The sequence below is a fragment of the Nocardia blacklockiae genome (assembly GCF_015477355.1).
GTDB lineage: Bacteria > Actinomycetota > Actinomycetes > Mycobacteriales > Mycobacteriaceae > Nocardia > Nocardia blacklockiae.
In genome coordinates, this window is the sequence record NZ_JADLRJ010000018.1 from 57,156 (window position 1) to 113,036 (window position 55,881).

At 70.8% G+C, this 55,881-nt stretch carries 55 protein-coding genes and 1 riboswitch (2 of these 56 running past the window's edge); of the genes, 24 read left to right on the forward strand and 31 right to left on the reverse strand.

The annotated features are described in order from the left end of the window. Positions 1 to 293: the end of a phosphatase PAP2 family protein gene (locus IU476_RS33000; RefSeq protein ID WP_195106243.1), read on the forward strand. Its footprint begins 322 nt before the window's first position; the window shows 293 of its 615 coding nt (coding positions 323-615); its start codon lies beyond the left edge, outside the window; its stop codon occupies positions 291 to 293. On the opposite strand, the gene IU476_RS33005 is transcribed toward IU476_RS33000, so the two are convergent. Further along, positions 274 to 1,155: a nuclease-related domain-containing protein gene (locus IU476_RS33005; RefSeq protein ID WP_324194520.1), complete on the reverse strand. Its 882-nt coding sequence runs from the start codon at positions 1,153 to 1,155 to the stop codon at positions 274 to 276. The genes IU476_RS33000 and IU476_RS33005 overlap by 20 nt on opposite strands. A 124-nt stretch (positions 1,156 to 1,279) precedes the next feature. Beyond that, positions 1,280 to 2,974 carry a GMC oxidoreductase gene (locus IU476_RS33010; RefSeq protein WP_195106245.1) on the reverse strand — a complete coding sequence of 565 codons (1,695 nt, stop codon included), beginning with the start codon at positions 2,972 to 2,974 and terminating at the stop codon, positions 1,280 to 1,282. A gap of 148 nt (positions 2,975 to 3,122) precedes the next feature. Between IU476_RS33010 and IU476_RS33015 the strand changes: the two genes are divergently transcribed. The 7 genes from IU476_RS33015 (at position 3,123) to gcvP (ending at position 10,191) form a co-directional block, all read left to right on the forward strand. Next, entirely contained in the window at positions 3,123 to 3,752 is a 630-nt protein-coding gene (locus IU476_RS33015) for a CDP-alcohol phosphatidyltransferase family protein (RefSeq protein WP_195106246.1), read from the forward strand. Positions 3,753 to 3,794: 42 nt separating this feature from the next. After that, positions 3,795 to 4,193, forward strand: a complete 399-nt coding sequence (gene gcvH / locus IU476_RS33020) for a glycine cleavage system protein GcvH (protein ID WP_195106247.1) — start codon at positions 3,795 to 3,797, stop codon at positions 4,191 to 4,193. Positions 4,194 to 4,371: 178 nt separating this feature from the next. Then, the gene (gene odhI, locus IU476_RS33025) at positions 4,372 to 4,848 is read left to right on the forward strand and encodes an oxoglutarate dehydrogenase inhibitor Odhl (RefSeq protein WP_195106248.1); all 477 of its coding nucleotides are present in this window, start codon (positions 4,372 to 4,374) and stop codon (positions 4,846 to 4,848) included. A 49-nt stretch (positions 4,849 to 4,897) separates the two neighbouring features. Beyond that, the gene (ftsR, locus tag IU476_RS33030; RefSeq protein ID WP_195106249.1) at positions 4,898 to 5,674 is read left to right on the forward strand and encodes a transcriptional regulator FtsR; all 777 of its coding nucleotides are present in this window, start codon (positions 4,898 to 4,900) and stop codon (positions 5,672 to 5,674) included. 78 nt (positions 5,675 to 5,752) lie between these two features. Continuing rightward, positions 5,753 to 6,226, forward strand: coding sequence for a bifunctional nuclease family protein (locus tag IU476_RS33035; protein ID WP_195106250.1), 474 nt, complete (start codon positions 5,753 to 5,755; stop codon positions 6,224 to 6,226). 175 nt (positions 6,227 to 6,401) lie between these two features. After that, positions 6,402 to 6,992 carry a MerR family transcriptional regulator gene (locus tag IU476_RS33040; protein ID WP_324194521.1) on the forward strand — a complete coding sequence of 197 codons (591 nt, stop codon included), beginning with the start codon at positions 6,402 to 6,404 and terminating at the stop codon, positions 6,990 to 6,992. Positions 6,993 to 7,105: 113 nt separating this feature from the next. Further along, positions 7,106 to 7,201, forward strand: a riboswitch (glycine riboswitch). Positions 7,202 to 7,368: 167 nt separating this feature from the next. Continuing rightward, a complete protein-coding gene (gene gcvP, locus IU476_RS33045) occupies positions 7,369 to 10,191 on the forward strand; it encodes an aminomethyl-transferring glycine dehydrogenase (RefSeq protein WP_195106251.1) in 2,823 nt (940 codons plus the stop codon). On the opposite strand, the gene IU476_RS33050 is transcribed toward gcvP, so the two are convergent. The 6 genes from IU476_RS33050 to IU476_RS33075 all read right to left on the reverse strand — a co-directional run bounded on the left by IU476_RS33050 (position 10,188) and on the right by IU476_RS33075 (position 15,330). Continuing rightward, entirely contained in the window at positions 10,188 to 10,496 is a 309-nt protein-coding gene (locus tag IU476_RS33050) for a GIY-YIG nuclease family protein (RefSeq protein ID WP_195106252.1), read from the reverse strand. The genes gcvP and IU476_RS33050 overlap by 4 nt on opposite strands. A 30-nt stretch (positions 10,497 to 10,526) precedes the next feature. Continuing rightward, positions 10,527 to 12,203 carry a substrate-binding domain-containing protein gene (locus tag IU476_RS33055; RefSeq protein ID WP_195106253.1) on the reverse strand — a complete coding sequence of 559 codons (1,677 nt, stop codon included), beginning with the start codon at positions 12,201 to 12,203 and terminating at the stop codon, positions 10,527 to 10,529. Positions 12,204 to 12,308: 105 nt separating this feature from the next. Continuing rightward, entirely contained in the window at positions 12,309 to 12,569 is a 261-nt protein-coding gene (locus IU476_RS33060; RefSeq protein WP_195106254.1) for a WhiB family transcriptional regulator, read from the reverse strand. Between the two features lie 507 nt (positions 12,570 to 13,076). Beyond that, complete coding sequence (locus IU476_RS33065) at positions 13,077 to 13,289, reverse strand: hypothetical protein (protein ID WP_195106255.1); 213 nt, start codon at positions 13,287 to 13,289, stop codon at positions 13,077 to 13,079. Between the two features lie 311 nt (positions 13,290 to 13,600). Then, on the reverse strand, positions 13,601 to 14,503 hold the full coding sequence (gene bla, locus IU476_RS33070; RefSeq protein WP_195106256.1) for a class A beta-lactamase: 903 nt from the start codon (positions 14,501 to 14,503) through the stop codon (positions 13,601 to 13,603). Between the two features lie 68 nt (positions 14,504 to 14,571). Beyond that, entirely contained in the window at positions 14,572 to 15,330 is a 759-nt protein-coding gene (locus IU476_RS33075) for an NAD(P)H-dependent oxidoreductase (RefSeq protein WP_195106257.1), read from the reverse strand. Between the two features lie 204 nt (positions 15,331 to 15,534). Here IU476_RS33075 and IU476_RS33080 point away from each other — a divergent pair, with 204 nt between their 5' ends. Then, positions 15,535 to 16,953, forward strand: a complete 1,419-nt coding sequence (locus tag IU476_RS33080) for a lipase family protein (protein ID WP_195106258.1) — start codon at positions 15,535 to 15,537, stop codon at positions 16,951 to 16,953. A gap of 6 nt (positions 16,954 to 16,959) precedes the next feature. On the opposite strand, the gene IU476_RS33085 is transcribed toward IU476_RS33080, so the two are convergent. Both IU476_RS33085 and IU476_RS33090 read right to left on the reverse strand, forming a co-directional pair. Further along, positions 16,960 to 18,039, reverse strand: a complete 1,080-nt coding sequence (locus IU476_RS33085; protein WP_195106259.1) for a DUF4185 domain-containing protein — start codon at positions 18,037 to 18,039, stop codon at positions 16,960 to 16,962. 144 nt (positions 18,040 to 18,183) lie between these two features. Further along, positions 18,184 to 20,367 (reverse strand): malate synthase G, encoded by a 2,184-nt coding sequence (locus tag IU476_RS33090; RefSeq protein WP_195106260.1) that lies wholly within the window; start codon positions 20,365 to 20,367, stop codon positions 18,184 to 18,186. 224 nt (positions 20,368 to 20,591) lie between these two features. Between IU476_RS33090 and IU476_RS33095 the strand changes: the two genes are divergently transcribed. Beyond that, positions 20,592 to 21,212 carry a TetR/AcrR family transcriptional regulator gene (locus tag IU476_RS33095; RefSeq protein WP_324194523.1) on the forward strand — a complete coding sequence of 207 codons (621 nt, stop codon included), beginning with the start codon at positions 20,592 to 20,594 and terminating at the stop codon, positions 21,210 to 21,212. Positions 21,213 to 21,214: 2 nt separating this feature from the next. Continuing rightward, a complete protein-coding gene (locus IU476_RS33100; RefSeq protein WP_195106261.1) occupies positions 21,215 to 22,507 on the forward strand; it encodes an acyl-CoA dehydrogenase family protein in 1,293 nt (430 codons plus the stop codon). Positions 22,508 to 22,848: 341 nt separating this feature from the next. Here IU476_RS33100 and IU476_RS33105 read toward each other — a convergent pair whose 3' ends face one another. From IU476_RS33105 to IU476_RS33170, 14 genes are all read right to left on the reverse strand, one after another. Continuing rightward, the gene (locus IU476_RS33105) at positions 22,849 to 23,559 is read right to left on the reverse strand and encodes a hypothetical protein (protein ID WP_195106262.1); all 711 of its coding nucleotides are present in this window, start codon (positions 23,557 to 23,559) and stop codon (positions 22,849 to 22,851) included. Between the two features lie 85 nt (positions 23,560 to 23,644). Beyond that, the gene (locus tag IU476_RS33110; protein WP_195106263.1) at positions 23,645 to 24,928 is read right to left on the reverse strand and encodes a cation:proton antiporter; all 1,284 of its coding nucleotides are present in this window, start codon (positions 24,926 to 24,928) and stop codon (positions 23,645 to 23,647) included. Positions 24,929 to 25,098: 170 nt separating this feature from the next. Further along, a complete protein-coding gene (locus IU476_RS33115; RefSeq protein WP_195106313.1) occupies positions 25,099 to 25,746 on the reverse strand; it encodes a DUF305 domain-containing protein in 648 nt (215 codons plus the stop codon). Then, positions 25,746 to 27,305, reverse strand: a complete 1,560-nt coding sequence (locus tag IU476_RS33120) for an LVIVD repeat-containing protein (RefSeq protein WP_228824705.1) — start codon at positions 27,303 to 27,305, stop codon at positions 25,746 to 25,748. Before IU476_RS33120 ends, IU476_RS33115 begins: the two co-directional genes overlap by 1 nt. 209 nt (positions 27,306 to 27,514) lie before the next feature. Then, positions 27,515 to 28,408, reverse strand: a complete 894-nt coding sequence (locus IU476_RS33125; RefSeq protein ID WP_324194529.1) for a 3-methyladenine DNA glycosylase — start codon at positions 28,406 to 28,408, stop codon at positions 27,515 to 27,517. Between the two features lie 13 nt (positions 28,409 to 28,421). Further along, entirely contained in the window at positions 28,422 to 29,486 is a 1,065-nt protein-coding gene (locus tag IU476_RS33130; protein ID WP_195106265.1) for a hemolysin family protein, read from the reverse strand. Beyond that, positions 29,479 to 30,855: a hemolysin family protein gene (locus IU476_RS33135; protein ID WP_195106266.1), complete on the reverse strand. Its 1,377-nt coding sequence runs from the start codon at positions 30,853 to 30,855 to the stop codon at positions 29,479 to 29,481. Before IU476_RS33135 ends, IU476_RS33130 begins: the two co-directional genes overlap by 8 nt. A 293-nt stretch (positions 30,856 to 31,148) precedes the next feature. After that, complete coding sequence (locus IU476_RS33140; protein ID WP_195106267.1) at positions 31,149 to 32,585, reverse strand: GuaB1 family IMP dehydrogenase-related protein; 1,437 nt, start codon at positions 32,583 to 32,585, stop codon at positions 31,149 to 31,151. Positions 32,586 to 32,771: 186 nt separating this feature from the next. Next, complete coding sequence (locus tag IU476_RS33145) at positions 32,772 to 33,269, reverse strand: DnaJ family domain-containing protein (RefSeq protein WP_195106268.1); 498 nt, start codon at positions 33,267 to 33,269, stop codon at positions 32,772 to 32,774. Positions 33,270 to 33,320: 51 nt separating this feature from the next. Then, complete coding sequence (locus IU476_RS33150; protein ID WP_195106269.1) at positions 33,321 to 34,274, reverse strand: M56 family metallopeptidase; 954 nt, start codon at positions 34,272 to 34,274, stop codon at positions 33,321 to 33,323. 96 nt (positions 34,275 to 34,370) lie between these two features. Further along, on the reverse strand, positions 34,371 to 34,787 hold the full coding sequence (locus IU476_RS33155; RefSeq protein WP_187683512.1) for a BlaI/MecI/CopY family transcriptional regulator: 417 nt from the start codon (positions 34,785 to 34,787) through the stop codon (positions 34,371 to 34,373). A gap of 77 nt (positions 34,788 to 34,864) precedes the next feature. Further along, positions 34,865 to 35,710, reverse strand: a complete 846-nt coding sequence (locus IU476_RS33160) for an ABC transporter ATP-binding protein (RefSeq protein ID WP_195106270.1) — start codon at positions 35,708 to 35,710, stop codon at positions 34,865 to 34,867. After that, positions 35,707 to 36,792 (reverse strand): FecCD family ABC transporter permease, encoded by a 1,086-nt coding sequence (locus tag IU476_RS33165; protein ID WP_195106271.1) that lies wholly within the window; start codon positions 36,790 to 36,792, stop codon positions 35,707 to 35,709. The genes IU476_RS33160 and IU476_RS33165 overlap by 4 nt, the downstream gene beginning before the upstream one ends. Beyond that, a complete protein-coding gene (locus IU476_RS33170) occupies positions 36,789 to 37,826 on the reverse strand; it encodes a FecCD family ABC transporter permease (protein ID WP_195106272.1) in 1,038 nt (345 codons plus the stop codon). The genes IU476_RS33165 and IU476_RS33170 overlap by 4 nt, the downstream gene beginning before the upstream one ends. A 106-nt stretch (positions 37,827 to 37,932) precedes the next feature. Here IU476_RS33170 and IU476_RS33175 point away from each other — a divergent pair, with 106 nt between their 5' ends. The 6 genes from IU476_RS33175 (at position 37,933) to IU476_RS33200 (ending at position 42,496) form a co-directional block, all read left to right on the forward strand. Next, entirely contained in the window at positions 37,933 to 38,640 is a 708-nt protein-coding gene (locus IU476_RS33175) for a hypothetical protein (protein ID WP_195106273.1), read from the forward strand. Positions 38,641 to 38,859: 219 nt separating this feature from the next. Beyond that, entirely contained in the window at positions 38,860 to 39,267 is a 408-nt protein-coding gene (locus tag IU476_RS33180; RefSeq protein ID WP_228824729.1) for a PaaI family thioesterase, read from the forward strand. 114 nt (positions 39,268 to 39,381) lie between these two features. After that, on the forward strand, positions 39,382 to 39,684 hold the full coding sequence (locus tag IU476_RS33185) for an urease subunit gamma (RefSeq protein ID WP_195106275.1): 303 nt from the start codon (positions 39,382 to 39,384) through the stop codon (positions 39,682 to 39,684). Positions 39,685 to 39,712: 28 nt separating this feature from the next. Continuing rightward, on the forward strand, positions 39,713 to 40,081 hold the full coding sequence (locus IU476_RS33190) for an urease subunit beta (RefSeq protein WP_195106315.1): 369 nt from the start codon (positions 39,713 to 39,715) through the stop codon (positions 40,079 to 40,081). Then, positions 40,078 to 41,799: an urease subunit alpha gene (locus tag IU476_RS33195; RefSeq protein WP_195106276.1), complete on the forward strand. Its 1,722-nt coding sequence runs from the start codon at positions 40,078 to 40,080 to the stop codon at positions 41,797 to 41,799. The genes IU476_RS33190 and IU476_RS33195 overlap by 4 nt, the downstream gene beginning before the upstream one ends. A 34-nt stretch (positions 41,800 to 41,833) precedes the next feature. Beyond that, entirely contained in the window at positions 41,834 to 42,496 is a 663-nt protein-coding gene (locus IU476_RS33200; protein WP_195106277.1) for an O-methyltransferase, read from the forward strand. A gap of 3 nt (positions 42,497 to 42,499) precedes the next feature. On the opposite strand, the gene IU476_RS33205 is transcribed toward IU476_RS33200, so the two are convergent. Then, positions 42,500 to 43,051: a PadR family transcriptional regulator gene (locus IU476_RS33205; protein WP_195106278.1), complete on the reverse strand. Its 552-nt coding sequence runs from the start codon at positions 43,049 to 43,051 to the stop codon at positions 42,500 to 42,502. Between the two features lie 86 nt (positions 43,052 to 43,137). On the opposite strand from IU476_RS33205, the gene IU476_RS33210 reads away from it, so the two are divergent. Beyond that, the gene (locus tag IU476_RS33210; RefSeq protein ID WP_195106279.1) at positions 43,138 to 43,545 is read left to right on the forward strand and encodes a nuclear transport factor 2 family protein; all 408 of its coding nucleotides are present in this window, start codon (positions 43,138 to 43,140) and stop codon (positions 43,543 to 43,545) included. A gap of 22 nt (positions 43,546 to 43,567) precedes the next feature. Here IU476_RS33210 and IU476_RS33215 read toward each other — a convergent pair whose 3' ends face one another. Together IU476_RS33215 and IU476_RS33220 are read right to left on the reverse strand one after the other, a co-directional pair. Then, positions 43,568 to 44,338: a VOC family protein gene (locus tag IU476_RS33215; RefSeq protein WP_195106280.1), complete on the reverse strand. Its 771-nt coding sequence runs from the start codon at positions 44,336 to 44,338 to the stop codon at positions 43,568 to 43,570. A 109-nt stretch (positions 44,339 to 44,447) separates the two neighbouring features. Beyond that, positions 44,448 to 45,107, reverse strand: coding sequence for a TetR/AcrR family transcriptional regulator (locus tag IU476_RS33220; RefSeq protein WP_195106281.1), 660 nt, complete (start codon positions 45,105 to 45,107; stop codon positions 44,448 to 44,450). 88 nt (positions 45,108 to 45,195) lie between these two features. On the opposite strand from IU476_RS33220, the gene IU476_RS33225 reads away from it, so the two are divergent. Beyond that, on the forward strand, positions 45,196 to 46,701 hold the full coding sequence (locus tag IU476_RS33225; RefSeq protein ID WP_195106282.1) for an MFS transporter: 1,506 nt from the start codon (positions 45,196 to 45,198) through the stop codon (positions 46,699 to 46,701). An 8-nt stretch (positions 46,702 to 46,709) separates the two neighbouring features. Here the strand turns inward: IU476_RS33225 and IU476_RS33230 are convergent, their stop codons facing one another. Beyond that, the gene (locus IU476_RS33230) at positions 46,710 to 47,687 is read right to left on the reverse strand and encodes a zinc-binding dehydrogenase (RefSeq protein ID WP_195106283.1); all 978 of its coding nucleotides are present in this window, start codon (positions 47,685 to 47,687) and stop codon (positions 46,710 to 46,712) included. Positions 47,688 to 47,811: 124 nt separating this feature from the next. Between IU476_RS33230 and IU476_RS33235 the strand changes: the two genes are divergently transcribed. The 4 genes from IU476_RS33235 to IU476_RS33250 all read left to right on the forward strand — a co-directional run bounded on the left by IU476_RS33235 (position 47,812) and on the right by IU476_RS33250 (position 50,451). Then, on the forward strand, positions 47,812 to 48,240 hold the full coding sequence (locus IU476_RS33235) for a GNAT family N-acetyltransferase (RefSeq protein WP_195106284.1): 429 nt from the start codon (positions 47,812 to 47,814) through the stop codon (positions 48,238 to 48,240). Positions 48,241 to 48,328: 88 nt separating this feature from the next. Then, positions 48,329 to 48,961 (forward strand): urease accessory protein UreF, encoded by a 633-nt coding sequence (locus tag IU476_RS33240; protein ID WP_195106285.1) that lies wholly within the window; start codon positions 48,329 to 48,331, stop codon positions 48,959 to 48,961. A gap of 109 nt (positions 48,962 to 49,070) precedes the next feature. Continuing rightward, positions 49,071 to 49,796: an urease accessory protein UreG gene (ureG, locus tag IU476_RS33245; protein ID WP_195106286.1), complete on the forward strand. Its 726-nt coding sequence runs from the start codon at positions 49,071 to 49,073 to the stop codon at positions 49,794 to 49,796. After that, positions 49,786 to 50,451 carry an urease accessory protein UreD gene (locus IU476_RS33250; RefSeq protein ID WP_195106287.1) on the forward strand — a complete coding sequence of 222 codons (666 nt, stop codon included), beginning with the start codon at positions 49,786 to 49,788 and terminating at the stop codon, positions 50,449 to 50,451. Before ureG ends, IU476_RS33250 begins: the two co-directional genes overlap by 11 nt. Before the next feature lie 754 nt (positions 50,452 to 51,205). Here the strand turns inward: IU476_RS33250 and IU476_RS33255 are convergent. The 3 genes from IU476_RS33255 to IU476_RS33265 form a co-directional block, all read right to left on the reverse strand. After that, on the reverse strand, positions 51,206 to 51,937 hold the full coding sequence (locus tag IU476_RS33255; protein WP_324194526.1) for a hypothetical protein: 732 nt from the start codon (positions 51,935 to 51,937) through the stop codon (positions 51,206 to 51,208). 359 nt (positions 51,938 to 52,296) lie between these two features. Next, the gene (locus IU476_RS33260) at positions 52,297 to 53,706 is read right to left on the reverse strand and encodes an NAD(P)/FAD-dependent oxidoreductase (protein WP_195106289.1); all 1,410 of its coding nucleotides are present in this window, start codon (positions 53,704 to 53,706) and stop codon (positions 52,297 to 52,299) included. A gap of 63 nt (positions 53,707 to 53,769) precedes the next feature. Beyond that, positions 53,770 to 54,459, reverse strand: coding sequence for a TetR/AcrR family transcriptional regulator (locus IU476_RS33265; protein ID WP_195106290.1), 690 nt, complete (start codon positions 54,457 to 54,459; stop codon positions 53,770 to 53,772). A gap of 52 nt (positions 54,460 to 54,511) precedes the next feature. Here IU476_RS33265 and IU476_RS33270 point away from each other — a divergent pair, with 52 nt between their 5' ends. Further along, a protein-coding gene (locus IU476_RS33270; protein WP_195106291.1) for a cytochrome P450 crosses the window boundary here: on the forward strand, positions 54,512 to 55,881 show its 5' portion. It continues 94 nt past the right edge of the window; 1,370 of the gene's 1,464 nt are visible here — the first part of the coding sequence; the start codon lies at positions 54,512 to 54,514; its stop codon lies off the right edge, out of view.

Genomic DNA, 55,881 nt, shown 5'->3' on the forward strand with positions numbered 1-55,881 from the left:
GGGTGCTGAAACCGTTGTGGGAGCGGCCGTTACAGGACTATCTGGCCTATCCCAGCGGGCACACGGTGCACTTCGTCGCGGTCGCAACGGCTTTCGTGCTACTGGCGGCCGACGGCCGGGTGCGGGCCGCGCAGGTGACGGTGGCGGTCGTGCTGCTGGCGGGCGTGGCGATCGGCATGATCGGGCTGGGCTACCACTACCTCACCGACGTCCTCGGCGGGACGGCGGCCGCGATCACGCTGGTCACCGCGCTGTTCGCGGGGTGGGAACGGGTCAGGCGGGACCGTAGCTGAGCACCAGCGAGATCACGAACCACAACACCCAGGCGAAGGCGATGAGCATGCCCAGAGCCAGGGTGACGCGCAGGAACGCGCGGCCGAAATCGACCCGCTCGGCCTCCTTCGGATACAGCTTCCACGGGCTGTACCAGGGCATGGTGATCGCCAGCGGCCCGGCGTAGGCCTGCTCGGCTTGGGCCTTCTCCTCCAGATACGCCTCGGCCTGCGCCTGCTGCGGGCCGCCGTACCAGAGCGTGATGTCCACCGGCCCGCCGAAACCCTCGTGCTCGAGGTCCTGCGGGGCGGGCAGATACGGCAGGATGCCCAGGCCGCGGAAGGTCAGCGCGATATCGGTGGGCGTCCACTGCGCGCGCCCCTGCGAGGCGAGCGTGTTCAGGTAGTCGGCCAGGCGGCGCGGATCGTCGCCCAGCACCACCTCGAAGCTGGGATCGCTCCACAGCTGCCGGATCCGCAGGTCCGACCCGTTCTGCGGCACCACCAGCACGACCCCGCTCACCACCCGCTGACCCAGCCCGCGCTCGGCCAGCCAGCTCTGTAGCGCGTAGGTGTGGTCACGGGACTTGTCCAGCGGCGTGCGACGGTCCCCGCCCTCCAGCGTGACGACCTGGTTGCCGACCCGCCACGGGCCGTTCAGCGGCACCTCCAACTCGCCGCTGGCCTGCTCGGCCAGGGCCTCCGCCTCGATGACCACGCAGCTGGTCGGCGTCCAGACCACCGCGTCGAACTGGTGCAGCCGGTCGTTGTGGAACAGGCTGCAGTTCACCGTGGCCACGCCGTGCGGGTCACCCGGACCCTTCCAGGTGCGCAGCCAGTCGACCAGCGTCCGCTCGGCCACCGTGCCGGCGGCATTCTGCACTCGCACGAGCATTGGCGATCAGCCCTTCCCGTCGACACCCGTACCGAAAGCATAAGGGCCCGCGCGGGTTCGAGTGGGGATCCGCCGCCGCGTGTGGGCATATCGACACCGGCGGCGGCGTCGCTCAGGCCGTCGGCACCGCCGGGCCCGCCGGGGTGATCGGCAGCCGCAGCGCGCCCGGCGCCCAGTCCGGGACGGTCGGCCGCACCGGCGGCACGGGCCGGATGCGGCGGTACGGCCGCCCCAGCGGCGGGCGCGGATCGGCCTCACCCTTGTTGGGCCAGAACGCCATCGCGCGCTCGGCCTGCGCGGTGATGGTCAGCGACGGGTTCACGCCCAGGTTCGCCGTCACCGCGGAACCGTCGGCCACGTGCAGCCCCGGATGCCCGAAGACCCGCTGGTAGGGGTCCACCACGCCGTCCTCGGGGCCCTCGCCGATCACGCAGCCGCCGATGTAGTGCGCGGTCGCCGGGATGTTGAACACATCCATCACCAGCCCCTGCACATCGCCGTTCACCTTCTCGCCGAACCGCCGCCCGACCTCGTGCGCCAGCGGGATCCACGTCGGATTCGGTTGTCCCGTACCCTGTTTCGTCTTCAGCCGGCCCCAGCGCCGGAACGAGGTGAGCGAGTTGTCCAGCGACTGCATCACCAGCAGGATCACCGACTTCTCCGACGCGTGCCGGGCATTGAGGCTGCGCAGGAACACCATCGGCTGGGTGACCATCGCCAGCAGGAACCGCAGGAACCGGAACGCGCCGCCGTCGACGATCGGCGCGGACAGCGGGAACAGCGCGTTCTGGCCCTTGCCGTAGTGGCACACCTCGACGTGGGTGTCGGGTTCGGGATGGATGGAGGAGGTGATCGCGATGCCCTCGGCGAAGTCGGACCGGTCGCGGCTCACCACGTTGAGGATGGCCTCGGAATTGCTGCGCGTCAGCTCGCCCAGTCGCGGCGAGAGGTTCGGCAGCACCTTCTCGTCGCGCATCCGGTGCAGCAGCTTCTGGGTGCCCAGCGCGGCGGCCGCGAACACCACCTGCTCGGCGGTGAAGGTCTTGCGCTGCTTGCGAACCCAGCGATCGGAGCGCTCGGTCTCGATGGCGTAGCCGCCGCCGAGCATCGGCCGCACCTTGGTCGCGGTGGTCAGCTCGAAGACCTTCGCTCCGGCCTGCTCGGCCAGGTAGAGGTAGTTGGTGGGGGTGGTGTTCTTGGCGTTGTGCGGGCAGCCGGTGAAGCAGCGCGCGCAGTGCACGCAGCCGCTGCGGCGCGGGCCCACGCCGCCGAAGTAGGGGTCGTCGACCTCGGTGCCCGGATCGGGCTCGTTGAAGAAGACGCCGACGTTGGTGGCGTGGAAGGTGTCGAGGACGCCCATGTCGTCGGCGATCGAGCGGATCACCTCGTCGGCCGGCGTCATGCGCGGGTTCGGCGCCACCCCGAGCATGCGCTTCGCCTGGTCGTAGTACGGGGCCAGCTCGGATCTCCAGTCGGTGATGTGCGCCCACTGCCGGTCGCGGTAGAACGCGGGTAGCGGCTCGTACAGGGTGTTGCCGTAGATCAGCGACCCGCCGCCCACGCCGGCGGCGGAGAACACCGCGCACTTGCCGAGCACGCTGATCCGCTGCGGCCCGGTCAGGCCCAGCCGCGGCGCCCAGATCGATTTGCGCACATTCCAATTCGTCTTCGGGATGGCCTCGGCCGGCCAGCGGCGGCCGGATTCGAGCACGGCCACCCGGTAGCCCTTCTCGGTCAGCCGCAGCGCGCTCACGCTCCCGCCGAATCCGGAGCCGATCACCACCACGTCGTAGTCGAAGTCGGGCATGTCTTCCTCTCCATCCACCGCACCGCAATGAAACGATCCGCGACTCATTCTTTCACCCGTCGCGGCTGCCCCGGAACATATCCTGCCCGCCCCGCCGCCCCGGCGCGCCCGTATGGCGCTGTTGTGCCGTTTCGGGTAAGCAACAGCTGTGACGAGCGAACCTCCGGCCCCCGCGACCGACGGCCGCGCGGACCGGATCCTCACCGTGCCGAACGCGCTGAGCGTGCTGCGGTTGATCGGCGTCCCGGTGCTGCTGTGGCTGCTGCTGGTCGAGCACGCCGACGGCTGGGCGTTCGCGCTGCTGGTCGCCAGCGGCTTCACCGACTTCCTCGACGGCAAGCTGGCCCGGCTGCTGGACCAGTACTCGCGGCTGGGCGCGCTGCTGGACCCGTTCGTCGACCGGCTGTACCTGGTGGCCACCGTGCTGGGCCTGCTGGTGCGCGGCATCCTGCCGTGGCCGTTCGTCGCGGCGCTGATCGGGCGTGATGTGATCCTGGCCGCGGTGCTGCCGATCTACCGCCGCCGCGGGCTGCCCCCGCCCGAGGTGATCTACCTGGGCAAGGCGGCCACCTTCGCGCTGATGTCGGCGCTGCCGTGGCTGCTCGCCGGGGAAATGGATTGGCCCCTGGCAGGTTTCGGCCGGGCCTTCGGGTGGGCACTGTTGATCTGGGGTACGGCGGTCTACCTCTGGACCGGTGTCCTGTACCTCGGCAAGGCGCTGGCGGTGTCCCGGGCGATACCGGCGGTGCGGCCGGCAACCCGCGAGCCGATACAGTGATCACGACGCCGGAGAGAGGACGCCCGTGAAAGGACTGCACCTGTGACCGACCTTCCCGAGGATTTGCGGTACACCGAGGAGCACGAATGGGTCCTGCGGGTCGGTCCGACCCGGGTGCGCGTGGGCATCACCGACTACGCCCAGTCACAGCTCGGTGACGTGGTGTTCGTGCAGCTGCCCGCGGTCGACAGCGAGGTCGCGGCGGGCGAGGGCATCGCGGAGGTGGAGTCGACCAAGAGCGTGTCCGACATCTACGCCCCGCTGGGCGCGAAAGTCGTTGCGGTGAACGGAGATCTGGACTCCACGCCGGAGACGCTGAACAGCGATCCGTACGGGGAGGGCTGGATGTTCGAACTGGAGGTCGCGGACGCCGCGACACTGGACGCGACACTCGGTGAACTGCTCGATGCCGCAGGTTATCAAGGAGTTATCGGGGGCTGAAGCGGCCTTCACAGTTCTACCTGCACGGGATCGCCCTGGCAGGGTACGGTCAATGCCAACAGAAGTGCCGGCGGCCGGTGCCGGAATCTCCAAGGGCGCGACAGCCGGTCGCGACGGGTGACGGGGTACGGCAGCGGGATTGCCGGTACGGATAAACGGTTCGAGGAGGAGAGCAAGGGTGAGCGAGAACAAAGACCCGGGTTACGGGGAGAGCGCGGCCGAGACCACATCGGTGTTCCGCGCTGACTTCCTCAACGAGGTCGACGCGTCGCGCTCCGGTGAGCAAACCGGCGACCAGCCGGTGCAAGGGGTCGAGGGTCTGCCTCCGGGTGCCGCCCTGCTGGTGGTCAAGCGCGGCCCGAACGCGGGTTCGCGGTTCCTGCTGGACCAGCCCACCACCTCGGCTGGGCGCCACCCCGACAGCGACATCTTTCTCGACGATGTCACCGTCTCCCGCCGCCACGCGGAGTTCCGCCAGGACGACGACACCTTCCAGGTCGTCGACGTGGGCAGCCTGAACGGCACCTACGTCAACCGCGAGCCGGTGGACTCCTCGGAACTGCAGAACGGCGACGAGGTCCAGATCGGCAAGTTCCGGCTGGTGTTCCTGACCGGTCCGCGTCCCGCACAGAGCGACTCCGCGGGCGCGCTATAGCGAATCGGCCACCGACATGACAGGCGCAGCGCAGTGGACACGCGGAGGGATGTCGATCGGCTCCGTGCTGGACCTGCTGCGTCCGGACTTCCCGGACATCACCATCTCGAAGATCCGCTTCCTCGAATCCGAGGGACTGATCAGCCCGGAGCGCACGCCCTCGGGTTATCGCCGGTTCTCCGTCGCCGACGTGGAGCGGCTGAGGTTCGTCCTCACCGCCCAGCGCGACCAGTACCTGCCGCTGAAGGTGATCAAGGAGCAGTTGGAGGCGATCGACAGCGGCGCCGCGACGCTCGGGGTGCGCGAGGCGCGCGCCCGGGCGGCCGACGGCGCCGGTGGAGCGATCTCGGGGCGTGCGCCCGAGGCCGCGCCCACGTCCGGTAGTCCGACTCCGCCCCGGAGGCTCGGTGTGGTTCCCGGTGAGGTGTCGCCCGAAGAGTTGCGGTTCGACCACGAAATCCGCATCACCCGAACCGATCTGCTCGCGCAGGCCGGTATCGAGGAGAAGTTCCTCGCCGAACTGATCCGCGCCAACCTGATCACCCCCGGTGCGGCCGGTTTCTTCGACACCGAGGCGGTGACGCTCGCGCGCACCGCCAAGGCGCTGAGCGAATTCGGCTTGGAGGCGCGCCATCTGCGCGCGTTCAAATTGGCAGCCGATCGGGAGGCGGCGATGGTCGCTCAGATCGCCGCGCCGATCGCCAAGGGCCGCGACGCCGACGCGCGCGCCCGCGCGGAGGAGACGGTACGAGAGCTGGCGGCGCTGTCGCTGACGCTGCACACCAGCCTCGTGAAGACTGCGGTGCGCGCCGCACTCGGTAGCTGAATTCTTCGCCTAGACTCGGTGATACGGCCGACCCCATCGTGCCCGTGGGGAGGGTCGGCGAGCATGGGAGGCAGTGCGATGAGTGAAATGCGTGTGATCGGCATCCGTGTCGAGCAGCCCCAGAATCAGCCCGTGCTGTTGCTCCGCGAGGTGGACGGCGATCGGTACCTACCGATCTGGATCGGGCAGGCGGAGGCGACGGCGATCGTCCTCGAGCAGGAGGGCGTCACCCCCATCCGCCCGCTGACCCACGATCTGATCAAGATCCTCATCCACGAACTCGGGCACACCCTCAAGGAGGTCCGGATCGTGGATCTGCAGGAGGGCACGTTCTACGCCGATCTGGTGTTCGAGAACGACCTGCGCATCTCGGCGCGGCCGTCGGACTCGGTCGCGATCGCGCTGCGGGTGGGTTGCCCGATCCATGCCGAGGAGCCGGTGCTCGAGGAGGCCGGGCTGGTGATGCCCGACGAGCGCGAGGACGAGGTGGAGAAGTTCAAGGAGTTCCTGGAGTCGGTGTCGCCGGACGATTTCAAGGCCACCGACAGCTGATCGCCCGCGCGGGACATCGCGCCGGTCATCGATGTGATTTAACCCTCAGGTAGAGGTCGAGAAACACGCCGCACACGAAGCTTGGTCCGGTGCCGCTGCTGCCGGGACAATCGAGGGAGTAGCCTCGACAGTTAGGCCGTTGTTCGCACCGGCGGAAGCAGTGAGGGAGTAGTCAGTGGGAGACGAACCACAGCAGACTGGATCAGACACGCGGCCCGCCGCGGTGGTGCAGCCAGGACTGTTCCCCGATGATTCGGTGCCCGACGATTTGGTGGGCTACCGCGTTCCGAGCGCGTGCCAGGTGGCCGGTATCACCTACCGGCAGCTCGACTACTGGGCCCGCACCGGCCTGGTGGTCCCGTCGATTCGCAGCGCTACCGGATCGGGCAGCCAGCGGCTCTACTCGTTCAAGGACATCCTGGTCCTGAAGATCGTCAAGCGGCTGCTGGACGCCGGAATCTCGTTGCAGAACATCCGCATCGCGGTCGACCACCTGCGCAGCCGCGGGGTCGAGGACCTGGCCGGCATCACCCTGTTCTCCGACGGCACCAGCGTCTACGAGTGCACCTCCCCGGAAGAGGTCGTCGATTTACTGCAGGGCGGGCAGGGCGTGTTCGGCATCGCGGTGAGCGGCGCCATGCGCGAACTCACGGGCGCGATCGCCAACTTCCCGGCCGAGCGGGCCGAGGTCAGCACCGCCAGCGACCGTCCCGAGGACGAGCTGGCCTACCGCCGCAAGGCGCGGATGAACCGCAAGACCGGTTAGCCGTCGCGGCGGGCGGTTGCGGCGAATGTCACAGCCGCCCGGCGGCGCAGGCGGGCGACTGTCCGGGTCGGTAACACGCGCGACATCCGGTACCGCATAAACTGGCGGTGCGTCGCCGCCGTGCGGGAGAGTTCCGGGGTCCGACCCGGGCGCCGAAGGAGCAGCACCTCCCCGTCAATCTCTCAGGCAACAGGGACCGTACGGACCATCGGCGCCTCTGGAAAGTGGTGGCTGCACACAATGCAGGCCACCCGCCCATGGGGAAAGGGTGCCCGGCTGTGCGCGGGTCCCGAATCTCTCAGGCGCCACGACAGAGGGGGAGGGCCCGAAGCCGTCGACGACGCCGTCGACCTCCGCCCGAACCCTGGGAGCTGTCGTGACCCGTTCCTTCGCCGATCGTCATATCGGCCCCGACGCCGAGGCCATTACGCGCATTCTCGAGACCGTCGGCATCGATTCGCTGGATCTGCTGGCGGATCGGGCCCTCCCGGCGAGCATTCTCGACGCCCCGGCGGGCAACGGCCTGTGCGTGCTGCCCGCGGCGGCCGGTGAGCACGAGGTGCTCGACGAACTCGCCGCCCTGGCGCACTCGAACACGGTGGCCACCTCCATGATCGGGCTCGGCTACTACGACACGCTGACCCCGCCGGTGCTGGTCCGCAATCTGCTGGAGAACCCGGCCTGGTACACCGCCTACACCCCGTACCAGCCGGAGATCAGCCAGGGACGGCTCGAGGCGCTGCTGAACTTCCAGACCATGGTCTCGGACCTGACCGGCATGGAGGTCGCCAACGCCTCGATGCTGGACGAGGCGACGGCGGCCGCGGAGGCGATGACGCTGCTGCGGCGGGCCAACCGCGCGAGCAGGTCCGCCCGCCTGGTGATCGACACGGACCTGTTCCCGCAGACCCGGACCGTGCTGTACACCCGCGCCGAACCGCTGGGCATCGAGATCGTCGAGGCGGACCTGAGCGCGGGCGGGCTGCCCGACGGCGAGTTCTTCGGGGTGCTGGTGCAGGTGCCCGGCGCCTCGGGCCGCGTCACCGACCCGACCGAGCTGATCGCCGCCGCGCACGAGCGGGGCGCGCTGGTGGCCGCCGGCGCCGACCTGCTGGCCATGACCTTGATCACGCCGCCGGGGGAGCAGGGCGCGGACGTATGTTTCGGCACCACACAGCGTTTCGGGGTGCCGCTGGGCTTCGGCGGCCCGCACGCCGGCTATCTCGCGGTGCGCGGCGCGCACGCCCGCCAGCTGCCGGGCCGGCTGGTCGGGGTGTCGAAGGACGCCGACGGCCACCTCGCCTACCGCCTGGCATTGCAGACCCGCGAGCAGCACATTCGCCGGGAGAAGGCGACCTCCAACATCTGCACGGCCCAGGTGCTGCTGGCGATCGTGGCCGCGATGTACGCCGCGTACCACGGCGCCGACGGGCTGCGCGCCATCGCCCGGCGCGTGCACGGGCACGCCGCGCGGCTGGCCGCCGGGCTCGGGGAAGCCGTTGTGCACGAACGGTTCTTCGACACGGTGCTGGTGCACGTGCCCGGCGGCGCGGAGGCCGTGGTGGCCAAGGCGAAGGGGCGCGGGGTGAACCTGCGCCTGGTCGACGGCGATCACGTCGCGGTGGCGTGCGACGAGGCGACCACCGACGCGCACGTGGCCGTGGTGCTGGATTCCTTCGGCGGCTCCACCGAGGCCGGCACTCCGCGCGAGACGGCGCTGCCCGCCGTCGAGACCCGCACCTCGGCGTATCTGACCCACCCCGCGTTCACGCGGTACCACACCGAGACGGCCATGCTGCGCTATCTGCGGCAGCTGTCCGACAAGGATATCGCCTTGGACCGCAGCATGATTCCGCTCGGCTCGTGCACCATGAAGCTGAACGCGACCGCGGAGATGGAGCCCATCACCTGGCCCGGCTTCGCCCGCCTGCACCCGTACGCGCCGGTCGAGGACGCCCCCGGCCTGCTGCGCGTGATCGAGGACCTGGAGTCCTGGCTCGCCGCCCTCACCGGCTACGACCGGGTGAGCCTGCAGCCCAACGCGGGCAGTCAGGGCGAGTACGCCGGGCTGCTCGCCATCCGCCGCTATCACCTGGATCGCGGTGACACACACCGGGATACGTGCCTGATCCCGTCCAGCGCGCACGGCACCAACGCCGCCTCGGCGGCCATGGCCGGGCTGCGGGTGGAGGTGGTGAAGTGCCGCGCGAACGGCGACGTCGACCTCGACGACCTGCGCGCCAAGATCGCCGACCACGCCGACCGGCTGGCCTGCATCATGATCACCTATCCGTCGACGCACGGCGTGTACGAGCACGAGGTGGCCGAGCTGTGCGAGCTGGTGCACGACGCCGGCGGCCAGGTGTACGTGGACGGCGCCAACCTGAACGCCCTGGTGGGACTTGCCCGTCCGGGCCGGTTCGGCGGCGACGTATCGCATCTGAACCTGCACAAGACGTTCTGCATCCCGCACGGCGGCGGCGGGCCCGGGGTGGGGCCGGTCGCGGTGCGCGAACACCTGGCGCAGTACCTGCCGGGCGATCCGCTGGAGCCGGGCTCGCACGCGGTGTCAGCGGCGCGCTACGGCTCGGCCTCGATCCTGCCGATCACCTGGGCCTACATCCGGATGATGGGCGCCGACGGCCTGCGCCGGGCCACCCTCACCGCCATCGCCTCGGCCAATTACATTGCGCGGCGGCTGGATTCGCACTACCCGGTGCTGTACACCGGTGCCGACGGCATCGTCGCCCACGAGTGCATCCTGGACCTGCGCGAGATCACCAAGCAGACCGGGGTCACCGTCGACGATGTGGCGAAGCGGTTGGCGGACTACGGATTCCACGCCCCGACCATGAGTTTCCCGGTGGCCGGGACGCTCATGGTGGAGCCCACCGAGAGCGAGAACCTCGAAGAGCTCGACGCCTTCATCGACGCGATGATCGCCATCAAGGGCGAGATCGATCGGGTCGCCGCCGGTGACTGGCCGGTCGAGGACAGCCCGCTGCGCGGCGCGCCGCACACCACCGCGAGCCTCGTCGGCGAGTGGACCTACCCCTACTCCCGCGAAACCGCCGTCTTCCCACAGGGATCGACCCACCCCCGCCCGAAGATCTGGCCGGCCGTCCGCCGCATCGACGGCGCCTACGGCGACCGCAACCTGGTCTGCTCCTGCCCGCCCCTGGACGCCTACACGGACTAGAGCAGCGTGGGGTAGAGGTCTCGCCAGTCCGGGTTGGTGGCCTCGATCAGGCGGATCTTGCGTTCGCGCCGCCACGTCTCGAGCGTGCGCTCGTGCAGGTAGACGGCGGCCAGGGTCTCGGCGGGCTGGTACCAGACCAGGGTGTGGATCGCGAAGCGCTTGGTGAAGCTCTCCACGACGTCGTTGCGGTGCTGCCACACCCGGCCGACGAGATTGCTGGTGGCGCCGATGTAGAGCACCCCGCGCGGCCGGCTGGCCAAGATGTACACACACGGCGGCGGCTGCCATGCTCTCCTCCTCCCCACCGGGAGAGCATGGCACGGGCCACCGACAGGTCAGGTCGTGGTGAGGGCCTTCATGACGGCGGTGCCGAAGGTGAGGTCGTTGGAGCCGGCCACGCGGGTGTAGGTGCCGCCGGTCTGCTGGGCCAGGGTCTGCAGGGTGGGGGTGCCCTGGCCGCCGACCACGATCACATCGATGCGGACCGGGTGGGCCGGGTCGGTGGCGGCGGTGATGTCGGAGATCAGTTTGTCGCCGGTGATGGCGGAATCGTCGTTGGGGCCGCCGGTGATCAGCAGGATGCTGTTGGTGCGATGGGCGGCGTGGCCGGAGACGGCGCTGCGGTAGGCGGCCTCCAGCGCGGGGTAGGTGCGGTCGGTGCGGCTGGTGGTGGCGGTGACGTTGCCGAGCGACTTGGCCAGCTCGACGCGGTGCTGCTGGCTCAGCGGCGCGGTCTCGGAGACCACCTGGTACGGGTTGCCGCCGCCCTGCTCGCCGGCGTAGGTCCAGACGCCGAGCCCGAAGTCCGGGGGCATGGTGTCCATCGTCGACTGCAGCGCGCCGAGGGTGTTGGCGAGGCGGGTGAGCGAGCCGTCGGTGGCGCCCATGGCCGCCGAGGTGTCCAGCAGCACGGTCGACTGCACGCCGAGCACCGGATTGGCGAGCACCGATTTCACCTGGTCCAGCGTCGACTTCGGGGGCACCGCGGCGGCGACGGGTAGGGCGCCGTCGAATCCGTTGTCCGCGAACAACTTCTGCTGATCGGGTGCGCGCAGGTAGTCGGCGAAGATCCCGGCGACCAGATTCTGCGTCTTGTCCACCCAGGATCCGGTCAGCAGCGCGGCGGGGAAATCGGCCACCGGCGTCTTCGCGCCGTCGGGCCGGAACGCGGTCGCGCCGCCCACCGTCCTGAGTTGCTGTTCGGTAACCGCGGTGGCGTGCACGGCATTCGAGGCCTCGCCCTGCGCGCCGACCAAGCTCGCGAGCGCGCCCGTGGGGCCCTCGGATTTCGGCGCGTCGGCGGCCAGCACCGAGATCGCCGAGACCACCTGACCGGACCGGGCGCCCTCGTCGTCGAGCGGGTCGGCGCCCGACACGTTGGAGCCGACCGCGAGGGCCGCGGCGAGTCCGGCGTCACCGGCGGGCAGCGCCATGCGCAGGCCGCCCCAGTCGTTCAGGCCGACGTCGGCGAGCGAACCCTGTTGCAGCCGCGGCAGCTCCGCCCAGCCGATCTTCTCCTGCTCCAGCGCCTGGCGCAGCCGCTCGGGCACCGCCAGCACGATCGGACTCGACGCCACCGACGCGGGGGCGCCCTCGATCAACCCGGGCACGCGCATCTGCTCGATCGAGCGCGACGAGTCCGGAATCCACAGCGCCGGCTGGGTTCCCAGCGCCGAATCCCAGTGCCCGGCGGTGAACGCCGCGACCACCGCCGCCGACGGCCGGGCGGCGACGGTCACGCTGACACAGTGGTCGCGCACCTTCGGCTGCGTCGCGTTGTAGCGCTCGGCCGCGGCGCGCACGGGCGCGGCGATGTCGGGATCGACCGTGACCGGGAGCGTGGTCTGCCCTTCCACGCACTCGCCGGCGGCGGTGCGGTCGGAGGAGGCCGAATGCCCCCGCAGCCAGAACCAGCCACCGACCGCGGCGACGACGAGCAGCGCCGCCACCACGGACACCACGAGACCCTTACTCACGCCCCGCGAACCGCTGGCGCTGCGATGTGTACCCACGGTGCTCCAGTGTATTGTTCACGCGAAGTTTGCCGCGCGGGCCCGTCGCTGCCCGGCATCCGGGCAGGTCCTACCCGGATGCCGGGGCGGCGGGCCCGCGGCGGTTCACTCGCGGATCATGCGCCCGCGGTCGTACTCGTGGCCGCCCCACACGCCGGACTGGTGGGTGGCGGCGGCGAATTCGCCGCACTGCCGCCGGATCGGGCAGCCCGCGCACACGCTGCGCGCGTAATCGAAATCCTGCGACGGGTACGGGAACCACGCGTCGTGATTCGGGTCACCCTTGCAGGCCGCACCCTCCCAGCTCTGCGAGTCCGAGAGCGGGAGCAGATCCACCAGGGTGAATTCCTGCACTGCGTTCGTCATATCGGATCCCCTCCTTTCTCGGGTCCTCGGGTGGGAGGTTGCTACACGTGTCGGGGCCGCGTCGGCGGCACGGTGGAAGAGCATGGGCGTCACCAGGTTTCGCGAGAAGAAGAGCTACGAGCGGAGGAGGGGGCAGGGCTCAGGGCCGGCCCGGGAGGCGGCCGAGTTCGTGGGCGTCGTCCGACGGTGCGGTCGGCACGCGCCGGGCGGAACTCGAAAGCCGCTGTAGGTCAAGGTTCTTCAGTGCGCGGACAGCGATTCGAGGCATCGGCCACCTCCTCCTTCCTGGTGTCGTCGAGGGTGGCGGTCCCGAGCGGGACCGCTTGATCATCGTCTTCATGGTGACACAGCGTTACCGCCGCTGTCGGGTCATTTTCCGGGCCGCGACGCTGTGCTCGAGCGGGCGCGCACCCCCCGCGCCGCGCTGTACAACGAGGCGAGTCCGGGGTTTGTTCCGGCCGGCGGCCCGTGGTGACGGTGACGGCCGATACAGTGCGGGACGCTCGCTCAGGTGTCGAGCCAGAGCTCGATGTCGTCGAGCCGGGCGACCGCGTGCAGCAGGACGCCGTCGGTGGCGTCCAGCAGCCGCCATTCGTAGGGCGAGACAGGGGCGCGGACCAGGCGGTATCCGGCCCGCGCGGCGCGCGCGGTCAGGTCGCGGATGTGTGCCGACGCCGCATCGGGTGGCACCACCCACAGATGTTGTTCGGACTTGTTCATCAGGGCTTTCCCCCAGGGTCGGTCCCGGCGTTCACCGGGGACAACGAAACGTCGTGGCGGGGGACGGCGTCGTTACGAGCGTCGTCAGCGCCGGTATACACGCGAGGCGGGCCCGGCCGTTCGGCTCAGAAGTGTTCGTGGCCAGCACTTTTCGAGTCTCGCGCGGCGGCGGCGGGCACCGTGCGGAGGCGAGCCCCGTCGGACTCGATCGGGTAACGCTCGCGCACCCGCGCCCACTTGCAACACACGCTTCGCGGGACCCCATTCCCCGCCTCCGTTGTGCACCCCGTCACCCTCGAGGGGCCTGCTGCCTACCGGAGGGCGGTGACCACTTCCTTGGTGGCTTCGGCCAGTAAGGCGTTGTCGGCCTTGTCTTCCGGGGCGCGCTGGTGGGAGAGGAGGGCGATGACGATGGGGGCGCCGCTGTCGGTCCAGGCGACGGCGACGTCGTTGGCGCCGCCGTGGTTGCCGCCGCCGGTCTTGTCGGCCACGGTCCACCCGGCGGGGACGCCGGCTCGGATGCGGGTGGCGCCGGTGGTGTTGGCGAGGAGCCAGTCTTTGAGCTGGGCGCGTTCGAGGTCGGCGAGGGCGGGGCCCAGGACCAGGTTCCGGTAGTCGGCGGCGAGCGCGGCGGGGGTGGTGGTGTCGCGTTCCTCGCCGGGGGAGACGTCGTTGAGGTCGGGTTCCCAGCGATCGGAGCGGGTGATCGTGTCGCCGAGGGAGCGCAGGAACGCGGTGAGCGCCGGCGGGCCGCCGAGCAGTTTCAGGATCTGGTTGCCCGCGGTGTTGTCGCTCGCGGTGATCGCGGCGTGGCACAGCTCCGAGACGGTCATTCCGGTGTCGACGCGGGTCTCGGTGATCGGCGAGTACTCGACCAGCTCGTCGCGCGAGTAGCGCACCACCTGATCGAAATAGCCGGTGGCGAGCGGATGTTCGTGCAGCAGCGCGCCGCAGGCCAATCCCTTGAAGGTCGACGCCATCCCGAACCGCTCGTCGCGCCGGTACCCCACCTCCCGCCCGCTGCTCGTGTCGACCGCGTACACGCCCAGCCGCGCGGTGTGCGTGTTCTCCAGCGCGGCGAACACGGCGTCGGCCGGAGCGACGGGCGGCTTCCCGCTCGGCGCGGTATACGGGTGCTCCGTCTCCGCCGTACCGCACCCGGTCAGCGCCGCGGCCACCGCGACCGCCGCCGTCCCCGCCGCGAGCCTGCGCATGATCGTCACCCGTACCTTGTACCGGACCGCCCCGCACCCCGCGCGGCCGACCCGCCCACGGTCCCGGGTCAGGAGGCGAGGTGTAGGTCGAAGCCGGTGGCGCCGGGGGATTCGCGGCCGGGTCGCAGGCGCAGGGTGCGGTCGTAGTCGCCGCCGGACTGCGGGCGGTAGGGGATCGGGTCGAGGTCGGCGAGATGGGTGAGGCGGTGGCGTAGATCGTCGGCGACCTCCTGGAAGCGGCGGTCGTCCATGCGGATCGTGCCGTAGACCGGGAACGGCGGGAGGACGTCCATGCCGGGGTAGTACAGGATGCCGTGGTTGATGGGGTAGAGCAGGGCGTCGAGGTGGCCGTTGATGCCGCGGTCGGAGTAGGACGGTTCGCGGCCGCCGATGCTGACGACGAGCATGGCCCGCTTCCCGCTGAGCACGCCCGCGCCGTAGCGGGGGAGCGCCGTGCCGCCGGCGCCGTAGGCGAAGCCGCAGGTGAACACCCGGTCCACCCAGCCCTTGAGGATGGCCGGCATGGCGAACCACCACAGCGGGAAGTGCAGTAGCACGGCGTCGGCCCACAGCAGCTTCTCCTGCTCGGCGCGGATGTCGGCGGCGAGCGAGCCGCGGTCGTACGCCTCGCCGGAGGCGAGCATGAAATTGTCCTGGTCGACCTCGCCGAAGTCGCCGGTGTCGGCGTGCGCCTTCCAGCCCATGGCGTACAGGTCGCTGACGATGACCTCGTGTCCATCGGACCGGAGTTGCCGCACCGCAACGTCCTTCAGCGCTCCGGTGAGGGAGTCCGGTTTCGGGTGCGCGTACACGATCAGAATGTTCACGCCTCCGCACAACGCCCGCTCATATCGAAGTATTCCGATGGATCGTTGCGAAAGTTTGTCCCCAGTGATGGGTAACAATCGCGACGGCGGCGCAATTGTGCAATTACACTACGGAATTCTGAGCCGCGCTGGGTGTCTCGGGGTTGGCGCACGACTCGGCTGTCGTTCCGGTGCTTCTACTTGTCGATCGTGGGGAGTGTGCCCATGTGGGCTTGGCGTGTCTTGGTGGCGGTGGTGGTGCTCGCCGGTGGTCCCGCGCTGACGGCGCAGGCCGACCCGCCGGAGCCCGATCACCCTGTGCCCGGGGCGATCTCGCTGCCGCCGAGCCTGAGCATCCCGGATCTGCAACAGTGGATCGACGCCGTGGTGCCCAAGCCGGAGCTTCCCGGCGCGACCACGCCCGCCGCCGAACCCGCCGAGTCCACCCAGGCCGCGCGCCCGGCGGTGTCGACCGCCGCGCTGCGGTCCGCGGTCCTGCCCGACGACGTCGGCGACCCGCTGTTCGACGCGTGGCCGCCGCACCTGGCGCAGCTGCGCCCCGGCGACATCGTCGAGACCCGGGACATCACCGCGGCCGCCGCGCCGCTGTTCACCCTCCCGCTCGCCGCGCCCCCGCGGCAGGTGCTGCAGGTGAAGTACCGCACCGGCGACTCGCGCGGCGAACCGTCCTTCGCGACCGCGTCGCTGGCCCTCCCGGCCGCGGCCTGGACCGGCCCGGGCGCGCGCCCGGTGCTGGTGAACAACCTCGCCATCGACGGGCTGGGCCGCCGCTGCACACCCGGATACACACTGGCGCACGGCTATTCGGACACCACCAACTCCGCCGACTTCTTCCCGCCGCTGTCCCAGCTGGCGCTGCTGCGCGGCTACGCCGTGCTGATCCCCGACCACGAGGGCCCGCAGATGGCCTACGCCGAACCGTTCGTCGCGGGCCACGCCGTGCTGGACGCGGTCCGGGCCGCGCGCGCACTGCTGCCCGCCGAACTGGGCGAGAGCCACTACGTGATGTCCGGCTACTCCGGCGGGGCGATCGCGACCCGCGCCGCGGCGGCGCTGATCGACTCCTACGCACCGGATCTCGCGGGCTCGATCACCGGGGCGGCGGTGGGCGGCGTGCCCGCCGACTTCCGCATGCTGGCCCGCACCATGAACGCCAACCTGGCCTCCGGCGTGTTCATGGCCGCCGTCTTCGGCATCGCGCGCGAACACCCCGAAATCCTCTCGGCCATGAACAATCTGGCGCAACAGGTGACCACCTCGCCGCTGAAGAACACCTGCATGAACCTGATCGCCGCGCCCGGCGCGCTGCTGGTGCCCATCGACATCGCGGCGAACACGCCCGACGCCCTGCACGGTCCGGTGGCCGAGCAGGTGTTCCGCGCGACGGACCTGTCGGAGCTGAGATCCGCTGTGCCCCTGCTGGTCTACAACGGCGCGCACGACATCTGGATCCCGGCCGCGGGCGCCGAGCAACTGTTCCGGCAGCAGTGCGCGCTCGGCGTGGCGGGCATCTACCGCAGCGTGCCCGGCGAGCACTTCGTCGCGGGCGACACCGCCTGGCCGCTGCTGATCGGCTGGCTCGACGACCGGCTGCGTGGCGCGCCCGTGCCGAACGAGTGCTGAGCGCGCTCAGGGTTCGAGGCGATCCCACTGGGTGACGGTGTAGGGACGGTGTCCGAGGGTGCCGTCCCAGCGGCTGAGGATCAGCGTCAGCGCGTCCGGCGACGGGCTGCCCGGATGGATGTAGCCGCCGTAGAGGTTCGGCAGCCGCGGCTTGCGCCAGTGGCTCGGGGGCCAGGTCTTCCGGCCCACCACTTGGGTTCTCGGTTCCGACCACACGGCGTCGGGCCGCGGCGCGGTGCGGGTGCGGATGCTGTAGTCGGTCGTGTCGAAGTACGACATGCAGTACATGCCGCCGACGAGCTGCACGCTGAACTCCCCGATGTTGTTGCCCGGGGCGAAGATCGGGCTGGGCGCGGCCTCGCGGGTCCAGCCCCAGCGGTCGCCGGTGTACGCCCAGTTCTCCTGCCGGTCGAAGGCGCCGTGGAAGAAGTCGTGCGGGTCGAACCGGAACAGCTGGATGAGCCCGCGGTCGTCGGCGTAGTTGTGACTTCCGTTCCACGCCTTGGAGAAACAGTAGAGACGGCCGTCGGGGTCGACCCCGGCGAAGCTCCACATCGTGTACAGCGACCCGTTGGCGCCGAGGGCGTCGCCGTTCCAGTGGTGGTCGAAGTCCTTCCAGCTCGCGCCGTGGTCGTCGGAGTAGGCGATGCCGCCCAGCGCCGAGCCGTCGTTGCGGCTGCGCGGCGGAACCCACTGGTGCACCGAGGTGTACTGGATGAACAGCCGTTGCTGCCCGTCCACGGTCAGGGCGAGGGCGTCGTTGGGAATCCGACTGACCTCGGTGACGCCGAAACCGTTGTCCGCGTTGTGCTGATAGTCGAACAGCTGGGCGCACTTCGGATTCGGTTGTGCCCCGGTGAATTCGATCGCCGTGTCACCGGAGGCGTCGAAGCTGTCCTGATACAGCGTCACCGGCGATCCGATATAGGGCCCGGACGCGCCCTGACCCTCGAACGCGTCGCCGAACACGTACCCCCAGCCGCCGTCGTGGCGCCGGTAGGGAATGCCGAGATCGCCGGAAGCCAAACCGAATCCGCTCGCCGAGTCGCCCGTGTTGTCGCAGAGCATGGTCCCCCGTTGGGGCATGGATGTCCTCCCTGACTTCGTAACCCTCTGTCGAGGATCGCATTCCGGGGTACCCACCGGGCAAGACGCGAAATCCCCCGGCAGGTCGTCGCCTGCCGGGGGATGTCACGGAACGGGTTGCGGCCCAGCGCCGTCGGCGCGGCGTCAGTTCTTGGCGGCCAGCGCCTTCGCCTCGCGGCGGCGACGGTGCAGGATCGGCTCGGTGTAGCCGTTGGGCTGGCGGGTGCCCTCCAGGATCAGCTCCTTGGCGGCCTGGAACGCGACGCTGCCGTTGAAGTCCGGCGCCATCGGGCGGTAGCCCGGGTCGCCGGCGTTCTGCCGGTCGACGACGGGCGCCATCCGCTCCAGGCTCGCCACGATCTGCTCGGTGGTGACGATGCCGTGCCGCAGCCAGTTCGCCATCAGCTGGCTCGAGATGCGCAGGGTCGCACGGTCTTCCATGAGCGCGACGTCGTTGATGTCGGGCACCTTGGAGCAGCCGACGCCCTGATCGATCCAGCGCACCACGTAGCCGAGGATGGACTGCGAGTTGTTGTCGAGCTCGTTGCGGATCTCCTCCGCCGACCAGTTCGGGTCGGCGGCGAGCGGGATCTCCAGGATCTGGTCGACCGAGGCGCGCACACCGCCGCGGGCGATCTCGTCCTGCCGCTTGAACACGTCCACCAGGTGGTAGTGGGTGGCGTGCAGGGTGGCGGCGGTCGGCGAGGGCACCCAGGCGGTGGTTGCCCCGGCGCGCGGGTGGCCGATCTTCTGCTCGAGCATGTCGCGCATCAGGTCGGGCATCGCCCACATGCCCTTGCCGATCTGCGCCTTGTGCTGCAGGCCGGCGGCCAGGCCGGTGTCGACGTTCCGGTCCTCGTAGGAGGCGATCCACTGCTGCTTCTTCATGTCGGCCTTGCGGACCATCGGCCCGGCCTCCATGGAGGTGTGGATCTCGTCGCCGGTGCGGTCGAGGAAGCCGGTGTTGATGAACACCACGCGGTCGCGGGCGGCGTCGATGCAGGCCTTGAGGTTGACCGTGGTGCGGCGCTCCTCGTCCATGATGCCGACCTTGAGGGTGTTGCGGGGCAGGCCCAGCACGTCCTCGACGCGGCCGAACAGCTCGTTGGTGAAGGCCACCTCGTCCGGGCCGTGCATCTTCGGCTTCACGATGTACACCGAACCGGTGCGGGAGTTCGACACCCGGGCGTCGCCGCGCAGGCTGTGCACGGCGATCAGCGAGGTGAACAGGCCGTCGAGGATGCCCTCGGGCACCTCGTTGCCCTCGGAGTCCAGGATCGCGTCGCTGGTCATCAGGTGGCCGACGTTGCGGACGAACAGCAGCGAGCGGCCGTGCAGCACCAGGTCGGAGCCGTCGAGCGCCTTGTAGACGCGGTCCGGGTTCATGGTGCGGGTGAAGGTCTTGCCGCCCTTGCTGACCTCCTCGGCCAGGTCGCCCTTCATCAGGCCGAGCCAGTTGCGGTAGCCGAGCACCTTGTCCTCGGCGTCGACGGCGGCCACCGAGTCCTCGAAGTCCATGATGGTGGTGACCGCGGACTCCAGCACCACGTCCTTGACGCCCGCGTCGTCGGTCTTGCCGATCGGGGACTCGGGATCGATCTGGATCTCGATGTGCAGGCCGTTGTGCTTGAGCAGCACCGAGGTCGGGTTGTCGGGCTCGCCGAGGTAGCCGACCAGCGCCGAGGCGTCGGCCAGGCCGATGTCGGTGCCGTCCTCGAGGGTGACCTCGAGCTCGCCGTCGACGATCTTGTAGGCCTTCGAGCCCACGTGCGAGCCGGTGATCAGCGGCACCGCGTCGTCGAGGAAGTTGCGGGCCCACTCGATGACCTTGTCGCCGCGGACCTTGTTGTAGCCGGTGCCCTTCTCCGCGCCGTTGGCCTCGGAGATGGCGTCGGTGCCGTACAGCGCGTCGTAGAGCGAGCCCCAGCGGGCATTGGCGGCGTTGATCGCGAAGCGCGCGTTCATGACCGGCACCACCAGCTGCGGGCCGGCGGTGGTGGCGATCTCGTCGTCGACGTTCTGCGTGCCGATGGTGAAGTCGGCCGGCTCGGGGCGCAGGTAGCCGATCTCGGTGAGGAACTGCTTGTAGGCGGTCTTGTCGTAGTCGGCGCCGGGGTTCTCGGCGTGCCAGGCGTCGAGCTTGCCCTGGATCTCGTCGCGCTCGGCCAGCAGTGCGCGGTTGCGCGGAGCCAGCTCGTTGATGACTCCCTCCGCACCGGCCCAGAACGCGGCGGAATCTACGCCGGTGCCGGGGAGCGCCTGATTCTCGACGAAGTCGTGGAGAACACTCGCAACCTGAAGCCCGCCGACCTGAATCCGCTCTGTCATCTACTGCCTCATTTCGAGATAGCCGGATGGAAAAAGTACGCCTGTCATGTTACTCGGCGGTAATGGGCGGCTCGTCGAGAGGTTCCCGCCTTGATTGTATCGGCCGGTACATTTAATGTACTGGGCGGAACATTTTGCGGAGAGTGGGCGGTGCCTGTGGTGGAGCAGTCGTGGGCGGGCAAGGTCGCGGTGGACGGGCGGTCGGCGATGAGAGGCGGTCTGTCGTGACCGCGGTTCCGGTGCGCAGGCGTGGGCGCCCGCCCGCGACGGCGGCGGCCGAGACGCGCGCCCGCATCGTGGAGTCGGCCGTCGAGCTGTTCGCGGAGAAGGGTTTTCACGGCACCGGCGTCGCGGAGATCGGCGACCGCGCCGATGTGCAGCGCGGCGCTCTCTACTATCACATCGGCTCCAAGGAGGAGCTGCTGTTCCAGATCCTGCGCGACTACATCGACCTGATGCTCACCGAGGCCCGCGCCATCGCCGACGGTCCCGACGATCCGGTCACCAAGCTGCGCAAGCTGATCCACAGTCACGTCCGGCTCATCGTCGCGCACCGGCGCGAGGTCGCCATCCAGTTGCGCGACGTGTCCGCGCTGACCGGCGACCGCGCCGACGACCTGCAACTGCTGCGTGACCGGATACAGCACTGCTGGCAGCGGGTGATCGACGCCGGGCACGCGGCCGGCGCGCTGGCCACCGCCGACCACGTCGTCACCAACAGCGTGCTCGGGATGTTGAACATGGTGACCTTCTGGTACCGCCCGCACGGCGGGCACACGCCCGAACAGATCGCCGACATCCTGGCCGCCACCGTCCTCGAGGGAATCACACGCACGAAAGGCTGACCATGGCTTGGGATTTCGAGACCGACCCGGAGTATCAGGAACAGCTCGACTGGGTCGCGGAGTTCGTCCGCACCGAGGTGGAGCCGCTGGACCTGCTGCCCGACCTCAACCCCTACGACCGCGCCGACCCGCAGGTGCGGGCACTGCTGCGGCCGCTGCAGGAACAGGTCAAGGAACGCGGGCTGTGGGCCTGCCACCTCGGTCCCGAACTGGGCGGCCCCGGCTACGGGCAGCTCAAACTGGCGCTGCTGAACGAGGTGCTGGGCACCTCGATGTGGGCCCCGCTCGTATTCGGTTGCCAGGCACCGGATTCCGGCAACGCGGAGATCCTCGCCCACTTCGGCACTCCCGAGCAGAAGCAGCGGTACCTGCAGCCGCTGCTCGACGGTGAGATCGGCTCCTGCTACGTGATGACCGAGCCCACCGGCGGCTCCGACCCGACCTCGTTCCAGGCCCGCGCGGTGCGCGACGGCGACCACTGGGTTATCAACGGCGAGAAGTGGTTCAACACCGCCGCCGAGCACGCCGCCTTCCACATCGTCATGGTGGTGACCGATCCGGAGGCGCCGCCGCACCAGCGGCTGTCGATGTTCATCGTGCCCGGCGGCACCCCGGGCCTGGAGATCGTCAAGAACTTCGAGGTGCACGGGTTCAGCAAGCACGAGGGACACCTGCGGTTCACCGATGTGCGCGTGCCCGCCGATCACCTCCTCGGCGCCGAGGGGCTCGGTTTCGTCGTGGCCCAGACCCGGCTCGGCGGCGGGCGCGTGCACCACGCCATGCGCACGGTCGCCATGGTGCGCAAGGCATTCGACATGATGTGCGAGCGCGCGGTGTCGCGCCCGATGGGCCGCGGCGTGCTCGGCGGCAAGCAGATGACCCAGGAGCGCATCGCCGACAGCTGGATCGAGATGGAGCAGTTCCGGCTGCTCGTGCTGCGCACCGCCTGGCGCATCGACAAGGAACAGGACTACCGCGCGGTCCGCAAGGACATCGCCGCCATCAAGGTGGCCATGCCCAAGGTGATGCACGACGTCGCCCGGCGCGCCCTGCACCTGCACGGCGCCCTCGGCGTCAGCGAGGACCTGCCCTTCGTCGACATGATGAACTACGCCGAGGTGATGGCGATCGCCGACGGGCCGACCGAGGTCCACAAGATCACCCTCGCCAAGCAGGTGCTCGGCCAGTACGCCCCCGCCGACCCGGTGTACCCCAGCGGCTACCGCCCCGCCCTGCGCGAACAGGCCCGTGACCTGGTGGCCCGCAAGCTCGAGCACACCGTCGGGAATCTGTAGAACCGGTCGGTCCCGGCACCGAATCGAACGGGGGTTCGTGGCGTATTCGCGTCACCCCCGTTCGTCGGCGTCCGCTTCCACTACCCTGGTCCGCGCAAGCGCAAGACACCTGATGTGAGGAACCTCGATGGGTAGTACCGCTATCGACGTCGTGAACGTGCTCGTGGCACACGCGACCGCCTTCTGGACGTGGCTCTCGACCGGCTCCGCCGGCTTCCCGCCCCTATAGGCCGCCCGGTCTCGCCCCGCCGGGGCGAGACCGGACCTCGCAGCAGTTGTCGTGGCCGGACAACACCCGTGGACGCCGTAAGGTTGTCCGGCCTCGAGAAGTGTTGCGGGGGTTAAGTTCTGGGCGCGATCCAGAGGGCCTCGGCGAGCGCGCAGAGCTCGCCCGAGGCGGTCGCGAGCGCGATGCCCACGGTGTATTTGCGGCCCTCGGCCGAGATCGGCCAGGCGTAGGAGACGTGCGGCCGACCCGCTCGCACGGGGCGCAGCCGGGTGGCGGTCAGCGCGGCGGTGAACGCGCCGTACCGCATTCCGGCCAGCTCGATTCCGGCGATGCCGCCCGGGCAGTCCAGCGCCGACCAGACCATCTCCGGCGGCAACTCGCCGTCGTCGTCGGCGAGTCCGGCGTCCGGGATCCACGCCGCGGCCACCAGCTCCCGGCCGGGCACCCGGGCCGGGAACAGCCGCAAACCGTGGCCGGGTGCGCAGGCCGCGCCGCAGCCGAAACAGTCGGTGGTCTCCCGCTCGCCCGCCCGCGCGGTGGCTTGCTCGGCCTCGGCCCAGGCGGGCGCGGGCGGCGGTGTGATCGCCACGGTCGACGGCGACGCTTCCACCAGAATCCGTCCGGCGGTGTCGGTCAGCGCCCACCCGGACGCGGTCTCGCCGAACGCGACGTCGACGGCGACCGGCACGATCCTGCGGAAGTCGACCCGCACGGCCGCCGCGCCGACCCGCCGCGCGAGCAGACCCGCGACGTATCCGCCGAACGCCACCTCCGGATAACCGTGCACCCGTTCGGGAATGGTGATGGTCGCGCTGCCGATCATGTCTCGCCCCCCTGTGCCGGTGCCGCGTCGAACACGATCGACCATACCGTCCGGTCGCGTGGACCGTCGCGCCCCACCCGCCGGGCTACCGGGTCGGTTCCTCGCCCGGCCGTCCGGTGCCCGGCGCTACCCGGTCGTCGTCCCGTTCGATCGCTTCGTCCTCGTGCCGCGAGTGCTCTTCTCCGGCTGCGTGTTTCGAGCCCACGCGGAGCAGGCTCAGCAGGGGAGCGGTCAGTGCGGTGGTGAACAGCGCCATGACGACCAGCAGCGAGTACAGGTCGGCGCCGATGATTCCGGTGGACAGGCCGACGTCGAGCAGGATCAGCTCGGTCAGGCCGCGGGTGTTCAGCAGCGCCGCGAGGACCTGTGCCGTGTGCTTCTCGATGCGGGCCAGGCGCGCCGACAGATAGGTGCCGCCGAGCTTGCCCGCGACCGCGGCCGCGACCACCACCAGCAGCTCCAGCACACCGGCGCGGTCGGTGCTGGACAGGTCGACACGCAGACCGGCGATCACGAAGAAGCACGGCATGAACAGCGCGCCGAGCGGCTGCACGGCGGCGGCCACCTGCTCCCGGCTGCCGCGCGGGAAGACGACGCCGAGCAGGAACGCGCCGAAGATCAGGTGCAGCCCGGCCCATTCCGTGGCCGCGCCCCACAGCAGCGCGCCGCACACCGCGACCAGGGTGACGGTCCGCTCGGTGGCCGCGCCGAGCACGCGACCGAGGATCGGCCGCACGATCCACCACGTCCCCGCCGCCAGCGGCACCAGCAGCAGCAACCGCCAGGTGTGGCCGGGCCCGGTGCGGGTGGTGGCGACGACGGCGGCCAGCACCACCCACGCCAGCACGTCGCCCACCGCCGCGCAGCCCAGCGCCAGCTGGCCGACCGGCGTGCCGAACATGTTGCGGTCGTGCAGAATTCGCGCCAGCACCGGGAACGCGGTCACCGCCAGCGAGCAGCCGATGTACAGCACGAAGCCGATCCGGCTGCCGGTCTGGTGCCGGGCCAGGACGGTCAGCGCGACGGCGGATCCCAGCACGAACGGCACGAGGTAGGCCGACAGCGCCACTACCGGGACGGCGCTGCGGTTGCGGCCGAACCGCCCCAGATCGGTCTCCATGCCGGCGACGAACATGAACAGCGCGATCCCGACATTGGCGAGCGCGGTGAGCGCGGGCCTGGTCTCCATCGGGAACAGGGTCGTCGACAGGTGCGTGCCGAGAACGGTTGGGCCGGCGAGGATTCCGGCGGCGATCTCGCCGACGACGGGCGGCTGCCCCACTCGCACCGCCAGCTGCCCCAGGACGCGCGCGGCGACCAGGACGAGAACGAGATCCACGAGGAGCATCGTGATGACGTGGCTGGGCATCCGGCCCACCTCCTACTTTCCCGACTGCGCGCGGGCCGGCGACGACACCTGGCCCGGCCGAATCACAGTACCGGGATATGTTCGCCTCCGGGCCGGCCTTCGGCCGCGACGAGACGAACCCCCCGATCAACCGAACCGGTTGGTACGAAGAGCTTTCGGATGCTGACCCGTTACGGCAGGGGCTGCGCGTCGCGCTGCGCCAGCATCACCGCCATCAGCCCGCACTCCTGACTCTGTCCGGTGATCATGCCGCGAATCGTCTCCTTGACGGGGCCCGAGGGGATTGCGCGGTCGGCGGCCTGCGCCATCGTGACGCCGCCCTGGTGGTGCCGGTACATCAGTTGCAGGAACAGCACTTCCGCGTCGCGGCCGCGCGCGGCGGACAAGGCGTCGAGTTCGGCCCGCGACGCCAGCCCCGGCATCGCGGGCGGACGCTGCGCCGGTGCGCCCGAATGATGGTGCGCCGCGGCGGCATCGGTGTCTTGCGCCATCCAGGCCATCGAATCGCGCGGCATGGGCGCGGCGTTGGCGAGCCGCAGCCACCCGAGCATCGTGCCGATCTCGACCCGCTGGGTCTGATCGATCTGGCGGGCCAGCCGCTGCACCGCCGGATCGACGCCGGGATCCAGCCGCTGCACGATCTGCACGGCCTGCTGGTGGTGTGCGGTCATGTCCTGCGCGAAACCGATCTCCGTTTCATTCAAAACCGGTGCGGCAGTGTGCGATTCGGGCAGCACGAGCGGGCGCAGTGCTGCGCCCAGGACCAGCAGCAGCACCGCGCCGCAGGCGAAGGCGAGCAGGCGCGGCCAGGGCCGCATCACGACCCCACGATCGACTGCTGGTCCGACGGCGGCGAATACACGTCCGGGTCCAGTTGCAGCACCATGAAACCGTTGTCGTTGCAACTGGTCCAGAGTTGGTTGCCGTGGAATTCCGGCGGTGCGAAACACCAGTCGGTGGACACGTCGCCGAACGCGATCATCCCGCTGCGCGGCGAGAGCGCCTGCGCCGGATCGAATTTGCCCTCCAGCATCGCGCGGGCGGCGGAGAAGCCCTCCATCGCGGGCACGCCGATCAGCGACGCCAGCGCGTGCGGCGAATTCCACAGCTCCATGTTCCGGCCGGTGCGCGCGGGCGGATTGAAGTAGGCGATCTCGCGCACGTGGAACGGGTCGCGCACGTCGAAGACCCGGATGCCCGAGGACTCCCAGCCGCACGCCAGCGCGGTGGGGTCGTTCGGGCGGTCGGCCGCGCAGTAGTGCGGGTCGTAGGAGAACACCGAACCGCCCATCGCCGAGGCGGCCATGCTGTCCTGGTGCTCGGGCAGATTGATCTCGAGTTTGATCTTGTTGACCACCTCGGGCGCGGTCTCGTCGGAGATGTCGACGACCTTCACCCCGCCCGAACCGCCCTCGTCGGCGGTGAACAGGTACGGCTTGCCGTCGTAGGTGACGGGGATGCTGTGCTGGGTGGCCCAGCCGTCGGTCCAGAACACCCGGCCCAGATGGGCCACCTGCGGATTGGGATCGCGGCGTTGCACCGCGCTGACGTCGAGAACGGTGAAGCCGCCGAGCGCCGACAGATACAGCCGATTGCCGTCGGCGCTCACGCCGAACCCGTGCGCCTCGATGCCGGTGAGGCCCTGCCAGAACACGTACGGGTTGGCCGGGTCGGTGAGGTCGACGGCGCTGACGAAGCCCGGCGCGATGCCGGAGGCCCAGTAGGTGCGACCGTCGGGGGAGAAGCCGCCCTCGTGGGTCGTGATCGGCAGCGGCATCGCCAGATTCGAGCCCGGACCCGGGTTGAGCAGCCGCGGGTGCGCGCAGTCGGAGATGTCGTAGACCGATAGGTAGCCGGCGCCCTCGCCGACCGGAACACCGGTGCCCACCAGCAGTTTCCGCTGGGTGTTGACCTTCAGGCTCTCCCAGGTGCCCGCCACCATCGCCGGCTCGGTGAGCGTGGCCGTCAGCGCGGGGTGCGCGGGATCGGAGACGTCGAGCACCTGCACGCCCTGCGCGGGGCCGAGCAGGTTGCCAGGGAAGAACGAGCCCGTGTAGGAGCAGTGGTCGAAGGTGGTGGAGGTGATGCCCGCGCCGCGGCCGGTGTAGCCGCCGACGAAGGACATGTTGCAGCTGTAGCCCTGCGTGCTGCGTCCGTTGCTGCGCTCGGCGGCCGGAACGTCGCCCTGCAGACCGCTTTCCGGCCGGGAGCCGGGCCCGCAGTCGGCGCGGCCCACCGCCGTCCGGCCGATGTCGAGGAACTGCCGCACCTGGTCGGTGATGTCGGATTGCAGATCCGCCGACGCGCCGCCCAGCGGCAGCGCCGTCGCCGCGAGCAGTGCCGCCGCCAGCACCAGCATCGGCCTGGATCGCCGCATTCCCCGGACTCGCCTCATCGCGGCCCTGCCTTCCACGCCGTCGCCCACATCTCGTCGAAGCGGGGCCGGGGTACGCCGTACCTCCGGTCACGCCACCGCGGAAACGGTAGCGCGCTCGCTGTCTGGTACGGACGGTTTCGGAAAAAGTGCCTGCGAGAACGCCATTGCCGCACCCCGGCAGGGGGAGGCCCGCGTGGGGCCTGACGCTGTCACATCGGAAGGGTGTGGGCTTCCGATGCGCGAAGCAGGTTCTCCGCGGCCGACAGCAGACGTTCGCGCAGGGGCGCGGCCCGTTCGGCCAGCTGTTGCTGGCCGCGGACATATTCGGCTCGGCCGCCCGGGGTTTCGACGGGCACGGGGGTGTAGTCGTAGCCGGACAGGTCGTAAGGACTGGCCCGCATATCGAGTTCCCTTGCGGCGCAGGCCAATTCGAAACATCCGAGCAGCAGGCCGGAATCGATCAGCGGGATCAGCTTGAAACCCCACTTGTAGAGGTCCATGTTCGCGTGCAGGCAGCCCGGCTGTTCGCGGTCGGGCTGCCCGTCGCGGGTCAGGTGCTCGGCGTTGCGGGGCGCCGCGTCCGGGGTGAAGAAGCGGTAGGCGTCGAAATGGGTGCAGCGCAACGGCATCGACTCGACCACGGCGTCGGTGCCCGCGCGCCCGAGCCGCAGCGGCACCTGCCGGTGGCGGACGTCGTCGCTGCGGTACACCATCGCCCACTCGTGCAGCCCGAAGCAGGACAGCTGCGGGCCCCGGGAGGCGGTGGCGCGCAACAGCTTCGCGACGAACGCCACGGTGTCCAGGCGGCGGGCGAGGAAGGCCGGGTCGGCGCCCCACCGCCGCGCCGAGACCTCGTGGTAGCCACGGGAATTCGCGTACTCGTGCGCATTCTCCAGCGCCACCCCGAACCCGGGATGCCAGCGCCGCAGCTGCGCCGGCTTGTGCCCGTAGTAGGTGAACAGGAAGTCGGTCACCGGATGGGTCGAGCCGTCCGCGCGCCGGCGCAGATACGGCCCGATCAGCTCCTCCACCCGCGCGCGGTGGGCGGCGGCCCGCGCCCGCCACTCGCGCTCGGGCAGTACCCGGACCTCGCGCGCCGCCACCGTCACCGCGCGCTCATTCCGCGATCCGGTGGGTGGCGTCGCGCACCGTGCCCACGAACTCCTCGACCAGGTCCTCGAGCGCGACGATGCCGACGGTGTCGCCGCGGCTGTCGACCACCCGGCCGAGATGGCTGCTGGTGCGGCGCAGCCGGGCCAGCGCCTCGTAGAGCGTGGTGCCCATGCTGAGCGTCGGCAGCGGCCGGATGTCGGTGCGGGGGATCGGCGTCGATGGTCCGGCGGAATCGTCGGCGACCTTGTCCAGCACGTCCTTCACGTGCAGGTACCCGACCAGCGAGCCCTCCGAGGCGCGCACCGGATAGCGCGAGAAGCCGGTCTCCGCGACCGCGGACTCGATGTCGCCCAGCGTCGTCCCGTCCCCGCGCAGCGGCACGCAGCGGGTCTTGGCCAGCGGCACCATGACGTCGGCGACGATGCGGTCGGTGGTGCCCAGCGCCTGCGTGAGGCGGCGGTGCTCGCCCTCCTCCAGCAGGCCCTCGGACCGCGATTCGCCGATCATCTCCGCCAGCTCGTCCGAGGACACGGTGGCGTCGAGTTCGTCCTTCGGCTCGATGCGCAGTGCCCGCAGCGTCAGGTTGGCGGCCACGTTGTACAGCGTGATCAGCGGGCGGGCCAGCCGCAGGAACCACAGCAGCATCGGAACCAGCAGCAGCGCAACGCGTTCGGGCCCGGCGAGCGCGATGTTCTTCGGGATCATCTCGCCCAGCAGCATGTGCAGCACCACCACCAGACCCAGCGCCAGCGCGAACGACACCGGGTGCAGCAGCTGCTCGGGCATGCCGACCAGCTCGAAAGGCTTTTCCAGCAGATGCGCGACGGCGGGTTCGCCGACCCGGCCCAGCAGCAGCGAGCAGATGGTGACGCCCAGCTGCGCCGACGCCAGCATCATCGACAGGTGCTGACCCGCCCGGATGACCGTGTCCGCGCTGCGTTTGCCTTGCGCGGACAGGGTTTCCAGGCGGTCGCGGCGGGCGGTGATGAGCGCGAACTCGGCGCCGACGAAGAAGGCGTTGCCGCCCAGCAGCACGATCGTCAGCAGCACTCCGTACAGATCACCCATGGTGCAGCTCCCACCGTGCGAGGGTATCGCCGTCGACGGGTTCGAGCAGGACCCGGTCGATGCGGCGGCCGTCCATCCGTTCCACCCGGGCCAGCCAGCCGCCGCTGGTGTGCGGCTGGCTCTGGTGGCCGTTGGCGGCCTGCGGCAGCAGCACCTCGTCGCCGGCGTCGGGGATCCGGCCGAGTTCGGTGAGGACCAGGCCGCCGAGGGTTTCGTACTCGCCCTCGGGCGCCTCGTATCCGGTGGCGCGGGAAAGCTCGTCGATGCGCAGCAGGCCCGAGCAGTTCCAGCCGGCCGAGGTGCGGCGCACGTCGAGTTCCTCCTCGTCGTGCTCGTCGCGGACGTCGCCGAGGATCTCCTCGATGATGTCCTCGGTGGTGACCATGCCGGCGGTGCCGCCGTATTCGTCGACCACGAGCGCGACCTGCATGCCGTCGGCGCGCACCCGCTCGAGCACGGCGTCGCCGTCGAGGCTGGCCGGCACGATCGGCACCGGGTGGGCGATCGAGCGCAGCGTGATGGTGCGCCGCTCCCGGACCGGGTGCAGGAAGGCCTGTTTGATATGCACGACGCCGAGGGTGTTGTCCAGGTCGCCGTCGATGACCGGGAAGCGGGAGAAGCCGGTGCGGCCCGCGGCGGTGATGAGGTCGGCGATGGTGTCGTCCTGGTCGAGGGTCTCGATCTTCACCCGCGGGGTCATGAGTTCCTCCGCGCTGCGGTCGCCGAAGGCCAGTGACCGGTCCACCACCATCGCGGTGCGCAGATCCAGCGCGCCGCGCTGGGCCGAGGTGCGCACCAGCGAGCCGAGCTCCTGCGGCGAGCGCGCCGAGCGCAGTTCCTCCGCGGGCTCGATGCCGAACCGGCGCAGCACCCAGTTGGCGGTGCCGTTGAGCAGGTTGATCAGCCACTTGAAGACCGCCGAGAAGGCGATCATCGGGCCCGCGGTGAGCCGGGCGGCCGCCAGCGGGTTGGCGATGGCCATGTTCTTGGGCACCAGCTCGCCGTAGGTCATCGACAGCGAGGTGGCCAGCACCAGCGCCAACGCCAGCGAAATGCCTTGGGTGGCACCGGCGCCCAGGCCCAGTGCGGTGAACAGCGGTTCCAGCAGCCGGGCCAGCACGGGTTCGGCGATGTAGCCGGTGACCAGCGTGGTGATGGTGATGCCCAGCTGCGCGCCGGAGAGCTGGAACGACAGCGTGCGATGCGCGTGGCGGACTTGGCGGGCCCGCAGGTCGCCGTCGCGGGCGTGCGCCTCGACGGTGCTGCGCTCGAGCGCGGTGAGGGAGAATTCGGCGGCGACGAACAGCGCGGTGCCGGCGGTGAGCGCGACGAAGCCCACCAGACTGAGCACAGTGAGTACGACCGACATGGTCAGCACCGCCCGGTCAGGGGAGGAACTGGGGAAACGGGGGCGCCGGGTTGGTCACCCGGCTCGGTAGAGGAGCCCTCCTGTATGGCGCCCTCGGACGCGGGTGACAACTGGGTCCTTTCGGCAAATGGAGCTGTGTACGTACTGTGCACCGGCTGCGGGACAGCTCGCCCGGGGGCCCGGCGCTGTCCATGCTACCGGGTCCCGCGGTCGCGCTCCGGGCCGCGGCACACCGGGAAATTCGGTCGGCCGCGGCGCCCGGCGAGGTTGTCGTGCCCGCTCGGGGCGCTGTCTCACCAGCCGCTGGGCAGCGGGCGTCCCTCGGCGAAGCCGGCGGCGGACTGCACCCCGAGCACGGCCTTGTCGTGCAGTTCGGCCAGGGTGCGGGCGCCGGCGTAGGTGCAGGCGCTGCGCACGCCCGAGCAGATGTGGTCGATCAGGTCCTCGACGCCGGGCCGCTCGGGGTCCAGGCGCATCCGCGAGGACGAGATGCCCTCCTCGAACAGGGCCTTGCGGGCCCGGTCGAAGCCGCTGTCGGAGGCGGTGCGGGCGGCGACGGCGCGCTTGGACGCCATGCCGAAGCTCTCCTTGTAGGAGTTGCCGTCGCGGTCGGTGCGCAGGTCGCCGGGGGACTCGTAGGTGCCGGCGAACCAGGAGCCGATCATCACGTTCGACGCGCCGGCGGCCAGGGCGAGCGCCACGTCGCGCGGGTGCCGCACGCCGCCGTCGGCCCACACGTGCACGCCGAGTTCGCGTGCGGCCGCGGCACATTCGGCGACCGCGGAGAACTGCGGGCGGCCCACGCCGGTCATCATGCGCGTGGTGCACATCGCGCCCGGGCCGACGCCGACCTTGATGATGTCGGCGCCCGCCTCGGCCAGGTCGCGGGTGCCCTGGGCGGACACGACGTTGCCGGCCGCCAGCGGCACCCCGAGCTTCAGGTCGGCGACCGCGCGCAGCGCCTCCAGCATCTTCACCTGGTGGCCGTGCGCGGTGTCGATGACCAGCACGTCGGCGCCGGCGTCGACGAGCGCCTTCGCCTTGGCGGGGATGTCGCCGTTGATGCCGACCGCGGCCGCGACGCGCAGCTTGCCGCGGGCGTCGACGGCCGGGCTGTAGATGCCCGTGCGCACCGCGCCGGTGCGGGTCAGCACGCCGGCCAGGGTGCCGTCGGGGTTGACGAGCACGACCAGGTCGGCGTGCGCGGCCTCGAGCAGTTCGAAGATCGCGCGCGGCGAGGTGTCGGCCGGGGCGGTGACGAAATCGGTGGCGGCGACGGTGTGCAGGCGCGCGAACCGGTCCACGTCGGCGCACGACGCCTCGGTGACCACGCCGACCGGCTTGCCCTCGTCGACGACGACCACGGCGTGGTGCGAGCGCTTGTGCACCAGCGCCAGCGCCTCCGACACCGAGTGGTCGGGGCCGAGCGTGACCGGGGTCTCGGCGGTGAGCGAGCGGCTCTTGACGTAGCCGATGGTCTTCGCGGCCGCGCTGAGCGGCAAATCCTGCGGCAGGACCGTGATGCCGCCGCGCCGGGCGACCGTCTCGGCCATGCGCTTGCCCGCGACCGCGGTCATATTGGCCACCACGATGGGAATCGTCGTGCCGGTACCGTCGCCGGTCGACAGATCGACATCGAAGCGCGACGCCACGTCCGTCCGATTCGGGACGAGGAAGAGGTCGTCGTAGGTCAGGTCGTACGGCGGCGTGTGGCCCGGAAGAAATTGCACTGTTGCCAGTGTAGAGGAGTGCCCGCGGTGTGCGGCCACACCGGCCGCCACGGTCCCGCCCAGGTCACGCACCGCTATCACGGTCGCTCCGGATATGCTTCGCCGTTGCCGGGCGGCCATGACGCAGGTGCGCCCGCGACCCGGCCGTGACCTCGGCGAGCCCGCGGGACTCCGTCGGCGCGGACGCTATCGGCGGTCGGCGCGGCGGCGGAATAGGCCGCGGCGGCGGGGACGGGCCGGCCCGGTGGCCTCGGGTTCCGGGCTGGGTGCGCCGGGCGTGGGGCTCCGCTCGGCGCGCCACCGCTGCACCACCTCGTCGACATCGACCGGGGCGACCCGCACGTGCGGGCCGGTGGGCAGGCGCTGCCAGGCGACGATGCGGGCGTTGAGTTCGTCGGCCAGTTCCCGCACGTCGCGTTCGAAACGCAACTGCCGCACGCGTTCCGGGAGTTGTTCGTAATCGCGCCGCAGCAACAGCGACGGCGGCAGGACGCCGTCGCCGGTGACGCCCTCGCGGCGCAGGCAGTCCTTCAGCCACCAGTCCTCGTCGAGCGGCTGCCCGGCGCCGGGGATCGGTTTGCCCGCTCCGGGCAGGTTCTCGAATTCGCCGCGCTCGGTCGCCTCGCGAATCTGCTTGTCCACCCACGATTCGTGGGTTATCCCCGCCGGCTTGCGCTCGGTCATCGCCATCCCCCTCGACGGTCGACTGTCCACCCCATCGTAACGGCCCGGGAGTCAGGCGGCGTTGAGCAGACGGTTCAGCTCGACCAGCCAGGGGATGGCGACGGCGAGGGTGGGTACGACGAGGATGGCCGCGGCGGCGAGGTAGGCCGCTGCGGCGACGCGGATGTCGCCCAGGGGGCCCGCCAGGCGCTGGATGCGGATCAGGGTGGTGGGGCCGCCGGCCGCCATCGCCCCTTGCGGCGCAGTGGAATTGGAGCAGGCCACCAGTGCGCGGGCCAGCGGGGTCGGGCCGGTGACCTTGACCGCGGAATCGTCGGCGAGCAGTTCGATGAGCAGCTTCGCCGAATCCAGCGCGGACTTGCTGCGCACCACGCGCGGGAACGCCTCGTGCGCGGCGGTGAAGGCCTCCAGCACCAGGTCGTGCCGGGCGCGCAGGTGCGAGCGCTCGTGGCTGACGATCGCCTTCAGCTCGGCGTCGGACAGGCTGGCGAAGGTGCCCTGGCTGAGCACCACGCGGCGGCGCAGCCCGGGTAGGCAGTAGGCGATCGGCTCGGCGGCGGCGAGGACCCGGATGTCGGCCGCGCCGCGCTCGCTGTGCCGGTATTCGCGGCCCTGATCCAGCAGGTCGACCAGCATGCGGTGCTTCGCGCGGCGGCGGCGGGTGTGCACCCCGACCCGGATGGCCGCGTAGATCAGCCGCGCCCCGACGAGCAGGGTGAGCGCGAAGACCACGACGTAGGCCAGCCACAGCGGCAGCCCGAGCGCATCGATCTCGTCGGTGGGCGAGGTGGTGGGCCGGCCGTCGGGACCCGGCACCAGCAGTTGACTGGCGATGGCCAGGCCCGACCCGAAGGCGCTCAGCACGGCGGCGAGCGCGACGGCCTGCCACAGCACGAGCGCGGCCCGGGGCGTGCGATAGGGCCAGGTGGCTCGGCTGAGCAGGCTCGGGATCGGTCCCGCGAGAAGCAAGGCGAGACCGGCGAAGACCGGCGCGGTTGCGTTCATGCTCAGCTCACTGCGTTGTGGGGCCAGGGCCCGAGATCGCGACGCTTCCGCTGGGAGCTGCGGCTGCCGTCCGACGGGCGGGAGCGCCGCAGCGAACTACTGCGGCGGGGCGACTCCTTTGTCGTCGGACGCGTTGCGCGCGGCCTCGGTTGCTTCGAGCTTAGCGAGTGCGTCCCGCAGTGCGGCAGCCTCGTCCTTGCCGACCTGCTCGACGAAGTGCACGAGCGCGGCGCGGCGGCTGCCGACCTCGTCGGCCTGCTGCAGCGCGTCGACCATCAGGCTGGCGACGAGTTCGTCGCGGGTGTGGACCGGGGCGTACCGATGCGCCCGGTCGTCGCGCTGCTGCACGACCAGATTCTTCTTCGCCAGTCGCTGCAGCACGGTCATCACCGTGGTGTACGCGAGTTCGCGGCGCGCCGCGAGGGCCTCGTGGACCTGCCGGACCGTCTGCGGTTCATCGGCCGACCACAACTGGTCCATGACCGCTTTCTCGAGTTCACCAAGACCTGCCATCCCACAAGTTTACGGAGCCAACGACACAAATGCGTACTACAGATCGTCGTAACCGGTCGGTAACTGTGTGGGATTTTTCATAGGGATGCGGGGTACCCGTTCGGGCCGCCCGCGGCGCCGCGGACGTGCCGGGTCCCGATCGGCACGATCATGGGCCGTCCCGAGACCGGGTCGTCGAGGACGCTGGCCTCGAGCCCGAACACCTCGCGCAGCAGGTCGGCGTCCACGATGTCGGCGGGCGGGCCCTGCGCGACGATGCGGCCGTCGCGCATCACGACCAGCCGGTCGCTGTAGCGGATGGCGAGGTTGAGGTCGTGCAGCACCATGACCACCGTGCGGCCGAGGTCGGCGTGCAGCCGGTCGACCAGGTCCAGCACCTCGAGCGAGTGGGCGAGGTCGAGGTAGGTGGTCGGCTCGTCGAGCAGCAGGATGTCGGTGCCCTGCGCGAGGGCCATCGAGATCCAGGCGCGCTGGCGCTGGCCGCCGGACAGCTCGTCGAGGGTGCGGTCGGCCAGGTCCGCGATGCCGGTCTGGGCCAGCGCGGCCGCCACCTCGGTCTCGTCGTCGGCGGACCACTGGCGCAGCCAGGACTGGTGCGGGTGGCGGCCGCGCGCGACGAGGTCGGCGACGGTCAGGCCCTCGGGCGCCACCGGTGTCTGGGGGAGCATGCCGACCGTGCGTGCCACGTCGCGGGTCTTGAGCGTGGCGATCGCCTTGCCGTCCAACAGGACTCGGCCGTCGCGCGGGCGCAGCAGCCGGCCCAGCGCGCGCAGCAGGGTGGACTTGCCGCAGCCGTTGGGGCCGATGACGGTGGTGATCACGCCGGTCTCGATGTCCAGCGACAGGCCGTCGACGATGACGCGGCCGCCGTATCCGAGGGTGAGGTCGTCGGCGGTGAGGCGGTGCGGGGAGGAGGCCGTCATGACAGGGTCGCCTTCCGGTTGGTGCGCACGAGCAGCAACAGCAGGAACGGTCCGCCGAGGGCGGCGGTGATGATGCCGACCGGCAGGTCGACGGGAACCACGGTACGCGCGAGCACATCCCCGCCGACCACCACGAGCGCGCCGACCAGCGCCGAGCCGAGCACCGGTTCGCCGGGCACGCGCAGCACTCGGCGCGCGATCTGCGGTGCGGCGAGCCCGACGAACGCGACCGGCCCGACGGCGGCGGTGGCCAGCGACGCCGCCACGACCGCCGCGCCCAGCAGCAGCCCCTGCTGGGCCTGCAGGCGCACGCCCAGGCCGCGGGTGGTCTCGGTGCCGAAGCGCAGCGCCGCGAGCGTGCGCGCGGACGTGGCGCTGACCGCGAGCACCACGGTCAGCGCGAGCGCGGCGGGGACCGCGCGGGACCAGTCGGCCCCGTTGAGCGAGCCGGTCAGCCACAGCTGGGCGCGGGTGGCGTCGGTCAGCGTGGCCCGGGTGAGCAGCCAGCTCACGCCCGACAGCAGCAGCGCGTTGACGCCGATTCCGATGAGTACCAACCGCATTCCGGTCGCGCCCGCCGCGCCGTCGCGGGCGCGGCCCCACGCCAGCAGGTAGATCGCCGCGGCCGTGAGCAGCCCGCCGGCCAGCGCGGCCAGCGGGACCCCGAGGGTGGCGGCGGCGCCCGTGGCGGTGCCGGTGCCCGCGACGGCGGCGACCGCGGCGAAGCTCGCGCCGGAGGTGATGCCGAGCAGGTCCGGACTGGCCAAGGGGTTGTGCAGGATCGACTGTGTGAGTGCCCCGGCCAGCCCCAGCGCCGCGCCGGCGACGACGGCGGTCACCGCGCGCGGCAGCCGCGACTCGAAGATGATGAACCGCTGCGCCCGCGTCCCGCCCCCGGCGAGCACGTCGAACACCCGCCCGAGCGGAATCCGGAACTCGCCCACCGCGATATCGAGCGCGAACAGCGCGCACACCGCGGCCGCGAGCCCGATCACGGTGAGCAGCACCGAGATTCGCAGGACCGCGGAGAACGGCCCCACCCGCACCGCGGGCCGTACCCGCGACAACGACGAAACGCTCACAGCCCCACCGCCTTGCGCCGCCGCACGAACCAGATGAAGCAGGGCGCGCCGACGGCCGCGAGCACGATGCCGGTCTGCAACTCGCCGGGGCGCGCGACGACCCGGCCCACGATGTCTGCCAGCAGCAGCAACAGCGCGCCCAGGAGTCCGGAATACGGGAGTAGCCAACGGTTGTCGGGACCGGTGATCATCCGGGCGAGGTGCGGGACGACCAGTCCGAGGAACGAGATGGGCCCGACCGCGGCGGTGGCGGCGCCGGTCAGCAGCACCACCGCCGCGAGCCCCAGCGCCCGGTTGCGGCCGACGTTGACGCCGAGCCCGCGCGCCACGTCCTCGCCGAGGCCGAGCGCGTTGAGCCCGGGCGCGGCGATCAACGCCAGCACCGTGCCGAGTGCCAGGAACGGCAGCACCTGCCGCAGCACGCCGATGTCGTGCCCGGCGACGGTGCCGACCACCCAGAACCGGTAGGTGTCCAGGGCCGCCGGGTCCAGCAGCACAACGGCATTCGTCAGCGCCTGCAGCAGCGCCGTCACCGCGGCGCCCGCGAGGACCAGGCTCAGCGGGCTCGCCGTGCCGCCGCCCAGCGCCGACACCCCGAACACCACCAGGCCCGCGATCAGCGCCCCCGCGAAGGCGAACCAGATGTACTGGTCCGGGCGGGTGAGCGCGAACAGGTGGATCGCCAGCGCGGCCAGGAACGCCGCCCCGGCGTTGAGCCCGAGCAGCCCGGCGTCGGCCAGCGGATTGCGTGTGTAACCCTGGATGAGGGCGCCGGCGATGCCCAGGGCCAGTCCGGTGAGCAACGCCAAACCGGTTCGCGGCAACCGCAACTCGCGCACGATCTGATCGGCGGGCGTGTCCGCGGGGCAGGTCAGCGGCCAGCCGTCCGGGCAGGTGAGCGCGTGCACCACCGCGTCGGGGGACAGTGCCCGCGCGCCCACCGCGATCCCGGCCACGGTCGCGACCAGCAGTAACAGCGCCAGGATCAGCAAACCCGCGACGCGGTGCCGTTTGCGGGTGACTACGACGGTCACGGCGACGAATAACTCCTGACGTGATTCGATCCATTGCTCGGTAAGTCTGGTAAGCCTAACCTATCTTTCGATTCGGCCCCGCATAGCCAACCGACGAGGAGGTTCGATGTCCGAACCGATGACTGCCAGTACGGCCCGCCGTTCCGACGAGGCGTTCGGATATGCGTGTGCCCGGCTGCGCGCGCTACAGCCGGAACATCCGCGGGTCTACGCCGTGGCGGCGATGGCCGATCAGGGCCGGCGGCGCTGGTGGCGGCTCGCCGACGGCGTGCGCGAGGGCCGCATCGATCTGATGTACCGCCGCCACGCCGCGGAGATGATCAGCGCCGACATCGCCGCGGAAGTCGTTGCCACCGCGCTGATTCACACCGTGGTCGGCCGGGTGGTGGCGCTGCTGGTGGCCGAGGGCCGGGCGTGGGACCCCGGGCTCGAGAACCTGTGGGTGCACACCGACAACGACGGCGGCATCGACTGGGCGGGCTTGGCCGACACCACGATTCGCGTGATCGACGGCGACCGGCTGGCCGACGGCCCCGGTGTGGTGACGCTGCCGTGCGAGCGCGCGATGTCGGTGTGGCTGGCGCATCGCTGCGAGGGGCCGCTGCTGCTGGTGCAGCACAGCATGTTCCGCTGCGCGGGGCTGAGCGCGCGGCGGTTCTGGGCGCTGGTCGGCGAGACCGTCGTCGGCGCGGCCACCTACGTCCCGGATCTGGCGCGCACCTCCTCCTCGCTCGGCGCCGCGCGCGGGCAGGCGCTGCTGGCGGCGATGGAAGAACGCGGCATGCCGGTGCGTCGCGCTTGCTTAGTTAGGTAAGCCTCGCCTACACTCGAATTCGGCGTCCGGATCGCCGAGAGTCCCGAGGGCTGCGGTCGACTCCCGATCCTGTGCCGCGGCGGGCTCCACGTATCGCACGTGGGGCCCGCCGCTCTGTTCCCGCAGGTGCGCGACCCGGAAGCCGCGCGATTCGCGGGCTGTGCCACTGTTTTCGGTATGACCCAGCGTGACCAGCCCGACGTCCGCTCGCTGGCGGACATGACCCCCGAACTCATGACCCGCCACAGCGAGGGCACCTTCACCGACCTGATCGGACTGAAGTACACCGAACTCGGCCCGGACCGTGTGGCGGGCCAGTGGACGGTGTCCCCGCAGCTGCACCAGCCGGCCGGGATCGTCAACGGCGGCGTCTACTGCACGGTGATCGAGACGCTGGCCAGCGTCGGCGGCGGCGTCTGGTTCGGCGAGCGCGGCACGGTCGTGGGTGTCAACAACAACACCGACTTCCTGCGCGCGGTGCGCGAGGGCACCCTGCGCGGCGAGGCCACCCCGCTGCACCGCGGCCGCCTCCAGCAGCTGTGGCAGGTCGTGATCACCGACGAGGAGGACCGCGTGGTGGCCCGGGGCCAGGTGCGCCTGCAGAACCTGGCGGCCGCCGCGGAGTAGGCCCGCGGCGGGGCGGAGCGCGGCGGTGGTGGCTCGGCTCGGGCCGCCGCGCGGCGCTCCCGGTGCGCCCGTGCCAGAATGACCCGCACCCGTCCGATCCGCCGAGGAGCACCGATGCGATTGTCGCCGCACGAGCAGGAACGGCTGATGCTCAGCTACGCGGCCGAACTCGCGCGCCGCCGCCGCGAGCGCGGGCTGCGGCTCAACCACCCCGAGGCGGTCGCCATCATCACCGACCACGTGCTCGAGGGCGCCCGCGACGGCCGCACGGTGGCCGAGCTGATGGCGTCAGGCCGCACCGTGCTCGGGCGCGAGGACGTCATGGACGGCGTCCCGGAGATGATCCACGACGTGCAGGTGGAGGCGACCTTCCCGGACGGGACCAAACTCGTCACCGTGCACCACCCGATCGGCTGAGGTGACCATGGCACAGCGGAACTCCGGCGTGGTGCCGGGCGAGATCCTCTACGGCGAGGGCGTCGTCGAGATCAACGCGGGGGCCGACCGGCTCGAACTCGACGTGGTGAACACCGGCGACCGGCCCGTGCAGGTCGGCAGCCACGTGCACTTCCCGCAGGCCAACGCCGCCCTCGAATTCGACCGCGAGGCCGCTCACGGCCACCGCCTCGACATCCCCGCCGGAACCGCGGTGCGCTTCGAACCCGGTCTGGGGCAACGGGTCTCGCTGGTGCCGCTGGGCGGCTCCCGCGAGGTATACGGCATCAGCCTGAATGCCCCCGGCCCCCTGGACATTCCGCCGCCGCCCGGCTGGTCGGGGTCCACCGAACGCGGCATCGTGGACGGTGCGCTGTGAACGAGCTGACCCGCGCGCGCTACGCCGAGCTGTTCGGCCCGACCACCGGCGACCGAATCCGCCTGGCCGACACCGATCTACTGATCGAGATCACCGAGGACCGCAGCGGCGGACCGGGTTCCGCGGGCGACGAGGCCGTCTTCGGCGGCGGCAAGGTGCTGCGCGAATCCATGGGCCAGGCCCGCGCCACCCGCGCCGAGGGTACCCCCGATACGGTGATCACCGGCGTCGTCATCGTGGATCACTGGGGAATCATCAAGGCCGACATCGGCATTCGCGACGGCCGCATCCGCGCCATCGGCAAGGCGGGCAACCCGGAGATCATGGACGGTGTGCACCCCGATCTGGTGGTGGGGCCCTCGACCGAGATCATCGCGGGCAACGGGCGCATCGTCACCGCGGGCGCCATCGACTGCCACGTGCACTTCATCTGCCCGCAGCTGCTGGACGAGGCGCTGGGCAGCGGCATCACCACCCTGATCGGCGGCGGCACCGGACCGGCCGAGGGCAGCAAGGCCACCACGGTCACCCCGGGCGCCTGGCACCTGGGCCGGATGCTCGAGGCCACCGACGGCTGGCCGGTGAACATCCTGCTGCTGGGCAAGGGCAACACCGTGCGGCACGAGTCGCTGTGGGAGCAATTGCGCGGCGGCGCGGGCGGTTTCAAGCTGCACGAGGACTGGGGGACCACCCCGGCGGCGATCGATGCCGCGCTCACCGTCGCCGACGCGGCGGGCGTTCAGGTCGCGCTGCACTCGGACACGCTGAACGAGGCCGGTTTCGTCGAGGACACCCTGGCCGCGATCGCCGGCCGGGCCATCCACTCGTACCACACCGAGGGCGCGGGCGGCGGTCACGCGCCCGACATCATCACCGTCGCCGCGCATCCCAACGTGATGCCCAGCTCCACCAACCCGACCCGCCCGCACACCGTCAACACCCTCGACGAGCATCTGGACATGCTCATGGTGTGCCATCACCTCAATCCCGCGATCCCCGAGGACCTGGCCTTCGCCGAGAGCCGCATCCGGCCCTCGACCATCGCGGCCGAGGACCTGCTGCACGACCTGGGCGCCATCTCGATGATCGGCAGCGACTCGCAGGCGATGGGCCGCGTCGGCGAGGTGGTGATGCGCACCTGGCAGACCGCGCACATGATGAAGCGCCGCCGCGGCGCGCTGCCCGGCGACGGCGCGGCCGACAATCTGCGCGTGCGCCGCTACGTCGCCAAATACACCATCTGCCCGGCGGTGACCCACGGCCTGGACCACGAGATCGGCTCGATCGAGGTGGGCAAGCTGGCGGATCTGGTGCTGTGGGAACCGGCGTTCTTCGGGGTGCGCCCGCACGCGGTGCTCAAGGGCGGCGCCATCGCGTGGGCGGCGATGGGTGACGCCAACGCCTCCATCCCGACCCCGCAGCCGGTGCTGCCGCGCCCGATGTTCGGCGCGGCCCCCGCCGTGGCGGCCGGGACCTCGCTGCATTTCGTCTCGCCGCAGGCGGTCGAGGCGGGCCTGGCCGAGCGGCTGCGGGTGCACCGCAAGCTGGTGCCGGTGGCCGACGTGCGCAAGCGCACCAAATCCGATCTGCCGCACAACGACGCCATGCCGCGCATCGAGGTCGAACCCGACACCTTCACCGTCCGGGTCGACGGCGAGGTCTGGGCCGAGGATCCCGCCACCGAACTGCCGATGGCGCAACGGTATTTCCTGTTCTGAGCCGACCCGCGCCGCCGGTGGCAGACTGGCCGGTATGACGAATGCCGCATGGGGTGAGGTGGACCGCTATCTCGTGGACACGCTGGTCGGGGGTGAAGACGGCGACGTGCTGGCGGAGAACGCGGCGGCCGGGCTGCCCGCCATCGACGTGTCTCCGACGCAGGGCAAGTTCCTGTACCTGACGGCCCTCTCGATCGGGGCGCGGCGGGTGCTCGAGATCGGGACGCTCGGCGGGTACAGCACGCTGTGGCTCGCGCGGGCGGTCGGTCCGCAGGGCTGGGTCGTGACCCTGGAGTTCGAACCCCGGCACGCCGAGGTGGCGCGGAAGAACCTGGACGGCAAGGGCGTCGGCGAGCGGGTCGACATCCGGGTCGGCCCGGCGCTGGACAGCCTGCCGGTGCTCGCCGAGGAGCGGCTCGAGCCGTTCGACCTGGTGTTCATCGACGCCGACAAGGTCAACAACTCGAACTACGTCCAGTGGGCGCTGCGCCTGAGCCGTCCCGGCGCGGTGCTCATCGTCGACAACGTCGTCCGGCACGGCGCCATCGCCGACCCGGGCGCGGCCGACGCCGCCGCGCGGGCCAGCCGCGAGGTGCTCGAACTGCTCGCCGCCGAGCCGCGGGTGACCGCGACGGCCCTGCAGACCGTCGGCGGCAAGGGCTGGGACGGCTTCGCCTACGCGGTCGTCACCGGCTGAGCGTCACTTCCGTTCGGGCGCGCGGCGCGGGTCGCGCGCCAGATCCGTCCAGAAATCCACATACGCCTGCTCGTGCCTGACCGCGAGTTCCAGGATGCGCGAACGAGATTCGGCCCGGACGCTGTCGTCCGGGTCGATCTCCGCCTGTAGCCCGCGATACAGCTCCAGCAAGCGGCGGTGCTCCGCGGCCTGGCCGCGGGCGAGCGCCACCACGTCGCCGGGCTCGCCCAGATCGGCGAAGAACAGTTTCAGTTGCGCCGGATCCCGGGTCTCCGGCGGCGGGGTGCGCGGCTCGGCCAGCCAGCGCCGCAGCGCCGCGCGCCCGGCGGGGGTGAGGTGGAATACGCGCCGCCGCCGCCCGGTCTCCTCGGCCTCCTCGCGCAGCAGGCCCTGTTCGGCGAGCCGCACCGGCACGCGATAGAGCTGCGCGTGCGGCACCGGCCAGAAGTAGTCGACGCTCTCCTCCATCCGGGCCTTCAGCTCGTACGGCGTGAGCGGCCCGTGCCGGGCGATCAACCCGAGCACGATGTGGTCCTGCGGCCCCGGTTCGGGCATGCCCGTCGTCCTTCCCGTTGACACCGTCTCGGTGAGACTATAGCTTCATATCCAAGAGACCGTATCAATGAGACTATGGAGATGGCATGCGCGAGTTCGGCATCGAACTGTTCGATCGATGGACGGAACTGTGGAACGGCGACCTCGACGTCGCGGAGCGGATCCTCGCCCCGGAGTTCACCTTGCGCTACGCGCAACCCGGCGCGGAGGTGTTCGACAGCATCCGCGACCCGCAGGCCCTGGCGCAGCGGATCGCGGCGTTCCGGGCCGAACGGCCGGGCCTGAAGTACGAGACGCAAGGGGAGCCGATCATCGAAATGCACGGTCCCCGTACGGGTTCGGTGGCCCGGCCGTACGGGGCGCGGCGGCCCACGCCCGACGGTGAGATGGACGTCAGCGGCACCGACATCCTGCGCTTCGTCGACGGCCGCATCGTCGAGGTGTGGTCGGTGTCCGGCGGGCCCGCCGGGCGCAGCTTCTACCCGAATAGGTAAGGCGCGCAGGCGGATTCGCGCGTCAGCGGTGGCCCATGGCCATGAGCGCGAAGGTCGCCCCGGCGGGGTCGGCGAGTACGGCGATGCGGGTCGGGCCGGGCATGTCGGCGGGCTCGCTCACCACCTTGCCGCCGAGCTCGACGGCGCGGGCCACCGTGGCGTCGCAGTCCGGGACGTGGATCGTCATCGCCCAGAACGGGGCCGGTTCGCCGGGCCGGGCCGCGGCGGCACCGCCGAATTCGCCGCCGCCCGCGCCGGTGGTCAGCGCCTGGTAGGGCTTGTCGGTCGACTGCTCCCACGCGGCGTTGCGGTAGGTCCAGCCCAGGGTCGTCGCGTAGTGGGCCATCGCGTCGGCGGGCGCGCCGACCGCCGTGTACTGCACCCAGCACGGGTTGTTCGGCTGCGACCAGCGCTCGGTGCCGGGGTGGCCGGTGAGGTGGCTGACCCCGTAGGCCGCGCCGTCCGGGTCGGCGAGGACGGCGAACTCCAATTGCCCGGGGATATCGGCGAATTCACAGCGTGCCGAGCCGCCCGCGCCGAGCGCGGCCGCCACGGTCGCGCGGACGTCGGTCACCGCGAAGTACGGCAGCCAGCCGGGGGCGTCGGCGTCGGCCGCGGCGATGCCGGCGACGCGGGCGTCGTCCTGGAGCAACACGGTGTAGTGGCGGCTCTCCGGCCCCGTGTCGAGGGCGGTCCAGCCGAACAGCCCGGTATAGAACTCGGCGGCTGCCGCGACGTCGGGTGCGGACACGTCGAACCAACAGGGCGCGCCCTGGGCGAAACCGGATGGCATGGTGCATCTCCTCGGGAATCGGTGAGTCGTCGCCGCCCGACCCCTCGTGCGGACGGCGCAGTGCACCCGTAGAGACGCCGCCCGCCCGCCGAATTCATCGGTGCCCCGCTCACCGCTGCGCGGCGAACCCGTCGCACAGTGCCGTCAAGCCGGCGTGCAGGAGGCGTTCGGGGTCCAGCAGGTCGCCGCTGCCGGTGCCTTCCAAAGGCACCAGCGCCGGCGGCGAGGGCCAGCGCGGAGTGCCCTCCAGCAGCGCGGTGAGGCCCGACACCTCCTCCTGCTCGGAGTCGCGCTTGGCCAGCATGTCGGCGCTCACCTGCTGCAACGCGATGCCGGCGATGTAGCTCCACACCGACAGCGCCATCCGGGTGGCCTCGCGCCGGTCGCCGGTCAGCTCGCCGAATCCCTCCACCAGCCAGGCCAGGCAGGCCAGGCTGTGCGGGCCGAAGTTGTAGCGCGGCACCGCGAAGGTGAACAGCACCCACGGATGTTGCTGGTAGAGCTGCCAATCGATGTCGGCGGCGATGCGCACGCGGTCGCGCCAGGTCCACTGCGATTGTGGGGGTGGATAGGGGTTGCGGCGGGCCACCTCGTCGGTCATCGCCGCCAGCAGCGCGTCCTTGTTCGGGACGTGCCGGTACAGCGACATCGCGCCGACGCCCATGCGCTCGGCGATCCGCCGCATGGACAGCGCGTCCAGGCCGGACTCGTCGGCCAGGGCGAGGGCCGCGTCCACGATGGCCGCCCGGGTCAGCTTGAGGTCGGTCACGAATAACTCGCTTTCGTTTTCACGGCGGCATGCGTACGCTGTACCCAGTTTGCTCGCGTACGTCGTACGCACGATCGAAGGATAGGTGATGGTGGGCGTCGACACCCGGGAGAACACGACATCGCGGCGTGCCTGGCTCGGACTCGCTGTGCTGACACTGCCGGTGCTGCTGGTGTCGATGGACATGTCGGTGCTGTTCCTGGCGATGCCGACGCTCACCGCCCAGCTGGATCCGAGCGCGACCGAGCAGCTGTGGATCCTCGACATCTACGGCTTCCTGATCGCCGGGCTGCTGATCACGATGGGCAATCTGGGCGACCGCATCGGGCGGCGCAACATTTTGCTGGCCGGGGCGAGCGTGTTCGGGGCCGCGTCGGTGCTGGCGGCGTTCGCGCCCAGCGCCGGTGTGCTGATCGCGGCGCGGGCGCTGATGGGGATCGGCGGCGCCACGCTGCTGCCGTCGAGCCTGGCGCTGATCTCGAGCCTGTTCCCGGATCCGCGCACCCGCGGCACCGCGATCGGCGTGTGGACCGCGTTCTTCGCCGGCGGGTCGGCGGTCGGGCCGGTCATCGGCGGCCTGCTGCTGCACAACTTCTGGTGGGGCGCGGTGTTTCTGATCAATACGCCGGTGCTGCTGGTGCTGCTGATCGCCGGGCCGTTCGTGCTGCCCGAACATCGCGACGGCGGGCGCGGTCCCCTGGATCTGCTCAGCGTGGCGATGTCGATCGGCGGCATCCTGCCCGCGGTGTACGCGGTGAAGCGGGCCGCCGCCGACGGCATCGACGCCGAGGTCGTGGTGGCGGGCGTGTTCGGCGCGGTGGTGCTGGTGCTGTTCGTGCGGCGGCAGCGGCAGCTGGCCGAACCGCTGCTCGACCTGAGCCTGTTCCGGCGCGGGCTGTTCTCCGTCGCCATCGGGTCCAGCACGATCGGCATGCTGTCGCTGGCCGGGATGAGCTATCTGACCAGCGTGTACCTCCAGTCGGTGGCCGGGCGCGACGCCCTCGGCGCGGCGCTGCTCGGCATCCCGGCCGCGGTGGTGGTCTTCGTGATGGCGATGGGCGGGGCCCGGGTGGCCGGGCTGCTGGGCACTCGCACGTCGTTCGTGCTGGCGCTGAGCGCGGCCGGGATCGGCAACCTGATGCTGCTCGGCATCGGCGTGGACGGCGGAATCGGTTGGTACGTGGCCGGTTCCACGGTGGCGGGCCTCGGCTACGGCATCGTGTTCACCCTGGTGTCCGAGGTGTCGGTGGCCTCGGTGCCGCCCGAGCGCGCCGGTTCCGCGGTGGGCATCTCGGAGACGAGTTTCGAACTGGGCAACGCGCTGGGCCTGGCGCTGCTGGGATCGCTTGCGGCACTGGTGTTCCGGTCCGGCGGCGAGTTCGCGGAGACCCTCGGCGAGACCATCGTGCGGGCCGGGGACGACGACGCGCTGGTGCGTGCCGCGCGCGCGTCGTTCGTCGACGGGATGCACGTGGGGACGACCGTCGGCGCGGCGCTGCTACTGGTCATGGCGGTGGTCGCGCTGCTGGCGGCGCGGACCCGCAAGCCGGCGGCCGAGAGCGAGCACGCCGAATGCGGTGCGGGCGGGGCCTGATCGCCGTCTCACGGCACGAGGATCACCTTGCCGATCGTCGCGCGGGTTTCCAGCGCGTGGTGTGCCGCGGCGGCCTCGGCGAGGGGGAAGCGCTGGATCGCGGGATGTAACCGTCCGGTGGCGGCCTCGGTGAGGGCGCGGGTCTCCAGGTTGCGGAGGCCGCCCGCGCGGTCGAGCATCTTGGGGCCGAGGGTGTGCTCGTCGGCGATGCCGCGCTCGGCGAGGTAGCTCTCGTCGAGTTCCAGCGGGGTGCCGCTGCTCCAGCCGAAGATCAGTCGGGTGCCACCCTTGGCGAGCAGATCCGTTGCGGTGCGGGCGGTTTCGCCGCCGACGCCGTCGAACAGCAGGGCTGCCGGGCGCTCTCCGAAGCGCTCGCGGATCGCCTGCGCCCAGTCGGACTTCCGGTAGTCGAGGGCCAGGTCCGCGCCGTTGGCCGCTACCACCTCCGTCTTGCCGGGGCCGCCCGCCAGGCCGACGACCGTCAGTCCGGCGTTCTTCAGATATTGCACCAACAGGGTGCCGATGCCCCCGGCCGCGGCCGTCACGATCGCGAGGTCGCCCGCCCGCAGTGTGGCGAACTGGAGGATGCCGAGGGTGGTGCGACCGGTCCCGATCATGGCGACCGCCGCGGCCGGATCCAGCCCTCCCGGAATCTCGTGCAGCTGTTCAACTTTCGCGACTGCCAGCTCGGCATACCCGCCCGGCACCACCCCGAGATGCGCGACAACCGTCGCCCCGAGCCACTTCTCGTCCACCCCGGAACCGAGCCGGTCGACGGTTCCGGCAACCTCCCGCCCAGGCACGGTCGGCAACTCCGGCAGCGGGAACGGCCCGGCTTCCCCACTGCGAATCGACGTGTCGACGAAATGCACACCCGCCGCCGCCACGGCAATCCGCACCTGCCCCGGCCCCGGCTCCGGGTCATCGACAATCTCATAACGCAGGTTCTCGGCAGGCCCGAAGGCATGAAGACGTATCGCATGCATGAAACCACCCTGCAACCTCCACATAGGTTCAGGTCAACACCGTGCGCGAATCCACATCGCGGATCGCCTCGACGAGATCGAGAGGTCCGTGCCGCCGTGCCGTCTGCACCGTAGAGTTCGAGCGGTGACCGGCGCAGCGGAACTTCGCCTCGTGCTCGGCAATCCCGACGATCCGCGGGTCGGAGAATTGCTGTATCAGGCGATCGGCGGCGACCGTCAGCGGCTCATTACAGCCTTGGCACACTATCGCGACAACGCGACGTTGATGGCCGCCACCGACATAGCGGAACTATTGGGCGTCATAGGTTTTCGCGTCTACCACGACAGCCTCACGGTGCTGCACATCGCGACGGCAGATCATCGGCGGCGCGCGGGAGTAGGGCGCTTCATGCTCGGTGAGCTGCGGTCGCGATGGCCGGACCGCGGCCTCGTCGCGGAGACCGATGCCGAGTCGGTCGGTTTCTACTCGGCGGTCGGGTTCGAGGTGAGCACACTCGGGGAGAAGTATCCGGGAGTCGAGCGGTTCCGGGTGCGCCTCCCGCCGCGTGCGTAGCGTCTCCCTGCGCTGGAGCCGTGTGCCGGGGCCGGGGTGATGGGTGGGGTGCTTAGGATCGGGGTGTGTGGTGGTTGGGAGTGTGGGGATGAGTCTGGCTGTGTTGTTGACGTTGGGGGACTCGCGGTTGCCGGTTGGGGGGCATGTGCACTCTGGTGGGGTGGAGGAGGGGGTGGCTTCGGGGGTGCTGCGGGATGTGGGGTCGGTGGAGGATTATCTGCGGCGGCGGGTGCGGACCTCGGGGCTGGTGGCGGCGTCGCTGGCCGCGGCGGTGTGCGCGGGGGAACTGGAGGTGGCGCGGGCCGAGGTCGAGGCGGACGCGCGCATGCCCGCGCCGGCGGGCCGGGCCGCCTCGCGGGCGCAGGGGCGCGGCTTGCTGCGGCTGGCCCGGCAGGTGTGGCCCGAGGGGGAGTGGGGCGGGCTCGGTGCGCGTCCGCATCTGTCCACGGTGTTCGGTGTGGTCGGCACGGTCGCGGGGGTCACGCCCGCGGAGATCGCCGGAGTGGTCGTCTACACCACGATGACCGGGGCCGCGACCGCGGCGCAGCGGTTGCTGGCGCTCGATCCGGCGGCGGTGGCCGCCTGCACGGTCCGGCTCACCGCGGACTGCGACCGCGCCGCCGCCGAGGCGGTGAAAGGTCTTGCCGCCCTGTCGGATCCGCTGCAGGATGTGCTCGCCGAACGCCATGTCGTCCGTCCGATGCCGTTGTTCGCGTCGTAAGTCGACGGAGTCGGTGCGGGAAGCGGCGACGTGGCCGCGCGACGCGCCGACCGCCCGGGTAACACGTGGTTTACACGGGTCGGCCAGGATGAGGGGGAAAGGAGTGTCCATGCCCCCTCATCTGATCGACGGTGAACCGCACGACCACGCCCACGACCGGCCGCGGCGCACGCGCACCCCGGGCGAGCCGTTGCGGATCGGGATCGGCGGGCCGGTCGGGTCCGGCAAGACCGCGCTGGTGGCGGCGCTGTGCCGGGTGCTGCGCGCGGACCTGTCGCTGGCCGTGCTGACCAACGACATCTACACCACCGAGGACGCCGACTTCCTGCGCCGCCACGCCGTGCTCCCCGACGAGCGGATCACGGCCGTGCAGACCGGCGGCTGCCCGCACACCGCGATCCGCGACGACATCACCGCGAACCTCGACGCCATCGACGACCTGATCGAGGCCAACCCGCCGCTGGATCTGATCCTCGTCGAATCCGGTGGCGACAACCTGACCGCCACCTTCTCCTCCGGACTGATCGACGCCCAGATCTTCGTGGTCGACGTGGCGGGCGGCGACAAGGTGCCGCGCAAGGGCGGGCCGGGCGTCACCTTCTCCGATCTGCTGGTGATCAACAAGACCGATCTGGCGCCGATGGTCGGCGCGGATCTCGGTGTGATGGAACGGGATTCGGCGGCCGTGCGCGAGGGCCGCCCGTTCGTCTTCACGTCGCTGACCGAGGATCCGGCCGCCACGCCGGTGCTGGAGTGGGTGCGCGAACAGTTGCGGGCGGCGGCCGAGCAGGACGCCGCGGCGGCCGCCGACCCGAGCACCGCGCTTGCGCACTGAGCTGCTGATCCGCGCCCGCGCGGGCGCGTTGCCGCAGATCCGGGCCACCGGCGGGCTGGCCGCGCGCCGCACCGGCCCGGACGCGGTGCACCTGATCGGCACGGCCGCCACTCCGCTGGGCGGCGACGAACTCGACATCACCGTCGTGGTCGAGCCGGGCGCGCGGCTGCGGGTGCGCTCGGTGGCCGCCACCATCGCGCTGCCGGGACCGGCGACGCGGAAATCGCTGGCGCACTGGCATTTCGAGGTGGGGGCGGACGCCGAGCTGGATTTCGACCCGGAGCCCACCGTGGTGGCGGGCGGTGCCGAACACCGCGCGGTGACCACGGTGACGCTCGCCGCGGGCGCCCGGCTGCGGCTGCGCGAGCGCGTGCAGATCGGCCGCACGGGCGAGGATGCCGGCCACTGGCGCGGCGAGGTGAGCGCGGACGTCGATTCTCTCCCGCTGCTGCGGCACTGCTTGGAACTCGGCGGTGGGTCCGCCACGGACGACGCCCTGTCCGCCGCCCGCGCTCTCTCCAGCATTCTCACTTACCCTGACGAAAAACCCGCGCACACAACAGGTCTCAATGCGGCACTACTGCCGCTCGCGGCTGGCGGCTCGCTCTACACCTGGTCCGGCCGCCGACTCGCGGGCGAGCGCACCGAACCTTGAGCCAGCTCGCCCACGTCATGGTTATGTGCAGCCGCAGCGATCCCGGGCGGCATCGCGTTCGAATATGAGCGCAACAGCGTCGAGCAACCCGCGGCCGATCCGGGACATGCTGCGGAGTTCAGCGCTCTATGGCGTCGCGAGGTGCCATCCGGTTGGCGCGTTTCGGGCGTCCGTGCTCATCGGTCGCGGTGCCGGGCGCGGGCGCACGCGGAGTCGGTGGCGGCTCGAAATGCGCGGACTCTGCCTCGGCTGTGTACTCGGTGCCCGGCGAGGTATGCGCGGTGCCCGGCTCGGCGGAGTGCTCGGTTCGCCGCTCGGAGGGTGCCGTTCCCGGTCCGGCGGATAGCCCGGTGGACTGTGGTGCATCCCTGCCGCGGCGATTGCCTCGCGTCAGCCGCAGGCTCAACAACCCGAGTAGCGCCAGAACCACTACCAGTGCGGCGAGCGCGGCGGCCCAGATCGATCCGTCCATCCGTCATCCCCTTCCGGAGGCGGGCATCGCATCGGACATCGTCGGCAATTGTGCCCGATCGGTGCGGGAGTTCGGGCGAGGTTGCTACAGGTGGAGCGGTTCGCGGGCGGGCTCGCCGTCTCGCAAGACGTGTGACCGAGCCGCTCGAGGACGACCGCGCAGCGTGCGAAACAAGCTCGAGCACAAGGCATTTCGTAGCGGCGGAGACGGGTGGACGATCGGTGGCGGGGCGGGAAGCGGACTTCGTCGGCCGTTTCCCGCCCCGTGGGCGTGTCGCGGCGGTCAGTCGCCGACGACGCGCGGTGGTGCGTTGAACGAGTTGACCGCGCCGACGGCCGCACCGGCCGCCGCGCCGATCGCCGCGGCCGGCACGGTGATGACACCCGCGCCGAACGCCGCGCCCATCGCCGGACCGGCGACGACACCGACCGGCATGAACGGCAGGCCGACCACCAGTCCGACCACACCGCCGACGAGCCCGGACGTGAGGGCGATCGGCGCTGCCGCCGCCGCACCCGCGACCGCGCCCACGGCGGCGGAACCGACGGTCTGACCCGCGATCCGGTCGGAACGGCTGCGTTCCATGCCGACCGAGTCGAGGAAGGTCGCGAGATTGGCCTCGGCCTGGGCGGCATTGTCGTTGATCTGGATGGCCTGCTCGCGGTCCATCCACGCGGGCGCGTCGATCTGGACGTCGCCGAACCGGAACTTGCCCGGCGGCGGCGCGATCGGCGGCACCGGCGCGACCGGCACCGGCGGGTGCAGCAACCCGACCGGGGCCAGGTACTTCTTGTCCGGCATCGTCCGCGCGTCCTGCAGCGAGGTGAGCGTGCTGCCGGGGATGTTCAGACCTTCGTAGGGCTGCACGTTCGGCGCTTCGGCGGCGGGCCACTGCCTGGGCGCCTGATCCTGCTGCGCCGCCTGGGCCGGCTCGGAAGGTGCGGCTTCGGCGGTCCCCGTGCCGACGACCGCCAGCACTAGGGGGATCGCGCCCGCCGCGACGGCGTTGCCCACCCGGTGACGATGCGAATTCGGCGCTCTGTGTTTGCCTGCGGCCATAGCGACCTTTCTCCCGGGGAATATCGACGTTCGACATTCGGATCCGCCGGGCCGGTGGATTGGTCGAATCGGCGACACGCCGAAACCGGCGCTATAGCTGATTATTAGCTGAAATTCGGTCGAAACGCCCAGGCGAAAAGCGAAGGGCCGGAGTCAAAGGTGTCGGCTCCGACCCTCGCCCTCTGTCGATCACCAGCCGATTGCTGGACCGGAAATATCGGTCGCCCCGCCAACCTGTGCAGCGTGGTACTCCGGCGTGTCGCTTACTGCCGCACAATCATCCGCACCGAATGCTTCGGGAGTTGCGACGTTCGTCAGGCCTCGCGCCCGACCGCCGTCGCGCCCTTGCCGCCCAGCTCCGCGCGCACCTCGCGCCCGTCCTCGTCGTTGCCGTTCATCGCCTCCAGGGCCAGTCGCGCGAACACCCACTGCTCGGTGGCGGCCATCTGCCCGCGGTTGCGCCCGATGAACGCCACGAACCACTGGAAGACGGTGATGGCGCGGCTGCGATAGCCGATCAGGTAGTAGAGGTGCAGCACCAGCCAGATGAGCCAGGCGAGGAAGCCGCCGAACTCGAGCTTCCCGATCTGGCACACCGCGTTGTACCGCGACACCGTGGCCATGCTGCCCTTGTTGAAGTACTTGAACGGCTTGCGTTGCGCGGGAGTCTGTTTGCCGCCCAGCTCGGCCTTGATCTGCTTGGCGGCGTACGTCGCGCCCTGGATCGCGCCCTGCGCCTGGCCGGGCACGTTCGGCACCGACATCAGGTCGCCGACGACGAAGACGTTGGGGTAGCCCTTGACCGTCAGGTCCGGCTCGACGATCACCCGCCCGGCCCGGTCCACCTCGGTGCCCTCGGACTGCTGCGCGACGAGCTTGCCCAGCCCGCTGGCCGCCACACCGGCCGACCACACCTTGCACGCGGCCTCGATGCGGCGCTCGCTGCCGTCCTTGTCCTTCACCGTGACGCCGCGCGCGTCGACACCGGTGACCATGGCGTTGAGCTGGATCTCCACGCCCATCTTCTCCAGTCGCCGCTGCGCCTTCCCGCCCAGCTTCGGCCCCATCGGTGCGAGCACCGCCCCGGCGCCCTCGAGCAGGATGACCCGGGCGTCGCGCGGATCGATGTTGCGGAAGGTGCCCACGAGGGTGCGATCGGCGAGTTCGGCGATCTGTCCGGCCAATTCGACGCCGGTGGGCCCCGCGCCGACCACCACGAAGGTCATGAACCGGTCGCGTGCCTCCTGCGTCTTGGCCAGCTCCGCCTCCTCGAACGAGCCGAGGATGCGGGCGCGCAGTTCCAGCGCGTCGTCGATGGTCTTCATGCCGGGCGCGTAGGTGGCGAACTGGTCGTTACCGAAGTACGACTGCTGCGCGCCCGTCGCGACGATCAGACTGTCGAACGAGGTGACGGTGTCCTCGTTCAGCAGCTCCGAGGTGACGGTGCGGTTCTTCAGGTCGATGTCGTGCACCTCGCCCAGGATGACCTGCACGTTCTTGTACTTGCGCAGGACCAGCCGGGTCGCCGGCGCGATCTCGCCGGTGGACAGGATGCCCGTGGCCACCTGGTAGAGCAGCGGCTGGAACAGGTGGGTGGACGTCTTCGAAATCAGCACGACGTCGACGTCGGCGTGCTTGAGATGCTTGCACGCGAACAAGCCGCCGAAGCCGGATCCGATCACCACCACGCGGTGGCGCCGGTTCGCGACAGTCTCGGTAGTCATCTCGCTCCTCGCCGGGCGTACGGTTTTGCGACAGCCTTACGGTAGTCGGCTACCCACGGGCAGTCACGATGAACTCCCGTTGTCGGCGAGTCCTCGGGCGGCGGCCAGCTCGTCGACGGAGATCGGCCCGACCAGCCGTTCGCCGCCGACCCCGGCCATCGTCGGCCACAGGAACGCCGCGAGCCGATCGATGAACTCCTCGCGCGAGAGCGCCGGGTCCTGGGCCCAGGCCTCCGCCGACATCAGGATCGCGCCGACGGTCGCGGTCGCCCAGATCCGCGCGGGCGCGGGATCGGCGTCGAGGCGGCGCAGGATGACGTCGAAAACCGCGGTGGCCCAATCGGATACGCGGGTGAAGAAGGGGCGGTGCTCGGTGTCGCCGCTGTCCAGGCGCTGCATCATCACGTGGTGCAGGTTCGGGTTCTCCTCGACGAAGTCGCACATCAGCCGCACCAGCGCGCGCAGCAGCGGCTGCGCGCGCAGCGGCTGGGCCAGCACGGCGTCGGCGGCGGTGATGATGCCCTCCATGTGCCGCTGCGCGAGGGCGTCGATCAGCGCGGACAGATCCGGGAAGACCGCGTACACGGCGGTGCGCGCGTAGCCGGCCTCGGCGGCGACCTGTGCGATCGTCATGTGCGTGCCGGCGTGCGCGATCACCCGCTCGGCGGCGTCGAGGATCTCCGCTCGCCGCCGGTCCGGGTCGCGCGGCGGCCCCGGCGGACGGCCGCGCGGCCGCGATGTGTCCCTTGTCACAGCCCCTACTCTACCGGTAATGTACGAGGTGTACTTTATAGGAGGGCTTGCCATGGTCAGCGTCGACTCGCGTGCACATCCCGCCGAACGGGAGAACCTCGGCTTCATCGAAATCCCGGACCGGCACCCGATCGACCGCGCGCTGCGCCGCCTGCCGGTGCGCGAGCAGACCCTGGCCACGCCGCCGCGCGGCACCGGGCACCGAGCGGTGCGCGGCGATGTCGGCCTGCCCTACCTCGGTCGCTCGCTGCAATACCTGCGCTGGGGCCCGGCCGAGATGCTGGACCGCTACCACCGCTACGGCCCGATCAGCTACAACCGCTCGCTGGGCGTGGACCGGGTGCTGGTGGCCGGGCCGCAGGCCGTCGACGAGGTACTGGGCAAGCGCCGCAACGACTTCGGACAGGGCTGGGACCATCTGATCGGCTCGTTCTTCCGGCGCGGACTTCTGCTGCTGGAGTTCTCCGAGCACATGTTCCATCGGCGGATCATGCAGCAGGCGTTCACTCGCGAACGCCTCGAAACGCACCTGGCCGCGCTCGCCCCGGCCGTCGACACCGCGATCGGGCGCTGGGCGCACGCCGGCGCGCGGCGGCTGCGGCTGTATCCGACGGTCAAGGACATGACCCTCGACCTCGCGGCCGAGACGTTCATGGGCGTGCGCACCGGCCCCGAGCGGGACCGGCTGGCCCGGGCGTTCCTCGACTGCACGCACGCGCCGCTGGCGGTGGTGCGGCTGCCCGTGCCCGGCAGCGCGTGGCGGGCCGGGCTGCGCGGGCGCAAGGTGCTCGAGGAGTACTTCACCCGGATGCTGCCGGACAAGCGCCGGTCGGGCGGCGCGGACTTCTTCTCCGCGCTGTGCCACGCCCGCACCGAGGACGGCGCGACATTCTCCGACGCCGACGTGGTCAACCACATGATCTTCCTGATCATGGCCGCACACGACACCACGACCACCACCGCCACCGCGGTCGCCTACTACCTGGGCCGGCATCCGGAGTGGCAGCAGCGCGTCCGCGCCGAGGCGCTGGCGCTGCGCGAACGGCTCGGCGACGCGCCGCCCGCCATCGGCGACCTGGACGACCTGCCCACCCTGGACCTGGTGATCCGCGAGAGCCTGCGGCTGGTGCCGCCGGTGCCGGGGCTGGTGCGGCGGGCGGTGCGCGACACCGAGATCGCGGGGCACTACGTCCCGGCGGGCACCCACCTCGACGTCGCCTACGCGGTCAACCACTACCTGCCCGAATTGTGGACGCACCCGGCGCGTTTCGATCCGGAGCGGTTTTCCCCGGAACGGCGCGAGGACAAGTCGCACCGGCTGGCCTGGATGCCGTTCGGCGCGGGCGCGCACAAGTGCATCGGCATGCACTTCGGCGTGCTGGAGGTGAAGGTGATCCTGGCCGCCATGGTGCGCGACTACGA

What these genes read in the sequence shown, in the direction of transcription:
- IU476_RS33010 (WP_195106245.1), bottom strand. Translation starts at nt 2,974, where the DNA reads ATGCCCGACTTCGACTACGACGTGGTGGTGATCGGCTCCGGATTCGGC.
- ftsR (WP_195106249.1), top strand. Translation starts at nt 4,898, where the DNA reads ATGTCGATCGGCTCCGTGCTGGACCTGCTGCGTCCGGACTTCCCGGAC.
- IU476_RS33035 (WP_195106250.1), top strand. Translation starts at nt 5,753, where the DNA reads ATGAGTGAAATGCGTGTGATCGGCATCCGTGTCGAGCAGCCCCAGAAT.
- IU476_RS33060 (WP_195106254.1), bottom strand. Translation starts at nt 12,569, where the DNA reads ATGACGAACGCAGTGCAGGAATTCACCCTGGTGGATCTGCTCCCGCTC.
- IU476_RS33065 (WP_195106255.1), bottom strand. Translation starts at nt 13,289, where the DNA reads ATGAACAAGTCCGAACAACATCTGTGGGTGGTGCCACCCGATGCGGCG.
- bla (WP_195106256.1), bottom strand. Translation starts at nt 14,503, where the DNA reads ATGCGCAGGCTCGCGGCGGGGACGGCGGCGGTCGCGGTGGCCGCGGCG.
- IU476_RS33080 (WP_195106258.1), top strand. Translation starts at nt 15,535, where the DNA reads ATGTGGGCTTGGCGTGTCTTGGTGGCGGTGGTGGTGCTCGCCGGTGGT.
- IU476_RS33085 (WP_195106259.1), bottom strand. Translation starts at nt 18,039, where the DNA reads ATGCCCCAACGGGGGACCATGCTCTGCGACAACACGGGCGACTCGGCG.
- IU476_RS33090 (WP_195106260.1), bottom strand. Translation starts at nt 20,367, where the DNA reads ATGACAGAGCGGATTCAGGTCGGCGGGCTTCAGGTTGCGAGTGTTCTC.
- IU476_RS33100 (WP_195106261.1), top strand. Translation starts at nt 21,215, where the DNA reads ATGGCTTGGGATTTCGAGACCGACCCGGAGTATCAGGAACAGCTCGAC.
- IU476_RS33105 (WP_195106262.1), bottom strand. Translation starts at nt 23,559, where the DNA reads ATGATCGGCAGCGCGACCATCACCATTCCCGAACGGGTGCACGGTTAT.
- IU476_RS33110 (WP_195106263.1), bottom strand. Translation starts at nt 24,928, where the DNA reads ATGCCCAGCCACGTCATCACGATGCTCCTCGTGGATCTCGTTCTCGTC.
- IU476_RS33115 (WP_195106313.1), bottom strand. Translation starts at nt 25,746, where the DNA reads ATGCGGCCCTGGCCGCGCCTGCTCGCCTTCGCCTGCGGCGCGGTGCTG.
- IU476_RS33120 (WP_228824705.1), bottom strand. Translation starts at nt 27,305, where the DNA reads ATGCGGCGATCCAGGCCGATGCTGGTGCTGGCGGCGGCACTGCTCGCG.
- IU476_RS33130 (WP_195106265.1), bottom strand. Translation starts at nt 29,486, where the DNA reads ATGGGTGATCTGTACGGAGTGCTGCTGACGATCGTGCTGCTGGGCGGC.
- IU476_RS33135 (WP_195106266.1), bottom strand. Translation starts at nt 30,855, where the DNA reads ATGTCGGTCGTACTCACTGTGCTCAGTCTGGTGGGCTTCGTCGCGCTC.
- IU476_RS33145 (WP_195106268.1), bottom strand. Translation starts at nt 33,269, where the DNA reads ATGACCGAGCGCAAGCCGGCGGGGATAACCCACGAATCGTGGGTGGAC.
- IU476_RS33150 (WP_195106269.1), bottom strand. Translation starts at nt 34,274, where the DNA reads ATGAACGCAACCGCGCCGGTCTTCGCCGGTCTCGCCTTGCTTCTCGCG.
- IU476_RS33155 (WP_187683512.1), bottom strand. Translation starts at nt 34,787, where the DNA reads ATGGCAGGTCTTGGTGAACTCGAGAAAGCGGTCATGGACCAGTTGTGG.
- IU476_RS33160 (WP_195106270.1), bottom strand. Translation starts at nt 35,710, where the DNA reads ATGACGGCCTCCTCCCCGCACCGCCTCACCGCCGACGACCTCACCCTC.
- IU476_RS33175 (WP_195106273.1), top strand. Translation starts at nt 37,933, where the DNA reads ATGTCCGAACCGATGACTGCCAGTACGGCCCGCCGTTCCGACGAGGCG.
- IU476_RS33180 (WP_228824729.1), top strand. Translation starts at nt 38,860, where the DNA reads ATGACCCCCGAACTCATGACCCGCCACAGCGAGGGCACCTTCACCGAC.
- IU476_RS33185 (WP_195106275.1), top strand. Translation starts at nt 39,382, where the DNA reads ATGCGATTGTCGCCGCACGAGCAGGAACGGCTGATGCTCAGCTACGCG.
- IU476_RS33200 (WP_195106277.1), top strand. Translation starts at nt 41,834, where the DNA reads ATGACGAATGCCGCATGGGGTGAGGTGGACCGCTATCTCGTGGACACG.
- IU476_RS33205 (WP_195106278.1), bottom strand. Translation starts at nt 43,051, where the DNA reads ATGCCCGAACCGGGGCCGCAGGACCACATCGTGCTCGGGTTGATCGCC.
- IU476_RS33210 (WP_195106279.1), top strand. Translation starts at nt 43,138, where the DNA reads ATGCGCGAGTTCGGCATCGAACTGTTCGATCGATGGACGGAACTGTGG.
- IU476_RS33215 (WP_195106280.1), bottom strand. Translation starts at nt 44,338, where the DNA reads ATGCCATCCGGTTTCGCCCAGGGCGCGCCCTGTTGGTTCGACGTGTCC.
- IU476_RS33225 (WP_195106282.1), top strand. Translation starts at nt 45,196, where the DNA reads ATGGTGGGCGTCGACACCCGGGAGAACACGACATCGCGGCGTGCCTGG.
- IU476_RS33230 (WP_195106283.1), bottom strand. Translation starts at nt 47,687, where the DNA reads ATGCATGCGATACGTCTTCATGCCTTCGGGCCTGCCGAGAACCTGCGT.
- IU476_RS33240 (WP_195106285.1), top strand. Translation starts at nt 48,329, where the DNA reads ATGAGTCTGGCTGTGTTGTTGACGTTGGGGGACTCGCGGTTGCCGGTT.
- ureG (WP_195106286.1), top strand. Translation starts at nt 49,071, where the DNA reads ATGCCCCCTCATCTGATCGACGGTGAACCGCACGACCACGCCCACGAC.
- IU476_RS33260 (WP_195106289.1), bottom strand. Translation starts at nt 53,706, where the DNA reads ATGACTACCGAGACTGTCGCGAACCGGCGCCACCGCGTGGTGGTGATC.